Genomic DNA, 57,234 nt, shown 5'->3' on the forward strand with positions numbered 1-57,234 from the left:
CATACCGATGGTATGTAATAATTTAATATGTGCGTGTAGCTCAGCTGGATAGAGCACTTGGCTACGGACCAAGGTGTCGGGAGTTCGAATCTTCTCACGCACGTGGAAAAAGGACTTTGAATCTTTGTTTAGCAGAGATTTGGGGTCTTTTTATTATATAAAAAAGGGTGGCGCAGGTATGATACAGGATATTGCACCAATGAAATTTCACAATGAATATCAACAGAGAGAATGCCGGGATAAGGATATCGTATTTTTATTTTCGGGAAATAAACTCCTGGTAAAAAAAGATTCTAAAATCAGTTTCTTCTATATAAAAGAGTTTTCAAAAGAACTTATAAAAGAGACAGAACAAGAGGCTGACGGATTCGGTAACAAAAGATTGCAATATCTGTTTTCTATTGATGATGTACAGTATTATCTGCTGAATGTATGGACAAAGGAAGAAGCAGAAAAAGAGGTAGAAAAGCAGCTTGATGAGCAGGTCAATAGGCAGAGCAAAAAGCAGAACCATAATATTGGAAATATGGAATGGGTTACGATTCGCAGCCTGCGGGAAACAGTTTCAAAGAAAGATTGTTTTGCTGCGGCAACGGCATATCATTTGTATGTGTGGTATCGGGATAACCGTTATTGTGGCAGATGCGGAAAGGAATTGCAGCCGGATACGAAGGAGCGGATGATGCGTTGTGCATGCTGTGGCAATATGGTTTATCCGAAAATTGCTCCGGCAGTAATTGTGGGAGTAATATACGATAATAAAATATTGATGACAAAATATTCAGACAGGGAATATAAGAAATACGCATTGATTGCAGGTTTTACAGAAATTGGCGAAACTGCGGAAGAGACAGTTCGCAGGGAAGTCATGGAAGAAGTAGGATTGAAAGTAAAGGATATTGTATACTATAAGAGTCAGCCATGGGGCTTTGATTCCAATCTTCTGATGGGATTTTATGCCAGAGTGGAAGGAACAGATGCCATTACTTTAGATAAGAATGAACTTTCACTGGCTGAATGGGTACCAAGAGAACAGGTTGCAGGCATGGATGATAAAATCAGTCTTACCAGGGAGATGATGGAGAATTTCTATCAGAATGGCGAAAAATGTTTGCAATAACTACATTTTCTTGACAGTTTTGCATAAAAAATATATGATATAGAAGTGAAAAATCTTTTCAGAGAGGACTGATTTATTAATGAAGAATGAGAGTAAAAAGGCGAATGCAAAGCTTACATCAGTTCTTGCAGCAGTGCTTATTATAGTAGTAGCCATTGTAGCGGTAATTGCTGTAAAGACAAAGGATAGTGGAAGTCTTGGAACTTATTCATGTGAAATTATGTCAAGCGATAATTCATCGACTGTTTTTGAAATTACATTTAATGAAAAGAATAATACTTATAAAGAGAATATCAGTGTGGGAGACAAGGCAGTAGAGCTGGCATCAGGAACATTTGTCATGGATGGAAATAAGCTTACACTGACCTCCGATGGTGGCGATGTACAGAATCTTGTAAAACAGGGAAAATACCTGATTGCAAAAGATTATTTATATGAAGGTGAGATACCGGATGGAGATACTTTTGATGCTACCTGTACATTTAAGAATAGTAATAATGTGGTATATTCCATTACCTTTAAAGCGGATGGAACTTATGTACAGGATGATAATGGAGATGTATCGGAAGGAACTTATACGCGTGACGGAGACTGGATTAAACGTGAGAGCAGTTCTGGCACAAGCGTAGGAATTGATTATTTGATTTATAGCGGAAGAATAACTAATTCCTACTATATAAAAAAATAAAACAAAAAAGTAATGGAATAGAAGAGTTGAGGAAAATAAATGTCAAGAGAGGAATTCCTAACAGAATTAAGAAAGGCTTTGCAGGGAAGGGTAAGCCAGCAGGCGGTGAATGATAATCTCCGCTATTATGAAGAATATATTCTTACAGAATCTCATAAAGGAAAGACGGAGGCTGAAGTAATTGCAGAATTAGGAAATCCAAGACTTCTTGCAAAAAGCATAATTGATGCAGAAAATGCAACGGCAGAGAAAACTACAGCAGAACCACAAAAGGGAATGGATGGGCAGGAAACAGCTTCCGGAGAGTATTCTTTTAAGAAGATTAAAATTCGAATCTGGCTTATATTAGCGGCAGTATTTCTGTTTGTAATTTTGCTTATAATTCTGCTTGCACAGGTAGTTGCATTTTTACTTCCGGTTCTGCTTCCGGTAGCAATCATTTTCTTTTTATTTATAGCAATGGGTATGAACAAAAGATTTTAATAAGCAAGTATAATAAAGTAATTTTAATATAGAAATAACAGAGGAATTGGTGTTATGGCAATGATTAAGGTCCCGGCAGGGAAATGCTTTATCAAGCATGGAACAGCGGTAAATGCACTGTATATGGTAATTCATGGAACAGTGAGACAGGTGTCTAAGCTGGAAGAAGTGCAGATTGGAAGCGGTAATATAATAGGTCTGATGGATTGTGCAGAAGAAGAATATATAGCAGATTATGTGGCAGCGGATGATGTAACACTTTATCCGTTTCATTATCATGCTCCGGAGGACTTTGGTAAGATATTTATCAGTCAGCCGAAATATGCAGCAGCATTTTTATCTGTGGCAATTCGTGAGGCAGACCATATGCTTGGACGAAACCAGAGATTTCAAAACAGTACAGAAAAATATTATAGCTTTGCACTGGCAATGTATCAGAAATATCAGGAGTTATGTAGAAAATATTGCATTCAGGAGAAAAGTTTCCGGAGAATAGAGAGCCTGCAGCCTTATGTAAGAACCAATATGGCACCGAAATGGGAAGCGGATTATTTCCATGAACTGGCAGAACTTGGGAATAGTGGAACTATGGATTTCTTTCAGCAGAAAGAGGATTTGCTGACGGGACAGATTATGCAGGCAGCAAGAGCTATGTGCAAAGCGGTAAGAGAGATTGACCATGCAAAAGAATATTTACAGGAGCATGTAAATCTGTATCTGGATATCAATCGAATGGATTTATTACAGCTTTATTTTGACATGGCAGCCCGTGCAGCAGCAAGTGGAGCTGACATCGAGGAAATACGACAGGCAATAGAGCCATTGTTACAGTTTATCAAGGACAACCGTCTGGGAGATGCAGGAGAACGGGACAAACGAATTACGGAATATCAGACTTATGATTTTAGCAATATAAAGATAAAGGCAGATGCAATATATAACTTTGCAGGAGAACTGATTGGTGAAGTACCAAAGCCGCAGGCAGAGGATAAGCTGGTTCAGGGAACGGAAGATTTACTGGAACAGGAATATGCGGAAACCGATGGAGAAGAGGAAGAAGAAACAGAGGACTGTCTGGTACATATCTTAGAATATGCAGGAGTGGCAGCAGAGGATGTACATAAAATTCGAAGCAAAATGCATGAATATGATGCAATTCCGGATAATTTTGATAATGATGAGAAAACGAGAAAACTTCGGAAAGAGTTGACAGCATTATTCTATGCTACTTATAAAAATGTATTTAAGCATGCCATGAAAGATGCGGATGACCTAGACCCGGTTATTCAGATGTTTTTGAATTTTGGATTTATGGATGTGGGAATGGTAGGAGAAGATACCGCTAATGAACTTTATGATTTGACAGATAAACTGTTCAAGTGTAAAAGCGACCATGTCTATACCATGTTTGAGTGGCTAAAGAGCATCTATGAAGGAAAGAATGAACCAAGCCGGAATGAATTTGACCTGGATTATAATGGATATCTGGCAGAGCAGAAGCGGATGGGTAAGCTGGATGCAGCAGGAATGGAGCGGTTGAAAACAGACTGCTGGGAAAAGACCAAATATGAGATGAATAATATGTTTGTGTCAACGAACCGGGCAACTTATGGAAAAGTAAGTACCTTCTGTCCGATTCTGAGCAAGCATGACATGGTGCAGGAAACAGAGAAGATGCTGGTGACTGCAGAGCGGATTGAGGAGGCAATCAAAAAAGTCCGTGAAGTTGATTATTCGTTGTTCTACCGTGAAGTGATTTTTTCAGATCCGATGCATGGTGTAAATGCTGAACCGGTGCAAAAAGAAGTATTTCCAGATGTTATTCTGATGCCGAATGTGGGAATGAAAGCAATGATGTGGCAGGAGACTGCCGGAGTAAAACGTGATACATCCGCCCGATTTGTTTTCCCGGTTATGACTATCTACAGCCTGCAGGATATGATGATAGAGACCTGCGGAAGATTCCGTTGGGAAATGTGCCGTAAGATACAGGGAATGCGTTGGAATGATATTACAGAGAAATCCCTTACTTCAGAATATTGTGATTATATCCAGTACTATCGGAAAAACCGTGATTTATCCACAGAGGCAAAGGAGAAGATTAAGAATACACTCTGGAAGTCAAAGAATAACTATCGTGAAGTATTTATTTCTGATTATATCGGATGGATTAAATACGAGGCAGGCGGCAGTTTCCGCCTGAACCGTGTAGCAAGGGATATTCTGTTCCGTTATTGTCCGTTTGCCAAGAAATACAGGGATGCATTAGAGGCAAACCCGATGTATCAGGATATGATCAGCCGGTTTAAAATATTCCAGGAACGTAAACTGCGTCATATCGATGGATTCCGTACCAGATATGAGAAGAACGGCGGCGAGATGAATATGGAACTGCAGGAAAATATGAATTTCTATAATATGTAAAGAACAATAACTACGAGAAATACGTTTTGCGAGCTACTCGTGTAAATAAGAAAGCCACATGAATCTTAGGATTCCTGTGGCTTTCTTGAGGGGAGTATAAATAATTAATAAGGGGTATAACTGTATAAAAAAACAATTCTTATACGAAAAAAATTATAATATAAAAGTTTTTAAAATGCAATGCAAATGAGAATAATAATAAGAAATTAAGAAATAATATCACTGTATCAGAGAATCAAAAGAAAAAGTATCTGATAAAAAAAGGAGGCGATATTATGGCAAAAAATGCAGATAATGCAAAAAACAAAACAAGCAATGTAAACCGCACAATGAATGCTGATAATGACTTTGAAAATGCGGATAACAAAACCGGCAACAAAGCAGGCAATAGGACCAGCAACAGAAGTGATAACAAGGCGGATAACAAGACATCCAACAAATGCAATTACTAGGTCAATCTTATTGAAAAACTGCATATATTAAAATAAGAAACAGATTACAAGGAACACTTTGTAATCTGTTTTTTCATAGCAGAAAAAGTCAGGAGATTTTTGGGGGAGATGGCATATGAGATTTACGGCTATCAGTGTAGCGGAATTATGGAAACTAAAAGATGATCCACAGATATATATTGTTGATTTGAGAAGCAGGGAGGATTTTCAGGTATTTCATTTGAGAAATGCCCATTGTTATCCTTATGATGAGATAGAACACTGGGAGCATAAGCTGCCGAAAAATCGCAAGATACTGCTGTGTTGTGAGTATGGAAATACAAGTATGTATGCAGCAAAAAGACTGACGCGGCAGGGATATCAGATATATACTCTGATTGGAGGCCTAAATGCACTAAATGGATAGAAAAGAACATTGACAGTGTCATTTAGAACAGATAAGATAGTAGTGATAATGGAGAAAGAACATATGAAAACATACGAATTAACAGTGCCATGTCATTTTGGCTTAGAATCAGTTTTGAAAAAAGAAATATATGATCTGGGATATGAAATCTCAGAGGTGGAAGATGGAAGAGTGACTTTCATTGGTGATGCAGAGGCAATCTGCCGTGCAAATATTTTCCTGCGTACAACGGAGCGTGTGCTGCTTCGGGTAGGAAAATTTAAAGCGGAGACATTTGATGAATTATTTGAAGGAATCAAGGCACTTCCATGGGAAGAGTATATTCCGGAAAATGGTAAATTCTGGGTCACCAAGGCTTCTTCCATAAAGAGTAAATTGTTCAGTCCGTCAGACATCCAGTCTATTGTTAAGAAGGCAATGGTAGAACGGCTGAAACAGAAATATCATACCAATTGGTTTGAAGAAAGTGGTGCATCCTATCCGGTACGAATTTTCCTGTTGAAGGATGAAGTAATGGCAGCATTAGATACCTCCGGAGAATCTTTACATAAGAGAGGCTACCGGACTCTTACCAGTAAGGCACCAATCACAGAGACCCTTGCAGCAGCATTGATAATGCTGACACCATGGAATAAGGACAGAATTTTAGTAGATCCATTCTGCGGAAGTGGAACATTTCCGATTGAAGCAGCAATGATTGCAGCCAATATAGCACCGGGCATGAACCGTAGTTTCCTAGCAGAGCAGTGGACAAACCTGATACCGCGTCAGCTCTGGTACGATACAGTAAATGAAGCCCAGGAAATGGTGGATACCAATATTAAGGTGGATATCCAGGGATATGATATTGATGAAGAAATTGTGCGTGCAGCAAGAGAAAATGCAAAGCGTGCCGGTGTGGATGGCATGATTCATTTCCAGCAGAGACCGGTAAGCCAGTTGAACCATCCGAAAAAATACGGTTTTATCATATCCAATCCGCCATATGGTGAGCGATTGGAAGAAAAGGCGGCATTGCCGGAATTATACCGGACAATTGGTGAGGCATACAGAAGGCTGGATTCATGGTCTATGTACCTGATTACCAGCTATGAGAATGCACCAAAGGATATCGGAAGAAAACCGGATAAAAACCGCAAGATTTATAATGGAATGTTAAAGACATATTTCTATCAGTTCATGGGACCGAAGCCACCAAAACGGAAAGGGACAAAAGAGTGAGGGAAAAAGTACGTTATTCTAAGAGATATGTAGTATTCACGTTACTTTTAGTTCTTGCATTGATACTGAAATTTGCCAATTTTAAGGGTGTAACCGAAGAAATCGGACAGTTCCGTGGTGCAGATTTGCAGAGCAGCGACTGGAACCCTCTGATTGCAAAAAGCATCAATGAGAAGAATCTTACGGTAGCGATTGATAATAAAGTATATACCAACAAGGACAATGGAATCTATATGGATGAAAATCTGAATCTGATGGTACCATTGGACTTGATCCGGGACAGTTATAACTGCAGCGTGCATCTTTACGATGACACGGCTCTTTTGATAGAAAAATATTCAGACAGCTTGTGGATGAGCTTAGATGACCAGGAAGTACAGATAAATGATGAGAAGGAGAAATTTTCTTCTACATTGACACGGATTGATGACCGTTATTATGTGCCGGCAGAGGTCATTGCCTCGAAGCTTGGTTATTCTTATGCATGGGATGTTAATAAAAATGAAGCAGTGGTGGTGAATACTTCTTCTGAGACAAGCATTCTGCCATCTCATTATGACTTGCGGGAGAAAGGAAGAGCACCGCAGGTGAAGAACCAGGGAAATAAGGGAACCTGCTGGGCTGCATCTTCTCTGGCAGCACTGGAATCCATGCTGCTTCCGGAAGAAAATGATATATTTTCCACCGATAACATGAGTCTTGGAAACAGTTTTGGCTTAGGACAGAATGATGGTGGGGAGTATACTATGAGTCTGGCATATCTGACTGCATGGCAGGGTCCTGTATTGGAAAAGGACGACCCATATGACGGTGAGCTGACAAAGAATTTAGCTCCGGTCAAACATGTGCAGGAAGCACAGATTATTGAAAGCAAGGATTTGGAGAAGATTAAAGAGGCAGTTTTTAAATATGGTGCAGTCGAGACTTCTATTTACAGTACATTGCAGAATGTCAACAGCCGTTCCGAATATTTTAATCAGGAGACCAATTCTTATTGCTATGTTGGTTCAGAAAAGCCGAATCATGATGTGGCGATTATTGGCTGGGATGACAGTTATGCGAAAGAGAATTTCCCGGGAGATTTAGAGGGAGACGGTGCATTTATCTGCCAGAACAGCTGGGGAAAAGATTTTGGAGACAATGGAGTATTCTATGTCTCTTATTATGATACCAATGTAGGAATTCACAATCTGGTTTATACCGGAGTAGAAGATACCGATAATTATGATATGATTTATCAGTCCGATTTATGTGGCTGGGTCGGTCAGCTGGGATACAACCGTGATACCATTTATGGAGCAAATGTATATACAGCGGAAAGCAATGAAAATTTAGAGGCAGCAGGCTTCTATGCAACCGGGAAAAATACGGAATATGAAGTATATGTAGTAAAGGACTATGATGGAAGGGAAAGTCTGTCCAAACGGCAGAAAGTAGCTTCCGGAAAGTTTGATAATGCAGGTTTCTATACCGTTACTTTTGATAAGAAAATTGCAGTGAACAAGGGAGAAAAATTTGCCATTGTACTGATGATAAAGACTCCGGATTCCGTGCATCCAATGGCAATTGAATATAAGGCAGATGAATCAACCAGAAACGTAGATCTTTCCGATGGAGAGGGATATATCAGTACCAACGGCAAAAACTGGGAAAATGTAGAAGAAACCCAGTCTGCAAATCTTTGTATAAAAGCATATGCAAAAGAAAGGTAAGTCAGAGCGGGATGGAAGAGAAAGTTATTAAAGCAGCTACCGTGATTATTACTGCCATAAGCATTATTGTGGCAGGAACGCTGCTGTTTTTTCCACAACTTCATATCCGGGCAGAGGAAAACAGGGAACTTCGGGCACAGGAAGCCATCGAGCGCAAGGAAAATATGGATGCGCTGGAAATGCTGCAGTATAATACGGCAAATGTAGACAGCCAGGAGGGCATCAGCTTTGACCAGCAGCTTCGTATTGCGTTACCGGAAAATGTGACACCGGAAGATGTCAGCGTAGAAAATGACTATCTGACCCAGACCATTATCATTAAAATTCCGGGAGCAGATGAGAATTATCTTTATAACTATCCCATGATAGGAAAGAGCTATCATATAGATAATCTGACTTATGAAAGTGAGCCGGAATATGGTGTAATTGAGATCTCTTTAGATAGTGTGGTGGAATTACAAAAGACATCTGACGAGCATTATATTTATATGGATTTTTTGACACCACATGAAGTCTATGATAAAGTTGTGGTAATAGATGCAGGACATGGTGGAAATGCACCGGGAGCTACAAAGCAGGGCATTAATGAGAAAGATATTGACCTTGCTATAGTGCTTAAAGTAAAGGAATTATTTGATGAAGCAGGAGATGAGAGCGTCGGAGTCTACTATACGAGAACGGATGACAGCAATCCAAGTCTTGAACAGCGTGTAGATATGGCAAATAAAGCCGGGGCAGACCTCTTTATCAGCGTACATAATAATTCTACCAAGAGCGGAAGAATGTCCAGTATCAACGGAACAGCAGTCATGTATGATGAAGAGAAGGCATCTGAGGAAAATGGAAGTATGCAGTTAGCCCAGATTTGCTTAGAAGAAATGACAGCGGCGTTAGGAAGTACCAGTAAGGGAATTGTAAAAGGACACGAGATTTATATTATACGAACAGCAGAGATGCCGGTAGCATTGATAGAAGTAGGCTTTATGACAAATCAGGATGAACTGAACCGGTTGAATGATGAAGCATATCAGAAAGAGGCAGCACAGGCAATTTATAATGCAATTTACCGGGCATTTCAGGAGGGATATTAAGATGAATAAAATAATATTTGCAACAGGAAACAAGGACAAGATGAAAGAAATCCGCATGATTTTATCGGATCTTGATGTAGAGATTCTTTCTATGAAAGAAGCCGGAATCAGTGTGGATATTGAAGAAAATGGAACTACTTTTGAAGAAAATGCACTGATTAAGGCAAATGCTGTGGCAGCATATACAGATGCTATTGTTTTAGCTGATGATTCTGGTCTGGAAATTGATTATCTGAATAAGGAACCGGGTGTATATTCCGCCCGTTATATGGGAGAAGATACCTCTTATACCATAAAAAACCAGAATCTTTTGGACCGTCTGAATGGAGTACCAAAGGAACAGCGGACCGCACGCTTTGTATGTGCAATTGCGGCTGTATTACCGGATAAAGAAACACTGGTAACCCGTGAGACAATTGAGGGATATATTGGATTTGAGCCTCAGGGTGAAAATGGATTTGGCTATGATCCAATCTTTTATGTGGATGAATATAACTGCTCCACAGCAAGCTTGCCACCGGATAAGAAGAATGAAATGAGCCATCGTGGAAAAGCATTACGCGCAATGAAAGAAGCACTCATGGGAAAAGGTTTATCATAAAGGAAGATAAAAGATGAGAGTATTGATAGTAAGTGATACCCATAAGAAACATGAAAATCTGATAACGATTATGGAAAAAGAAAGACCTTTTGACCGTATGATTCATCTGGGAGATGCAGAAGGTTATGAGGACTATATTGCGGAACTGGCAGGATGTCCACTGGACATTGTGGCAGGAAATAATGACTTTTTCTCTGAACTTCCGAAAGAAAAGGAAATTGAAATCGGAGGATTAAAGGCATTGATTACCCATGGACATTACTATTATGTTTCTGCCGGCCTGGAGGATATCAAGAAAGAGGCAAGGGGAAGAGGCATGGATATTGTAATGTTCGGACACACCCACAGACCGCTTATAGAAAAGGATCATGGTGTAGTGGCATTGAATCCGGGCAGCACATCATATCCTCGTCAGGATGGACATCTGCCGTCTTATATCGTGATGGAAATCGACGCAAATGGTACTCCGGACTATCAGCTCAAATATCTTTCTGAAGAAGAAAAATCAAAAAAACCTTTATAAATTGGGGCAAGATTCGGAGTTGTAAAAATTTTTTGAAAAAATTTGAAAATAAATGTTGACAATTGGTATATGCTATAATATAATATGTCTTGCGTCACGGAAAAAGAAATTTAAATAGCGTTGACGGGGTGTGGCTCAGCTTGGCTAGAGCGCCTGGTTTGGGACCAGGAGGTCGCAGGTTCGAATCCTGTCACCCCGACTTCATGCGGGTGTAGTTCAATGGTAGAACACCAGCCTTCCAAGCTGGATACGTGGGTTCGATTCCCATCACCCGCTTTCTAATTGGAAAATTAGATATGTGTTCGTAGCTCAGCTGGATAGAGCAACGGCCTTCTAAGCCGTGGGTCGGGGGTTCGAATCCCTTCGAGCACATTTTCCCAAGAGGGAAGAGAGACCGCCTGATGGCCGGAATCTTATGGTGGGTATAGCGCAGTTGGTTAGCGCGCCAGATTGTGGCTCTGGAGGCCCAGGGTTCGAATCCCTGTATCCACCTTGATGCGATGGTTAGAGCATCTTTTGTAAAATTGATGGGCTATCGCCAAGCGGTAAGGCACAGCACTTTGACTGCTGCATACGTTGGTTCGAATCCAACTAGCCCAGTTAAGCTGTGATGTATCTTGAAGGATTCCAAAAGGATTTGGAAAGAGCACTTATCGAACTAAATATGTATGGGATATTAGCTCAGTTGGTAGAGCACTTGACTTTTAATCAAGTTGTCCGGGGTTCGAATCCCCGATGTCTCATTATATGGGAAAACTCATTGCTTTTAGTGATGAGTTTTTTTATTGTATTCGTATAACCTTCTCACTTAAATTTAGAGGTCAAGCACACAGAAAGTGAGGTTGTTATTATGAAACAAATCCAAATGAACAAATCTAAAAATTTATCTGTAAATGATGCTTATGATTTATTTATCAGAAAGTGTCGTGTCAAGAATTTATCCCAAGCATCTATTGTGTCATACGAGAATAAGATTCATCCGTTTGTAGATTACTGTGAAGGTGGTCTTATCAGTGCGGTTACAATCGACACAGTGGATGGATTTACCAATCATCTTAAAACAGAACATAATGTGAATGATGTATCTGTCGTATCTTATTTACGGTCTGTGAGAGCGTTCCTATATTATTGCATGGAATGTAACTACATGACCTCGTTCAAAATTCATCTTCCAAAAGCACAGAAGGACATTAAGGAAACTTACTCGAATGAACAGTTGGAGAAATTATTAGCCAAGCCAGACCTCAATAGTTGCTCTTTTACGGAGTTTAAGACATGGGTGTTTGAAAACTATATGCTTGCTACTGGAAATCGTCTCAGTACGGCTTTAAACGTCCATATCAAGGACATTGACTTTGATAATGGAATGATTATGTTGCGTAAGACAAAGAACCGTAGACAGCAGTTAATCCCACTCTCAGCGTCTTTATCTGAGATATTGAGAGAGTATCTTGATATTCGTGGTGGAAATCCTGATGATTTTCTTTTCTGTAATAACTATGGTGAGCAAGCCAGTAACAGGACATGGCAGACATTGGTATATCGCTACAACATTAAGCATGGTGTCAATGTCACAAGTATACATTCATTCCGACATACTTTCGCAAAAAACTGGATTCTCTCAGGTGGTGATATTGTAAGATTAAAGACCATCATGGGACACAGTAATATTGCAGTCACGAATGAATATCTTGCTATGTTTGGTCAGGATTTGCAGATGGACTTTGAAAAATTCAATCCATTAGATAATATGAAGAACAAAAACAGAGAACAAATCAGAATGTAAAGGAGAATATCATAATGAAGAAATGGATTAAGGCAAATAACGGAAGATCAACACAGGTGATTGAATTTAATGATGGCTCAAAGATGGAACTGCCATTAGATAATCATGGAAATTTAAAATGGTTTGATGATGAATTATTAAGGAAGGAGAATAAATGAATTATGCGAATGTATTTGGTCGTACCCAGAAACAGTTTGATATGACCATGAATCGAGAAAAAATCACAGTTGCAGATTTCTTCAACTCTGATATTAAATATAATGTATTCTTCCGTAGGAATCAGCGTAGTACAACACCACAGGGCAAGGTTAGATTCTTCTATGCTCAGAGTACACCTATTCATATTGGAACTATCTTTGTACTGAACGGAAGTAATTTTATTGTAACTTCTCAGGATGGAATTGAGAGTGATATATATTTCACTTCTATTGCAGTCAGAAGTGATATGACCTATAAGGTTAAGACAGATAAGGGTACTGCCAGTATTCCATTTGTTGTAGTATCTGACAAGTGGACTGTGGCTCATGGAACTATTACACAGTTGTATGGTGCAGTAGCTTTATATACTGGTTATAACAGTGCAGTGGAGAATATAAAGGTGAATGATTCGTTTAGAGGATTTGGCAACTATTACAAGGTTGGGAATACCTTTAAGAATAATAATCTGTTCTATATGTATTTGGAGCAGACGCAAGCACCGATTGACAACTATAAGATGAAATATACTGGTGTAACCTCATTTGATCTGAAGGAGAGCAACACATATCAGTTGACTTATTCCGTGACCAACAATGGGAATGTTGTAGAGAATCCACATATATCATATAAATCTTCTAATGTTGAGATTGCTACAGTTGATGATAATGGTCTTATGACTATGCTTCAAGAAGGTTCAGTTGATATTGTTGCTTCATGCGGTGGTGCTACCTGTACAACAACTATGGCTATTTCAGACACAACACAGAAAGTCAATTATACAACGAGCATATCAACATCTACAGATACTATTAAGATTGGTGGCTCTTATAAGACACTTACTTGTCTGTTTGCTGATAAGAATGGACAGGATATAACAGAAACAGTTGTTGCCGATATGACAACTGCTGACTTTACATGGACTTGTTTCATTGATGGAACTGAATATACAAATGATTCTATGGTCGTTTGGTATAAGGGTTCGTCTACTAATAGCAAGAGAATGAAGTTGACTTCTGCTGCACAGAGTTATCTTGCACATACAATCACTATCAAGTGTACAGTCAACGGTGTAACAGCAAGTAAAAATTTGGAAATGACTGAGTAGAAACACTAAAATGTTCGAAGCAAACATCCCCATTTTTGCCTTATATATCAGGTGATTATGGGGATGTTGGAATAAAAATTCGTTTCCTTTGAATGTATAGAAGAGAAACGCTTAAATGTTTGAAAAACTCAATCTCGTGAACCCTTGATTTATAAGGCTTTTTGGCATATTTTTACAAAAAATTTGATTTCCTTAAATGTATAGTAATAAGTGTAAATTAGGAAAAGCTAAAAGTCGTGTAGCCCTTGATTTTACAAGGTTTACAACAACCATGTCCGTTTTTCTTATTATGTAAGAGAGAGTATAAATGTTCGATTTAGAAACTCTTATATTTCCTAGCATTTTCAAGCCTTTAAGCACAATTTTATTTTTCTGTATCTTATGGTAGGAAGATAAGTTTTGCATAAAAATATGAGGTGGTCTACTTTGTTCTTTTATAAACCCTTATAAAATAAGCAAATTTTGGATTTCTCTATTTTGAGAAAATGACATAAAGGGAAGGACGATAAAAGAAGTTTTGCATAAAAATTTTTTATTTTCCTCACCCAATTCCCCAAAACCCTTGCTACATAAGCATTTCAGCGATTTCCCAAAAATGAGAAAACGGACTAAGGGGGACGAGTAAAAATAAAAAATGTAGTAGCTAGGCTTTTGTTAAAAATTCGACCATAAATATTGGGTTATTATATTTTATCAAAAAATCCATAGTCCATTGAATATGGTCGAAAAATACCCATCAAATGTTTCTTTTAGGGAAGAGTAAAAAAATAAAATTAGAAAGGACACAATATGAAGACAATAACACATGATGAAATAATGAAAGAACTTATAGGAGAGATGGAACGTCAGCATATTTCCAAAGTTGAAACAGAATATATAATGCGACATTATGAAGACATAGTTAATCGTTATTTAAGAAATACAGATGATAAGGAAGAAGATTTAAAGATAAAAATTATGAGTGGTATTACTTTAGAGCGTCAGTATATTCCTGAACAGGTGATGCAGAAAGGAATGTTTAAAGGGAAGATTATAAAAGAACATTTTAATATAAAAGCGTCTGTGTCGAAATATCTAAAGGATTTTACGAATAAATGGTGCTTTAAAGAAGGATTCCGCAAAGAATGGATAAATAGATAGATATTGGTAATGTAGACATATCAAATCTTCCATAAATATTGGAATGTGAAAATCCATTTCTTCTATAAATTATGGAACAAGTTTTGTGGCTATATGGAGAACTGGCAAATAATTGTCATTTTCATCCGCTGTTTATGGAAGAATTTTAAATCACATAGGAGAGGGTAATTACAAAAAACATGCAAAATGCGAAATTGAGTAAGTCTTAGATAACGAATTTCGTGACCAAATTTATTTTACATAGGAGAGGGTAGTTTTCTGGATTTAGCTTATGTCCCACCAGTTGATAATGCCCAAAAATCAATACTTTTAGAAAACCATAGTCCATTATATATGGTCGAAAAAGTAATATCATTTGTGGCTATATGGAGAATAACATATCATGCACAAAAATATTCGGCAACTATGCACGATTATTTTGTTATTGTTTCCCAAAACCCTTGATTTTATTGGCTTTCAGGATTTGCTTAACGTCCGTTATATGGAAGGAAGAAAAATTTTTGCGGAACGGAGTTGTTGAAAATGTAGTATTTTCAATAGTTTAATGGGTATCAAATGAGGGTGTTATATGGAGACGAAAAAAATTCGCATCCAAAATAGACTATTTTCGTGCAGACATAATTATTTTGACATACAGAAAACATAGCAGTATCAATAGTTTTAGAGATTGCCGAAAAGTGAACTTATGAGGAGAAAGAATCTAATAGAAAAGCAGATAAAAAGTATAAAAATAAGATGCGAGAAAATAGAAAATCCGATTTTTCCTTATAAAATAAGGTTTTATTGGTGTTTTTGTGTAGCTATATATCACTAATGGAAAACAATGAAATCGTCATAAAATAGAAATGGACTTGTTTGATTTAGAAAATCCTTATATCTCCTATGGTTTACAAGACTTTACGGCTGTTTTTGCGGTGTTATATATCATATATGGAATACAATGTATATAACCACAAATAGAAATAGACTTGTAGCGAAATAGAAATCCTTATATTTCCTACAATTTATAAGGACAAAATGATGTTTTTATGGTGTTATATATCACATATGGAAAACAATGTGAATGAGAAACGTTAATGTGTGAAGTTTCTTACAACTCCGAAAATCCTTGATACATAAGGTTTTCAAAGTACATTTTCAAAAAAATATGTTTTTCTTAAATGTATAGAAGAAAGGCGATTTTGGAATAAAAGCCTAATACCCTACAAACCTTGATTTATAAGGCTTTCAAGGTACTTTTTACAAAAAATTCGTTTTTCTTAAATGTAGAAAGAAACTAGATTTTGTCGATAAATAGAAAATCTTCAAAATCATTATATATCAATGGTTTTCTGGCATATTTTTATAAAAAATTAGATTTTCTTAAATGTAGAAAGAAGAAATTATTTAGGAGCATACTTCGGTATGTTCCTTTTTTGATGAAACAAAGTTGCGTAGATTTGGTGAGTGCAAAATTTTCGCTCACACCAATTTACATATATAACAAACACACAATGTATTGTGGGGCGTAAACATGAACTCAGTGAGGGCATGATAGAGCAACACAGGAAGGAGTAATTTAATGGAACTTAATATTGAAGGATTAACACAGGAGCAGATTGAAGCAGTAACAAAGTTAGTACAGTCAGAAACAGATAAGGTCAGAACAAAGTACAGTTCGGAACTTAAAACTGTCAATGATGAATTAGCACAGTACAAACCTGCGGAGAAATCTGATGCAGAAAAAGCTTTAGAACAGCGTATAGCTAATCTTGAAGCAAAGGAAAAGGAAGTAGCCAATAAGGAAAGAGCAATGACGATTGCCGATAAACTTAAAGCTAAAGGACTTCCTAGCGAACTGGCACAGTATCTTAATGTTGGTGAGGATATTGATGGCTCGATTGATAAGGTAGGTGACGCACTCGGCAACTACTTTCTCGGACAGGTATCAAATCCCAGTGGCAATCACGCTACCAACAAAGGAATCACCAAAGCCGATTTCGCCAAAATGTCCTACTCTGAAAGAGCAAAACTTTTTCAGGAGAATAATGAACTTTATAAAGCACTTAGTAAATAAGGACTGTTAAGCAGTTCTTTTTTTATTGTGCGGAAAGGACTGACAAATGGATGTAAACACAATCCAAACTGCCATAAGTACGCTTGGCTTTCCTATCGTGTGTGTTCTTTTCTTGGGTTGGTTCATCTGGAAGATCTGGATGAGTCAGCAAGACCAGAACAAAGAGCGAGAGGATAAGTTATATGAGTATCTTGGCAAAGCACAGGCGGTCAATGAAGAGTTGACCAAAACTAATTCAGAATTTGTAAACGTATTAAATACATACAAATCTGATTTGGACACTATCAAAAATGATGTAACAGAAATTAAACAAAACATGAAAGGTTAATAAGGTGAATTTATATGGCAACAATTAACAATACAACAACTAGCGCAGTAAATAAAAACATGATTATTCTAGAAGTATACTCAGCACTTGTACAGGAAAAGATTGCAGGAAAGTGCCACGTAGCAAATATGGCAAAGGTACTTGGTGACTTACAGGGTAAGCCGGGCGAGACACTTACTGTACCTTCAATCGTGTATGATGGAGATGCAACTGATTGGACTCCTGGTACTGCTATGTCAGCAACAAATCTTAAGACAAAGACAAAGAGCTTTACAATCAAAGCAATCGCAGCACCTGCATATGACATCTATGATTTCGATTCTGAAACTGAGATGTTCAACTCTATTGAGAACGCTTCAAAAAATCAGTCCACAGCAATCGCAAGAAAAATGGATGCTGACTGTATCACAGAAGCACTTAAAGCTCCATTCAAGGCAACAGTAGCTACAAGCGGTGTGATTACACAGGATGAGTTACTTGACGCTCTTGGTCTGTTTGGTGACGACAGAAATGTCGAGGACTTCGCAGGAGCAGGTATCGTAGCACATTCTGCTTTTGCTAAGAGCTTCTACGGCATGGAGTTATTCGTGAAATCAACAACAACAACTGCACAGGCAGGTAATGGTATCGTTCGTGGTGATTGCATTGGTTCATTCCTTGGAATCAACGTATACCTCTCTGACAGATGTGTAGAAGCAAGCAAGCCAGTAATGTTTATCATCAAAACTGATGCTCTTGGCATTATTCCAAAAGAGACTCCATTCTCTGAGGTTGCTCGTGACGCTTCTAAGAGACTTAATACAATTTACTGCTCAGATACATACGCTTGCGGTGTGATTGATGAGTCAGGAATCGTTGTTATTCGTGAGAAAGTAGGAAAATAATTTGACTTAGTGGGGGTGGTGTCCATTTAGGACACTGCCCTTTTTAAGGAAGGACAAGACAAATGTTAGACGGAACAGTATTACAAAGATTAAGAATGAGGTCGGGCAAGACATTAGTGCAAGTGGCTGATTGGTGTAATGTATCTAAGAGGTACATCATTTATATTGAACAGAATAAAGAAGTGCCAAGCGAAGAAACATATGAAGCTTATCTGAACTGTGTCTACGGTCTTGGAAAGCCACTGCCACATGAGCCACGATGTAATCAGACCTCTAGGAAAAAGAAGTCGGGTGATGAGTAATGGGATTATTCAGCAGAATTTTTGGCGGTAAGTCAGTCAAATCAGTAGCACAAAACGCATCATTTCTTGGTGCTTATCGTGAAGCAGGTGGACAATCCTATGACGGTGGTGGATGGGGATTAGACCGATTCAACAGTATCATAGATGCTCACTCTTCCATAGACGATATGATTGAGGAATGGGGACTTGCTGATGAAGGTTGTCGGTATCAGTCATTAGATGGATATTCTAATCCGTACACACAAGCGTACCGTGAAGAAAGAGAACGTGCAGAAGAAGAAGCGGAAATCCTTGCAATGTTCGGAGAAGAGATTAATGTAGAACTCTTAATAGATTGGGACACTGTAGAAGAGAACGCTTATGAGTATGCAGAAGAACTTGCACAGGCATGGCTTGATGGAGATGAATGGATTCCAGAAGAGATTATGGACTGGGCTTGGTACGACTTGTCAGATCATAATTTATAAGGAACAAAAGGAATAGAAGGTGCAACAATGACAGGAAAAGAGTTTCGCATATGGCGAAGATACAAAGAAATTTCTCAACAAGTAGTTGCGTCATTTGCGGAATGTAATAAGAGCACAATATGTCGTTGGGAAAAGGAACAAATCAATTTATATCCAGACCTATACAACAAGGTCATGGAATTCTATGAAAATCATAAATAATCTTACGCACAAATCTGTGCGAAAAAATCACAAAGAAACTGGAAAACGATAACCAGTATAAATAAACGCAGTAACCAAAAACAGGTAGAAAGGAAAGGTGAGATAACTTATATGATATTTAGTTATTACACCTTCTTCTTTTATCATGGTGAGTTATCTCACTGTGGTAAACAGAATGAAGGAAGAATATAGACAGAAATTATTAAAAGGAAACGAATGGATTGATGGCACAGATAAATTTGGTCTTACATTAACAGACGATTTAGATTCACTTTTATCATGCGCTATCTTAAAACAGATTAAAGGTTGGAACATTGAAAGTGCATTTATATTTAATGACAATAAAGTGCATGAAAAAGATAAGCAGAAACTTGACTGCTATTATAAAATCGCTGATACAGATAATGAACAGATTGGTGTAGACTTTGCTAAAGCACAGGGAAAATGTTTCGACAATCATCTTACACAGTTTACATATCACGAAGAAATAAATCCACAAGCAATCAATTTAAACAGAGTGCAGAACATTTACAGAGAGAAATACTGCAAGAAGTATAATCTGTCAACTGTATTACTTCTATGGTCTTTATATGATTTACCAAAAGAAAAATTAACAGATGAACTAATGATGTTGCTCATAGCAATAGATTCAAGTGACGCTGGCTTTTACACAGATAAAAGATGGGTGGGCATACATGAGTATTGGATAAATGAGGTACTTGATCTGCCGGAATTATTAGAGTTTGAGCGCAGTCATACAAAGGAAGATTTTAACAAATTTAAAAGAGAGCTAGGCTTAGTAAAAGGTCGTAGCAAGATTTGGGTAGAAGATAAAAAGTTATGCACTGACATAGACCTTGAAGCAGTAAATGAAATTTTATGGTGGAACACTGACATAGAAATCAAGCTACCAGAAGTGGACTTCTATCGTAATGGCATATATAAAGACAACATCGTAAACATACAAGGATTTCCAAGTAGTATTAAATCTATTTGTGACAATCCTTTTTCTTATGCCATGACAAGTAAATATGCAGTAGCAGTTTCAGAACAGGTGATGTAATGAATTATTCAAATGAACATAAAACAGAGTGCTATATATTCAGTGGATATGTAGCCAATGAATTGCTGAGACGTGGGTACAGAATAACTCACGTCAAGGCAGACAAGAAGAACAAGCAACGCTCAGTATTCTTATTTAAAGTGGAGAATAATATAGAAAGAGCTATTGACTCTATTACTGAGCAGATGAATTAGCTACCGATTTAGGTAGAGTATTTCCATAATACTCCTTAAATTTTTTGCATAGTTAATATTTTTTAGACTCTTCTCCATTTGGAGTAGAGTCTAATCCTCCCAAAAGAAAGGACACAGAAAGATGAATGAATATTTATATGAAATGACAAAGGACTTAAACAACAGAGAGTTTGAGAAAGTATATAAATCATACAGAAAGGGGAACAAGATTCATGAAAGAGAAAGATACAGTGATAATTTTCACAGCGAAGAAAGCAAGAACTTTATTGAAGATGGGTTATACGCTTGTGGATATTAAGCCAGATAAGATGGATGTAGATCATAAGAGAAGTGTATTCGTTTTCAAGAATGAAGATGGAATTTTGGAGAATATATAAGTGGCTCAAAATTGAATCAAATTTATCTTTATCACTTAAAGGAATAATCGTCTGCCCTGTCGGGCATCCGTTCCTTGAAGTAAGAAAGAGAAGTTTGCAATTTTTCACTTGGAAGATACATATTCATTAACTGTCCACTTGCGTGTCCAGTTTTATCACATCTCAACTTACATTTTGAAACACATTTCTTAATGGAAACCAAGTGAAGAAAACAACACAGGCGTATGCCACTCGTACCTACAACTTTCCAAAATCGTCCACTCAGAACACACATATTAGAGAGAGTAATAGATATGTACTTTCTGACTGGTCGAAAATGGAAAATCAAAATGCGACAAGAGTGAGTGCGTTAGCACGAACTAATCAATATGTCAAACAAAACACAAAAAGGAGAATTAAAGAATGAAGACAGTAAAAATTATCAATCCAGTACAAGCAGGTTTTTATTTTGAGAATGGATTAAAGCCATTAGATATTTATTTCAGTAGAGGTAAATGGGTTTGGGAGTTTGATAAAGACGAAAGCAATCCATTATTTACTCGTTGGCTGAACAACGAAAACAAAATGAAATATTAACTTGAAGGAGATTATTAAATGAAGGAAATTATATTAAATACAGAATACACATACAAACAGTTGTGTGAATTATTAGGATGGAAAAATTATTCAGGTGGTAATGGCAAGAAAGCACAAATCAAAGAGATAGAATCTTCATTTGAATTTTATCATCCTATAAATAAGAAAACTCACAAGGAGAAGAAGTCATATATCTTTACAAAGCAGTTGAAAGATTTGGTCGAGCCATCAGTTCAGAACAATGGTGGTAGTAATAATAAGAAGAATATTACACCTATGATGGATTATCTTCTTCGTATTGCAAGCGAAAAAGAATTTAATGTTGGTACTGATATGACATTAACTCACTGGTTCTGCGGCAGTGCAGGTCTTGACTTAATGGATAGGGATATATATGTTGAACAGTTTGGCTCAGATGAAGAGTTAGCGACATTTTGTGCTGAGTATCATATCTCTAAGCCGAGATTATTTCGTGAGTACATGGGAATTATTAGAAAGCATACAAAGGATATATTCTTAAAAGCTTTAGAGGTCATGGCTAAGAAAAATTTAGTCAAGTACATAGATGGTTATGAGTTCTATTACAAGATGAATAAACGTGGTCGCATGGGAAATATATTCACAGATGAGTTGAATGATACAGTGCATGGTCTTGAAGAGAAGTATTGTAATGAACTCAATGATGCTTACAATCTCAGTCAGAAGATGGCAGGTAGACGATTACTTATGTGTATAAATAGAAAGCCGGAGATTAAGGATGAGTTTGATGATTTTATGAATAATGATTTGAATGTTGTTCCTGTGTGGGATATTCTCAACGTGCGTATTGATGAAGAATATAAATATAGTTGTCATGTAGATGATGAACATAGTATTCAATCATATTATCGTGCAATCGAAATTGATATGATAGAAGATACAATCAATCAGGACTGTGATAAAGACGGTCTTGCAACAGCCGTTACAAATGTTATTCGCAGAGTGAGTCGCCGGGAATTACTCAATAAGAAGTGGAAAGATAAATATGGAAATGTTCATATGACTTATGACTCTTGGGAAGATGCTACTGATATAGTGGCTATTGAGAAATTATTATTCACACATTTTGATGAGGACTTTGATGATGGAACGTCACTTGATTTAGCGGTACTTGATAATGAATTAAAGGATTTTTTATTGGATGACGTTTCCCAAAATGGAAACACTGATGGATTAACGGAAGAAGAAAACAGATTATTTGATAGGGTGTCTATTGCATAGGCATCCTTTTTCATTGCACTCCAATTGGAGTGTATTGGAATAGTTTTAGAAAGTGAGGAACATAAAATGAGAAAGAAAGATTTAATTGCAGAGAACAAAAAATTAAAAGATGAGGTTGAAGATTTAAAGCGTCAGTTGACATATGCAAAGACACAAATAGATATAAAGGATATTTGCTTGATGCTTAATAAGGAAAGAGAGGTATATCATGACTAAGGAAAAGACAATTATGCAAGCATTAACAGAGGTTGTTCCTAATTATCTTGCGTCATATCTTTGTTGGTATTACTCTGATCCGAATAAAAGAATCAGTTGGGATGAACTTTGTAAATCAGATGCTAACTTTAGAAGTAAAAGCGGTGGGAATAAAACAGAAGATTTTGCAGAACAGAACTGGCTCATTCGTGATGATGTTCAGAAAGCAATGATTATCTATTTGCAGTATATGAAGCGTTATAACTTTATGAAAAGGTATCAAGAGATGAATAAGAAAGCATTAAGCGGTGACGTGAACAGTGCCAAGTATGTTGATGAGATGGATAAGATTCTGGACAAGATGAGCGTTGATAAATCTACAGAAGATGAGATTGGTAAGCTCTTACAGGGGGTGAATATCAATGTCAATTAGTTTAGATACTGCCAAGAAATTAAATTGGTTATGGAAAGACGAAAACAAGATTGCATGGATAGAAACCTTTATTAAGATTGCTGATAAGGATGGAAATATTGTTCCTTTTATCTTGACTGATGAACAGAGAAAACTTGTTGAGAATTTGGCTCATCAGAATATCATAAGCAAGTCAAGACAGTTGGGAATTTCTGTAGTAACAGTAGCCCTCAGTATTAGGGCATGTGTGGTAAATCCAAATACTAACTGTGTGCTTATATCACATAATCAGTCCAGTACCAATGCCGTGTTTGATAAATTAAAGCAACAGTTCTATTCATTACCCGATTGGGTAAGACCTAAATTGATACAGAATAATAGACAGGCACTTACATTTGAGAATGGTTCTTCTATTGTGTGTATGACAGCAGGTAACAAGGATTGTGGACGTGGCAGCACGTACTCTGGTGGAATAGTGCATTTATCAGAGTTTGCGTTTTGGAAAGACCAACAGAGACAGTTAAAATCTATTATGCAGGCGGTTACATCATCATCTACAGTCATAATTGAGTCAACATCAAATGGCTATAATGAATATTCAAATTTATTTTTACAAGCAAGGAATGGGGAGAATGCGTTTAAACCATTCTTTTTTAATTGGATAAATGGACGTTCATTATTTAAGTCACAGTACGATGAATCAGTGAAATTGTATAAGGCACAACATGGTGGAAAGATGCTTACTGAGGATGAATACGATGAGGAAGAAAAAGCACTCGCTAAGTTAGGTATGACACCAGAACAAGCAGTGTGGAGAAGAGATAAAATTTCTATTAGTGGACTTGACGCATTTCATGTGGAATATCCAAGTACACCAGAAGAATCATTTCTTGCTACTGGTTCATCTGTATTTGATAACAATAAGGTCATTAAATTACAACAGGCATTAACGAGCCAAAAAATAAGCCCGTTAAAAGTAGATAAGATAGTTGGTCTGCCACAGATACTTAGACCTTATGTACAGAATAAATCACTTGATATATATAAAGTGCCAAGAGTCGGCATGAAATATTACATAGGTGTGGACGTATCGGAAGGACTTGGAGGTAAACATGACTATTCTACTATGTTTGTAATGGATAAGGATGGTGAGCAAGTAGCGGAGTTCCATAATAATAAGGTACAGCCATATCTCTATGCAGATATATGTAATGCAGTCGGACGCTTCTATAATAAAGCTTTGCTCTGTGTCGAGAAAGCATCAGGCGGTCATTCTGTTATTGAGAGATTGAGATATGAGCATAAGTATATGAACATGGTTAAGTATAAGACCTATGATGAATATAATCGTGCTATATGGAAAGTCGGATTCGATACAACGCAGAAGTCAAAAAACATTGCAGTCAATGATGCTCGTGAGTGGTTTGACAAGAGCATGGTGCGTATTATGAGCAATAATCTTTTAGAGGAAATGAAAACATTTGTTGCAGAAGAGAATGGTTCATTTAATGCGGTTGTCGGCTGTCATGACGATTTAGTGTCAGCATTTTGGCTCTGTATTCAGGGCATGAAGAGTGGTTTCTGGTATCCATTCTAATCGGAATAATTATTAACAGAATAGGGAATTTAGGACTTTAATGACGTTAGGTATAGATTTATATGCCTAGCTTTTTTTATTGTCTATTTTCCCTATTGTAACAGTAAATAGAAAGGAAGAAATATGACAATACAAGAATATATAGATAAGCAGTATGATGGTTCTGCTACTTGGTTCATGGAAGAAGTTAATCAGAAGAATCATGTGGCTAGAATTGCAGGTGTTGTAGCCAACATGGATTATCTTGCAGGACGACATAAAGTATTAAGCAGAGAAGATTGCTATTACAAAGGTAAGGTATTAAGGACACGTAAGACTATATTGAATTATGCTAAGACAGTGCTACGATTCCATGATACATTTCTGCTTGGAAAGAAGGTTTCATTAAGCTCAAAGGATAATGAGACAGTTAATACATTCAATGATATTTATAGGCTTGGTCAGTACGAGACAGTTGACTATCAGATACTTGACAGAGTAAATAAGTTTGGTGACGCATATGAGGTTGTATATATTGATAATGGAGTGATTAAGAGTAAAGTGCTTGATAGTGCTTGTAGTTATCCTGTGTATGATGAGTTGGGAGAGTATCTTGCTTTCATTGAGCATTGGACAGATGTATTTACAAGTATCACTTATTGGAATGTATATTATCCTACATACGTTGAGCATTGGAGTAATGAGGGTGCAGATGAGCATTTAGTATCTACTACTATGGCTATTGGTCTGCCTATCCACTATCATAATTTCAGTGATGAAGATTATAATTATGGTATGAGTATGCTTACGGACATTAAACCTATCCTTGACGAATTAGAGGACATTATGAGCAAGATGGGTGATGCTATTTATGTTAATTCACTCAATCCTATGAATGTAGCTATCGGACAGAGAATAGAGAGTTCAATTCCTGCTGATGCGGTTGGATATGTACTTAACTTGGATGCAGGTGACTATAAGGTAGTCAGTGCGTCTATGGATTATAATACGATTAAATTGTATCTGGATAACCTTAAACAGATGCTCAATGATATTAGTTGTATTCCTAGTGTGTTAGGTTCTAGTACCAATATAGCTAATGTTAGTTCCGTTGCTATGCAGATATTGTATGCTATGGCTCAGGTCAATGCAGATGAGACTAAGAAGTGGCTTAATATTGGATTCAGAGAGAGATTTGAGAGATTTAAGAAGATACTGAGTATGCAGGGCATTAGTGTAGAGAGTGACGTTGATGTTATCTATAATGTGTCTATGCCAGTTGCTACTACTGAAATGATTGCTAATCTGAAGGCATTGCAGGAAATGGGAGCAATCTCAAAGGAAACAATTATGGAAAAGAGTGACATTGTCAGTGATGTAGAGGTTGAAAAGAAGAGGTTGAGTGGTGAAAATGTAGTTAGCCTCCAATCGGAGGCAAAGCGCAAAACCACTGATAATGTGGATAACTCTGTGGATAACTTAGCATAAATTGTGGATAACTTTAGTTGAGTGAAGTTAAATTAGCGTCTATATGTGGTATTTCAATATAAATATGCACACTATATATAGACGCATTTTGCTTTACAAACCACTTGGTTTAGTGGCTAAACGCATCAAAACTGGACAAATTGACAAATCCAACAATAAATTCGGTCTGATTTGCGATATGACACTGTACTGTGCTAAAGTAATCTGGATTGTAGATACATCAGACACAATTCTATATTCATCAGGCAGAAAAGAGTGGTTAATAGTGTAGTATTGTACACTGTTCCAAACTGGTGCTACGGTATTTCCACATTTTTCCGTGGGATTAGGGGGTATCAGATGGGGATATAATCAGAAGAAATCTCGATTTCCTTGGCTTACATTCACTTGACTATCAATCAAGTGAGCGTTTTAGGGGTGATTTGAGCCGATAATGGGGTTAAATGTGACCAGATGTAGGGTGATAGAGCGTAAAATTGCTCTGTACTAATCCATTGTGCAATATGTACAAAGTGGTGAATAGATGTTCGTTGTGCAATACGGAGAAAATACAGTGCTATTTTTGTGCAAAGTGACGGAACGATTCAGAGCAAATTTATTTAAAGATTTGTGAATTTCTGAAAAAACTTCAAAACAATTTGGTTTATTGTCAGACAATTAAAATATTAAATTTTTGTGAATTTTTTGCGTTACCCCTTGACTTCAAAAATTTTTTTCCTTAATCAGAAAAATCCCCACAGAGCAATTTTAGGGTACACATTATCTGTGTAACCTGACACAACCTAAGTCGGCATATCGCCCCCTTTAGGATATGGGGATAATTCAAATCCGAAAGTTTCGGAATTGCCAGAGCCGAATTATTCGGTTCTGCCAAAAGAAAAAATTTTTACTTTGCCAAAAACATCAAACGACCATCAAGGTTTACCAAATTTGGTGTAAGTCCAAAATAAAATAAGATGCCCGAACAGGACACCTTACTTCCTCAACTTATCTACTAACTGTGAAATCAGTTCCACGGATTCATCATCAAGACCAGTAACATCCACATTCCTCTTATCAGTAATTCCTAAGAGATAATCTGTAGATACATGGAATATACGAGCCAACTTTATCAATGCTTCATATGAAGGATAACGACTGCCTGATTCATAGGAAGATACAGCACTTATGGCTAATCCTATTCTATCTGCTACTTGCTTTTGAGTTAATTTCTTCTCAGTTCTGAGAGATCGTAGTTTTTCTCCCATATTCACCAACTGTATCACCTACTTTCACTGATAGTGTATCAATTAGTATTTTTGTTGTGGTGTAATAAAATACACAAATACGGAAATATTGTATTGAAAATGCCTACAGTTAATGGTACAATTTATATAACATCTAGGAAATTAGTACAGTGATTTGAAAGGGGGCTATTTTTATGAGAAAGAAATTTATCAAAGGAATTGTTCTTACATTAACTTGTTTAGGAATGATGGGTTTATTTACGGCATGTTCCAGCGATGATGAGTATAGAGATACTTTGAATAGTGGTCTTGATAAATACTATAATAATGAAGACATGACAAAACAAGAACATGATGCTGTTGAAAATTTCAATAATTGGAAAGATAAACAAGGCGAAAAAAAATACAGCGATTGGGACTGATTGGTAATAAGGAGATGTAAAAGTATGAAGATTACACATAATGATGCAGTTGTTTTGGAAGGAATTGTTTGTAATTTATATAATGGAGCACGTCAAGGGTCAATGGGTGGTATTATAGAAGCAAGTCATTTTGAAAGAAACCCATTTCATGCTGCTCTTATCTGCATTTCTAAATTATATTCTGGAATGTTTGATGATAAGATAGATCAATTCGTATGTACATGGGAAACTGTATTTAATTATCCTGATGAAAATCAGGAATATACAATAGAACAGTATATTAAGGAACTTAGAGAATTGATTTCAATATTGAAATAAGAAAATAATTGATTATCATAAGAGAGGTCTACGGTAAAATGCCGTAGTCCTTTTTTATTGCATATAATAATGAAAGGAGACACACATGAAAGTATTAGACAGATTAAAGATGGAGTTATCCAATCAACAGTATTTCTCTGATGAGCAGTATATCCAGTTCCTTACAGAGAACTCATTAACTCAGACAGATGAATATGATAAATCAACAATGCAGAAGTCATTGCTATTTACTGTTGTTGATGTACTTGAAGCCGTTACAAATGATATAGATTTAATGACAGGTATCAGTACAGAGTTCTCTAATATCGGACAAGCATATGAGTTTTTAGAAGCAAGAATACAACAGGTGAAAGATAAGATTGCAGCCATTCCAGATGAGAATGAGGACTATAATTGTTTCTCACTGATGTATACGAGAGATAGAATTTAGCAGTTGACACAGATGGATTTTTAGTGTATTCTATGGATAAGTCACAGATAGTTATACGAATTATCAATAAAAAAGTTATATGAGTTTCTTGATTACAAGGGAGTTGCCTACAGTTGGTAGAGCACTTGACTTTTAATCAAGTTGTCCGGGGTTCGAATCCCCGATGTCTCAGTAGTTAAAAATGGCGGAAATACTGATAAATACAGTGTTTCCGCCATTTTTGTGAGTAATCGGAAGCAGTGCTAAGTAAGCCCAAATATTCATCTTCACCACATCTTCAAGGGCATTTTTGAATATCTTCGTCTTCATTTCATCTTCAAAAGGAGAAAAAGAAGCGTTTGCGTAATTAGGTAGAATGCTTTATGATTAAGACAATGAGGTGTTAGGAAGGCTTTCAAAAATCTTTGGAGAAACATATAAAGATTGAAAGGAAGATGAAATAATGTATTATGGAAAAGAAACAGGTGAATTAAAAAAAGCAAGAGAAGAGTATGAAGGTATTTTTGGTTATGATCCAAATGGAGAAATGGAATTAGAGTTTAATGAACAAGACGAATATTTAGCAGTTTTATTACAGTGTATAGAAGAAAAGAAAGATATGTTTGATGTACTTGGAGGAGAAAAAGCATGACAAGAAGAGAACGTGAAGTAACAGATATAAATGAAATCCTTAAGATTATGGATGCCTGCAAGATTGTGCATGTGGGACTTGTGGATGGTGACCAGCCTTATGTGTTACCGATGAATTACGGCTATACCTATGAAGATGGGAAAATGGTGATTTACCTTCATGGAGCAAAGAAGGGTTATAAGTATGATTTGATAGAGAAGAATCCGAAGGTATGCTTTGAAATGGAGTGTGATGTGGTGCCATTTGAAGGAAAGGTGGCATGTCAGTATGGTAATTCCTATTCCTGTGTTATGGGAAAAGGGAAAGCTGTTATCGTAGAGGATGTAAATGAGAAAATGCAGGCACTTTCCATTTTGATGAAATGCCAGACCGGAGGCGATTTTACTTTTAATGAAGAACTGGTATCCATTGTCAATGTGATTCGGATTGATGTAAGTGAATTCAGCGCAAAAAGAAGACCGATTCCGGAAGGATTGAAAAAGTAACAGAATAACAGAAGATTGAAAAAGAAATATTGACAAAGAAATATTGATAAAGTAGAAAGCAGGATTATGAAAGTGTAATTCCTGCTTTTTTCTATCCTCAATCATTTATCACAAAACTGTGACAATCTATTCGTTGCGCGACGTAGGAAGCATTTGTATAATGAGACATAGGAATGAACCGGGGAAAAGTAGAAAAGAAAAAAACGAATGACAACAGATAAGAAAAAGGATGTTTAGGGAAGATGGATAGAATATTAGTAGTGGAAGATGACCGGGAACTGAACCAGGGAATTTGCTTTGCACTGCAGCAGGCAGGGTATGAGACAGAAAGTGCCTATTCCATTCAGGAGGCAAAGCTTGCGGGTTTGCAGCAGGAATATTCGCTTATGATACTGGATGTAAATCTTCCGGATGGAGAGGGCTTTGGCTTTTGTAAATGGATTATGGAGCGCAGGAAAGTGAAGACCATGTTTCTTACGGCAAGAGATTTGGAAGAAGATGTATTATCCGGGTATGAACTGGGAGCAGAGGATTATGTGACAAAGCCATTTTCCATACATATTCTGCTAAAGAAGATAGCGGTCATTTTAAAACGGGAGACGGAAAATCCAAGAAATATTTATGAAGATGGATATCTGCGGATAGACTTTGACCGGGTCAAGGTAGAAATAGAGGGGAAAGAGTGCATGGTAACACCTACAGAATTTCGGATGTTACGCTTATTTATTGAACATGCAGGACAGCTGCTTTCTTATAATGTGCTGTTAGAGCAATTGTGGGACTGTGATGAAGCATATGTGGACCGACACACACTGGCAGTCAATGTGAACCGGCTCCGTGGAAAGATAGAGGATGCGGAACACAAATATATTTCAAATGTATATGGGATGGGATATCAATGGTTGCGATAGGAATAATAGCAGGCTGTGGCATTGTGATAAGTTATCTTCTAGTCAGACTGTATCGGCAGAAGAAGGAAATCTATGATTTTACGGAAGAACTACAGCGGTGTCTGACGCTGATGAAAGCAGGCGAAGACATTGGAAATGAAGCGGAGTTTAAGGACAGCCTTTGGGATAAGATTTATCAGGATTTGCAGGAGCTTATGGATGTTTGGAACAGGAAGAACCGACAGAGCCATAAGGAAAAAGAACAGATAAAAGAGTTGATTTCTGATATTTCCCATCAGGGTAGAACGCCAATGGCGAATATTAAAATATATCTGGAAATTTTAGAAGAGGAACAGGAAGATAAGGTGCGGCGGCAGGAGTGTATTGGAAAGCTGATAAAACAGACAGAACGGCTGGATTTCCTGATGCAGAGTCTGGTGAAGCTTTCGCGCCTGGAAACCGGAATCATAGAAATATGTGAAAAGGACACAAAGATTTTTGAAGTGTTAGGACTAGCGGTTGCGGCAGTGGTACCGGGAGCGGAAGCAAAAGAGATTTCTGTCCATGTGGACTGCCCGGAGACATTGAAACTGTTTTGCGATGCCAAGTGGACACAGGAAGCAATTTTTAATCTTTTAGAGAATGCAGTGAAATATACTCCAAAAGGGGGAAGCATCTATATTTCAGTAATGGAACAGGAGGTTTTTGGAAAAATCAGCATCCGGGATACCGGAAGGGGAATCCCTGCGGAACATCAGGCACAGATTTTTCAAAGGTTTTACCGGGAACCGGAAGTCCATGATGAGGATGGAATCGGGATTGGTCTGTATCTGGCACGAAAGATTGTGACGATGCAGGACGGCTATATGGAAGTGCATTCAGAAAGTGGAAAGGGGGCAGAATTTTGCATTTATCTGCCAATGAAATAAAAGAAGTAGTACGGACAGAGGAGTTAAAGAAATATTATCCGTTGGGAACCCATACGGTAAAGGCCTTAGATGGAGTGAACCTTACCGTAAAAGAGGGAGAATTTGTGGCAATCACCGGAAAGTCCGGAAGCGGGAAAAGTACGCTGCTGCATATGTTAGGAGCATTGGATGTGCCAACATCCGGAGAAGTCTATATTGATGGGAAAAGCCTTGCATCAATGACGAGGGAAGAGCAGGCAGTCTTTCGAAGAAGGAAGGTTGGTGTAGTATTTCAAAGCTATAACCTGATTCCTGATTTGAGTGTGTATGAGAATATTGTGCTGCCCATCGAGCTGGATGGAGGTTATGTGGACAAGGCATATATAGAAGAATTGTTAAGGCAACTGAAAATAGAAGATAAGCGGGATGCACTGCCGGGTACGTTATCCGGCGGTCAGCAGCAGAGAACAGCAATTGCCCGGGCATTATCCTATAAGCCGGCTATTCTCTTAGCGGATGAACCCACGGGAAATCTTGATACACAGACCAGCCATGATGTTATGGGATTGTTAAAAACAGTGGCACGAAAATATCAGCAGACTACAATTCTGATTACCCATGACATGGACGTGGCGCAGTTGTCAGACCGGATTGTATACATGGAAGATGGGAAAATCAGGAAGGAACGAAAGCTCTATGCTTAAAAATAATAATCAGGCTGTCATCCGTAAGATGGCAGTCCGTTCCATAAGGAGCAACAGAAAGAAAAACAGCCTGTATCTTGTGGCAATTGTATTGGCGGTGCTGATGCTGTTTACGGTTATGCAGACAGGGGCTTCCTACATGCATATGCAGTATGTCTGGCGGCTGCATTCTGTGGGGGAACTCTATGATGGAATTCTGATGGGTGGAGTTACAAAGGAGCAGGAAGAAACAGTAAAAGCAGATCCTGGTATTGAGGTAGTTGGAATTACAGAATTTATGCTGGGAAACATCGGTGAAAAGAATATTTCTATCATATATGAGGATAAAAATTACCGGGAGAAAATGCATCAGCCCGGCATTCTGCATCAGGAGGGAAGGTATCCTGAGACAGCCGATGAGGTGATGGTTACAAAGACGCTGTTGGAAAAGCGGAAGTTGGAAAATCTTACAATTGGAGATACGCTGCTTTTAAGCTATCAGAAGAAAGATGGAACCCAGGTAGAAAAGCCCATGAAAATTACGGGCATCATAGATGACTATGAAGAAACTGCCAACTGTTTCGTGACGGAAGAGGTGTTTGAACAGGCAGGCTACAGCCAGGCAGACTATGGCTGTGGCATTCTCTACTATCAATATCGCTTCTGGTTTGCATCAGACCGGATAGAGAACCGGCTGAAAGAAGAATTAAATCTGGAACGGAAGCAGAACATTCAGACAACGTGGGACTGTGATAAGGTAAAGGGAATTTTTCTTGGAATGATAGGAATCATTATGTTAACCTGCCTCAGTGCCTATTTACTGATTTACAATATCATGTATTTATCCATAGAAGATAATATCCGCTATTATGGATTGCTTCGTGCTGTTGGAATGACAGAAAGCCAGATGCACCGGCTGTTGTGGCAGAAACAGATTATTCTAAGTGGAATCGGAATTTTAATGGGAATAGTTTTAGGATTTCTGACGTCCTATCTTGTGATTCCCGGAACAATCCGGGTACTGGGACTTCGCTCAGAAAAGATGGCTGTAACGATAAAACCGGAATTTCTGGTGCTGACGATTGCTATTATGGCAGTAACCGTCTATATTGCCAGCCGTAAGCCGGTAAGAGTAGCAGAACGCATTTCTGTCATGGAGGCACTGGGATATCAGACTTCGAAGGTAGTCTATACCGGAAAGAAAAAACGAACCGGGAAAAATATTATTTACCGTCTGGCATGGCAGCAGCTGTGCCGTATGAAGAAGAAAACAATCCTTGTCATCCTTTCGCTATCAACCAGTCTGACTGTATTTCTATGTGTGGTAACGCTGGCGGGAAGTCAGAGCAAACGGACGGCAGAGTTACAATATATGGATGCTGATATGGAACTGACCAATAAGAGTATGGTGGCTGATACATCAGACTGGAAACAGTCTTTCGATGACACATTTTGTGATAAACTTTCCAAAATAGATGGAGTAAAGGAAATCCACAAATTAGATTACAGTACAATCGTCGTACCCTGGGAGCCGGATTTTTCGGATCAGTGGATGCGTGATTTCTATGACCAGTGGATGTATATAAAATATGACGATGTAAGAGAAGAATATCAGCAGAATCCGGAAGATTTTATGGCGCTGGTGGTTGGAATCGATGAAAAAACATTTCATTATATCAATCAGCAGAACGAAACGGCAATTGATGAAAAATCATTTTTGGAAGGGGAAAGCTGCCTTTTATGCCAGCAATATATGGGATATACCAATGCGGATGTCAAAAATAAGAAAATAAGCTTTTATTTTCCGGGGCAGGAAACAAAGAAATACAGCACATCTGTTGCAGGGCTGCAGAAGGATGACAGCCCATATCGTGGACCCAGCGAGGTAAGTTTATCTGTTGCGGGAATACAGGAGGATGACAGTCCGTATCTTGGCCCGAATGCTATGGGACCGACGATTATAATTTTAGTCAGTGACTCTTTTTTAGAGGATAAGGCAGAGAGCCTGTGGACATACAAGGTATCGGTGATTTATGACGAGGAATACGATAAGGAAACAGAAAAGAAAGTCAAAGAGCTGATACAGGAATCTAAGGATGCAAAAAATATTACCTGGAGCAGCAAGTTAAAGGGTATCAAAGAGCAGAAGCCGGCAGAACAGAAGATGTGGCAGCTAGGAATGGGAATCGCTATAGTTTTGGGATTTATCGGTGTGATGAATTATATTAATACAGAGCTTGGCAGTATATCCGGCAGAAGGCGGGAAATTGCAATATTAGAAAGCATTGGCATGACCGGAAAACAACAGCGCAGGCTGCTTTTGACAGAAGGGATGTATTATGCGGGAATTTCGCTTTTCCTGACGGCAACGGTGGGACTTGGCATTGATGTGCTGTTGTTTCAGCGGATGAATTATCATAAGGTAGCATTTTCCATTCCTGTCATTCCGGTGGTTGTCATGATAGTGACACTGTTTGCACTGTGCATTTTCGTACCGTTGGCAGCAGGCAGATTTATGGAAGGAGATGGCACTCTGGTAGAGCGGATTCGTCATGTGGGAGAATAAAAAATAACTTTCACTGCAACCGTTTCTTCTGTTATTACAATATATAGGTGTAAGGGAAACATCCCAAAACAAATGACGGCGCGGTCTGGGAGAATGGAAACATGAACAAACAATTACTGGAACATTACATTGAGGCATACGGAACGGACATCTATTCTTTTTGTATCCGGCTGACACAGAACCGGGAACAGGCAGAAGAACTCTATCAGGATACCTTTCTTGCAATGTGTGAGAAGGAGGACTGGAAGGAAGAGGGAAATGTCAAAAGCTATCTGCTTGGAATTACCATAAAGCTCTGGCAGAACCGGAAGCGGAAATTTGCCTGGCGAAAGCGAATCGCAGCGGAGATTCCCATATCGAAGGAGCAGGGACTGGAAGCATTTTCGGCAGATGAAAATTTAGAGCAGCATATGGTAAGCAAAGAAGAGCAGGAAGCCGTGTGGAAGGCTGTATACAAATTGCCGGAGCAGCTTCGCATCGTGATTCTTCTATATTATATGGAAGATTTCAAGGTGGCTGAGATTGCAGAAAAGCTGTCCCTCTCTATCAGTAATGTGAAAAGTAAACTGATGCGTGCACGTAGATATCTGAAGCAGGAATTGGAGGATTTTATCATATGAAACCAACCTTAGATGATTTATTACACAACTCCCTTATAGCAACTGATATTCCCTCGGAAGAACTCAACGAGAGGATTTTAAACCAGTCAACCCAAAAGGAGGTTGTACCTATGCGGAAGAAAGAAACGAAGAAACCATGGAAAATGGCACAGACAGCAGCGGCTGTGGCACTTCTTGTTTTAGTCACCGGCTGTGGTGTATATGCGGCAGAGCGGATCCTTGCACAAAAACAGATTGCTATTATTGATAATGAAACGGAATTTATGGAAAATGTCACAGAGACAACGATTCATTATGAAGAATTTTCAGGAGAAAATCTTGATTTTGCAGACAGCAAGGTGACCGACCGGACAGAGGAATTTATTCAAACTTCTGATTTCGTTGGAACCGTTACCGAAGGAACCAAGGATGATCTATGGAGCTTGAAGGCAGAAGAAAAGATTGATGGCAAAATAGAGGTGGGTTATGTCTATCCGAAATTAAGCGATGCTTTTAAAGACCAGAATATTGGCATTGACCTTTCTTATATAGAAGCAAATTATCCAACACTCTGGAGTGAAAAAGCCTGTCAGCTTTGCTATGATTCCAGGGATGCAGACACTTTTTCCCGGGGAGCATTCTTTGCCAGTTACCGGAAGGGAGACAGTCAGGCGGTGTCTATCCAGTATGAAGTATCGGATATAACAAATGAGGATGATTATATTTTTAAAGAAGCTTATGACAGCACCGGTACTTATACCACAGCAGATGGTGTGACACTGACCATTACCAGTCAAACAGCAGACAGCGGCTATACGATTACCTATGCCCACATGATTACGGAATATAGTGATTTCGTTCTGACATTGCGGGGAGATTTTTCAGAAGAAGAAAGCCATGTGATTTATGACAGCTTAAATCTTTCTTCTATCTGTGAGACTGGGAAGCAGTAGTGGAAATACCTGTGAAGGCATAATAAAAAACGGTTCAGGATAATTCCTGAACCGTTTTTGTGGTTGGACTGCGGGCAACAGGACTTGAACCTGCACGGTCTCCCACTAGAACCTAAATCTAGCGCGTCTGCCAATTCCGCCATGCCCGCAAGACAAGAACTATAATAATATAAAAATGCAGTTCATGTCAAGTGTAGATTAACCCTGAAGCCCCCGTGCCTGACGGTCCATATCTTCTACTACAATGTCATAGATTTCACCAAGACCTGCGCAGTATTCTAAGACCTTCCAAGGCTCGTTGGTGTGATAATGAATCTTAATCAGTTCTTCATCACCAACTGCCAGAAGGCAGTCTCCTTTGAAATTTTCAGTAAAGTAATCATTAATTGCATCCTCGTTTAGATTTTCCCCTTCAATTAAGAGCTGAGTGTCATATCTGAATTCTAACATCATCGAATCCTCTCTTTCTGTCTATTTCCCTTTTATCAGGAATAAATTTCAAACACAGTATAGCATAACGTGGTAAGAGAAGAAAGTATTTCATAAAGCAGCAGGACTTTGTTGAGACAGATTAACCAAGTAGAAAGTTTTAGATTTCTTTAAGAACTGCCTAAGCAAAGATTAATGTTCTTTAAGAATTCGTAACTGTGATATTCTTGTGATTTTATTGTGCTATAGTTGTCCCTAGAAAAAAGAAAAGAGGGATGATATGGATATTTTAAAGAACATCAGAGAAACTGCCCTGACACATCCGAAGCGGTGTGCAGTGCAAAGCAGAGAACAAAAGCTGACTTATGAGGAGTTAGAAGAATATTCCAACCGGCTTGCAGTATGGATTGCGAAGAACAGCCAGAACCGTAAGCGGCCGGTTATTGTATATGGACATAAGAACCCGTATATGGTGGTATGCTTCCTTGCCTGTGCCAAGGCAGGTAGAAGCTATGTGCCGCAGGATATCTGCATTCCGGTAAGCCGGGTGGATGAGACGGTATTAAGCGTAGAACCGGAACTGACCTTTGTGGTAGAAGGTGTTTATCAGACAGAAATCGGAATGGTAATCGGAAAAGAGAAGATAGAAGAAATCGTAAAACAGGAGACAAACGAGACCGATGTGCTACAGCCTCTGGCCAAAGATGAAGTATGGTATATCATATTTACTTCCGGAAGCACCGGAAAGCCTAAGGGCGTAGAGATTACAAGAGACTGCCTCAGCCATTATCTTGACTGGTCGGTGCAGTTAGGCAGCACCATGGAAGAAAAGGGCGGTGCCCATTTTATGAATCAGGCACCATTTTCTTTTGATTTATCGGTAATGGATTTATATACTTCCCTGGTCTGTGGCGGAACGCTTTATACCATGGATAAGAAGATGCAGAGTGACTATAGTGAGATGTTGGGCTTCTTAGAACAGTCAGAAATAGAAATCTGGGTATCGACACCGTCCTTTGCGGATATGTGTCTGGCAGACCGGAATTTCTGTGGGGAAAAGATCAAAGCCTTAAAACTTTTCTTATTCTGTGGGGAAGTGCTTACTACAGCTACGGTGGAGAAGTTAAAGGAACGTTTCCCGGAGGCAGTCATTATCAATACCTATGGCCCGACAGAATCTACGGTGGCAGTCACAGATGTGACCATAACAGAGAAATTATTGCAGGAGACCATTGCCCGGGGCAAATCCCTTCCGGTAGGCCATGAAAAGCCAGGAACTTATATCGAAATCTGGGATAAAGCCGGAAAAGTGTTGCCGGAAGGAGAACAGGGCGAGATTGTTATTATCGGAGATACGGTAAGCTGTGGTTATTATATGAGAGCAGATTTGACAAAGAAGGCATTTTTCCATTGTATCCTTGATGGAAAAGCTTACCGGGGTTATAAGACCGGAGATGCCGGATATTTAAAAGGCGGGCAGCTTTATTATAATGGAAGAATCGATTTGCAGGTGAAGCTGCATGGATACCGCATTGAAATTGAAGATATTGAGAATAACATGGTAAGACTTCCTCAGATTGACCATGCTGTCGTAGTGCCGAATCTGGAAGAAGGAAAGGTAAAGAGCCTGACGGCATTTGTGACAGGAGCACAGATGGCAGGAAAGAAAGCATCTGAGATTTCAAGACAGGTAAAAAACGGTCTGAAGGAATTCCTTCCGGTTTATATGATCCCAAAGAAAATAAAATATATCGAAACCATGCCAATGAATAACCATGGAAAGGCAGACCGAAAATATCTTGGAGGTCTGGCAGAATGAGTTTTTACAGCGGAGCACCATTCTTTGGCACATTGATTCTGTTATTGCTTTTCGCATTGATTCTTGGCTGTATGGAAAGGAGCCTGCACTGGTATAACCTTATCGTATCCGGTGTAATGGTTGTCTGCGTGTTAGGCGGAAATCTGACGGCGCTTGCGTATTTCGCAGGATACTTTCTGATTGAATGGATGCTGGTCAGAGGATATGAATGCATAAGAAAGAAATATGGAAGAAAGGCAGCATTTTATCGCAGTTTTGTGCTGCTTTCCATCCTGCCACTTGCATTATGTAAACTATGTGACCTTCCATGGTTAAAGGAGATGAATCTTTTTCAGTTTACCGGAATTTCTTACCTTACGTTCCGGGTGGTGCAGATTATCATTGAACTTTATGATGGCACCATAGAAGAGGTGAAAATCCTTGATTTTTCAGCATTTTTAATCTTCTTTCCAACCTTTAGCTGCGGACCTATTGACCGAAGCAGAAGATTCTTGGAGGATTATCATAATGTGCCGGGAAGAAGAGAATATCTTGAGCGGTTTGGAATTGGTTTACAGAAGCTTGTTTTAGGAGCAGCATATAAATTCGTATTTGCGGATTTCTTCTATCAGATTATGAATCAGTTCATGAACCGGACAGCAGGGAATATGGTTTGTTATGCATACAGCTATGGTTTTTATATGTTTTTTGATTTTGCGGGATACAGTCTGATGGCAGTGGGAACCGGCTATATGCTTGGCATCTGCGTACCGGATAACTTTAAGAAACCGTTTATCAGCCGGGATATGAAAGAATTCTGGGCAAGGTGGCATATTTCCCTGTCCGAGTGGTTTCGGGATTTTGTCTTTTCCAGATTTATGATGTTATCCATGCACAAAAAATGGTTTAAAAGCAGATTAAATGGTGCGGCAGCAGGCTTTCTTATCAATATGCTGGTGATGGGGGTGTGGCATGGTCTGACGGTGCATTATATTTTGTACGGACTCTATCATGGCATATTGCTGGCAGTTACGGAAATCTATCAGAAGAAGTCGAAGTTCTATAAGAAATATAAGAAGAAAACCTGGTATGCACTGGCATCATGGGGAATCACATTAAATCTGGTGATGTTTGGCTTCCTGATTTTCTCAGGACATTTTATTACAATTTAGGTTATCCCAACTTATATATAGAAGAAAAATTTTAGATGCAGAATCGTTTGCAAAGAAAAATAGAAAGAGAAAAAGGAGATTATAAGATGAAAGAAAAGATTTTGGATATTATTGAAAAAGTATGTGAGGATGACAGCATCCGGGAAGACCTTACGATGAATCTTTTTGAAGAGGATTTACTGGATTCCTTAAGCTTTGTAGCACTTCTGGTGGAACTTGAGGATAACCTTGGTGTTGTAATTTCACCATCGGAAGTAACAAGAGAGGATATGGATACACCGGAGAAAATTATCGCACTGGTAGAAGCGAAAGCACAGGAGAAGTAAGCATGAAAACGATAAAAGCATTTGCAGTTTCACTGCTGTTATGCGCACTTACGATAGTGGGACTGCATTTATACAGCGGCAGAGGTTTTTCGGCAGAGGGAAAAGCAGGCACCTGGGTCAGTGATGCAAAATCCCAAAACGGCAGTACATTAAAGAAGATGGCAGCCGATGAAAAGGCATTGCTGATATTCGGTTCTTCGGAGCTGCGGCATGGACAGGGCAGCGGATTTCAGGGAGATACGATTTTTGATGGTGCGGATATGAATCCTGTTTATGTGGGAAAAGCAGGGTATCAGAGCCTGACCCATGCCATTACACTGGGTGCGGTGGGCAGTCAGGCAGCCAATAAGAAGGCAGTATTAATCGTTTCGCCCCAGTGGTTTAAAGAAAATGGAGTAAAATCCACGGCGTTTGAAGCTGCTTTTTCAGAAGAAGAATATATTGCATTGCTGGAAAATCCGGATATCAGTCAGGAAACCAAAGATTATATCAATGGCAGACTGCAAAATATCATGGCAGATAATGAAACCATGTCAGAAAGAGTAAAAAAGGACCGGGAATGGTATCAGCCGAAGGATGATAATACAGCAGAACAACCAGGCTGGCTGGAGCAGAAAAAAGCAGATTTTCATAAGGTACTGTTGGAAGAAAAGAATAATTATAAAGTGATGGCAGAGGCACTGATGGATGGAATCAGTAATCATAAGAGCAAGGAAAGTGGTGCAAAGCTGTCACAGGCTACCTGGGAGCAGCTTCGAAAGGAAGCTGAAACAGAAGGACATAAGCTTTCGGATGGCAACGACTATGGCATGTTTGACAGCGTATATAAAGGAACGTACCAGACGCTGATTGCCAATGGAAAACATAAGAATCCGAAGTACACCTTAGATTCCATGGAATTTTCGGATTTGGAATGTTTTCTGTCAATTTGCAGGGAGGAGGGAATCGAGCCTTTGGTAGTAATCCTTCCTTTTAACGGATACTGGTATGATTATACGGAGCTGACGGCAGAAGAGCGGAGTGTATTTTATGAAAAGATAAGATGCATAGCAGAAGATTATGGTGTGCAGTGTGCCGATTTGAGTGGAAATGAATATACGGAGTATTACTTTGAGGATAATTCCCATCCAGCATTGAAAGGACTGGTAGATTTAAATGAAGCGATTTATGAATTTTATTGGAAAGATAAGACAGAATGAGAAGGCAGTATTTCTTGGTAAAGTGATTTTCTTTTACCTGCTGCTGATGATTCTATGGATGCATTTTATGCTGGCAAAGGATTCTGCAGCACCGGCGTTTATTTATGAGCAGTTTTAAACTATACCGGTTTGGAATGCGATATATAACCTGCGGTTATATATTAAAATAAATCAACCTAGTAAAATCAATACGTCTTTAGTACTTTAACGCGGTGAAGGGCATGAAAAACCTAGAAAAATCAAGGAGTAGCAGGGAAAATGAGTATTGCTTTTCAAATTTTCATGTAGTAAGATAAGGCACATGAAACCTAGGAGTTAAAGGAGGAACTATTATGAAGAAAAAAATAGTCAGTGTAATACTGGTCGCAGCGATGGCAGTTGGATGCCTTGCAGGTTGTGGCTCAAAAGAAGCAAAAAATGAAGATGCATTCTATATCGGAGGAATTGGACCGGTTACCGGTGATGCAGCAATTTACGGAACAGCCGTTCAGAACGGTGCACAGATTGCTGTCGATGAGATTAATGAAGCCGGTGGAATTAACGGTCATCAGATTGAATATAATTTCCAGGATGATCAGGGAGACCCTGAAAAAGCAGCAAACGCATACAACACCTTAAAAGACTGGGGTATGCAGGTATTAATGGGAACTGTTACAACAGGTCCTTGTGTATCTGTGGCAGATTTAACTGCAGCAGATAATATGTTCCAGATTACACCATCTGCATCATCTACAGATGTAATCAAGAACGACAATGTATTCCAGGTATGCTTTACAGACCCTGCACAGGGAACAAAATCCGCACAGTATATCGGTGAGAATAACCTTGCCAAGAAAGTGGCAATTATTTACAACAGTTCAGATATCTATTCATCAGGTATCGAAGCAAAATTCGTAGAAGAAGCAGCAAACCAGAACTTTGAGGTAGTTGCAGAAGAAGCATTTACTGCAGATTCCAAGACAGATTTTTCTACACAGTTACAGAAAGCAAAAGATGCAGAAGCAGATTTGGTATTCCTTCCAATCTACTATACAGAAGCATCTATTATCTTAACCCAGGCAGATTCTATGGGATATGCACCGACATTCTTCGGATGCGACGGTATGGACGGAATCTTAGGTGTTAAGAACTTTGATACTTCTTTAGCAGAAGGACTTATGTTATTAACACCGTTTGCAGCAGATTCGAAAGATGAAAAAACTGCAAACTTCGTTTCTAAATATGAAGAGAAATATAAAGATACACCAAACCAGTTTGCAGCTGATGCTTATGATGCAATTTATGCAATCAAAGCAGCATTGGAAGAAGCAAATGCAACACCGGATATGAGTGCTTCTGATATTTGTGATTTATTGAAAGACGCAATTACAAAAGTCAACATTGATGGTGCAACAGGTAGCGGAATGACATGGTCAGCAACTGGTGAAGTAAACAAAGATCCTAAAGCGGTTGTAATTCAGAATGGTGAATACGTAGGAATGTAATGTATTTTATCAGATAAGCCAAAGAGGGGTTGCCAATGGCAGCCCCTTTTATGTATTATAGAGGTATATATTCTAAGAGAAAGCAAGAGGTGTTGTTATGAGATTCATAACGTATTTAATCAACGGTATCAGCCTTGGCAGCATCTATGCAATCATTGCACTGGGTTACACCATGGTGTATGGAATTGCTAAGATGCTGAATTTTGCCCATGGTGATGTTATCATGATTGGCTGCTATGTCGTATTTATGACAATGAGCGGCATGAACATGAACCCGCTTTTGAGCGTAATCCTTGCAGTTGTAGTCTGCACTGTGCTTGGCGTGATAATTGAAAAAGTGGCATATAAGCCTTTGCGTAAGGCATCTCCACTGGCAGTATTGATTACCGCAATTGGTGTCAGCTATTTGTTGCAGAATATTGCATTACTGATATTTGGTGCAGATACCAAATCCTTTAGTTCTGTGGTTCCACTGCAGAATATTAAGATTGGCGGAATTACCATAACCGGTGTTACGGTAGTGGCAGTCCTGGCATGTATTGTTATCATGATTGGTCTGATGATTTTTATTAAAAAGACAAAAGCAGGACAGGCAATGCTGGCAGTATCCGAGGATAAGGATGCAGCACAGCTTATGGGGGTAAATGTTAACGGGACAATTTCACTTACTTTCGCAATTGGTTCCGGACTTGCGGCAATTGCAGGTGTGTTACTGTGTTCAGCATATCCGACACTGACTCCATATACCGGCGCTATGCCTGGTATCAAAGCATTTACTGCAGCTGTATTTGGTGGAATCGGTTCCATTCCGGGAGCATTTATCGGAGGAATCCTTCTTGGTATTATCGAAATCTTAGGAAAAGCTTATATTTCTTCACAGCTTTCCGATGCTATCGTTTTTGCCGTGTTGATTATTGTGTTATTGGTTAAGCCTACCGGTATTCTTGGTAAGCCAATTCATGAGAAAGTGTAGGTGGCAGGAATGAGTAAAATGAATTTAAAAACAATGAAGAAGACAACAAAGAGTAATCTGATTACATATGCTATGGTAATCGTCATTTTTGCCGTAGTACAGATTCTGGTAGCAACCGGAAGCATGTCCAGTCTGATGCAGGGACTTTTGGTACCCCTTTGTACTTATTCTATCGTTGCAATCGGATTGAACCTCTGTGTAGGCTATCTGGGTGAATTAAGTCTTGGTCATGCAGGCTTTATGTGTGTCGGCGCATTTTCCAGTGCTTTCTTTACCAGATGTATGGAAAATTCACCGATGAATCCAACCCTGCGTTTTATCATCGCTTTATTAATCGGAACTGCTGTTGCAGCATTCTTTGGATTCTTAATCGGAATTCCGGTACTTCGTTTAAGAGGTGATTACCTTGCAATCGTAACACTGGCATTTGGAGAGATTATCAAGAATGTCATCAATGTTCTTTATGTAGGCAAAGATGAAAACGGTCTGCATTTTGCAATCAATGACAACAAGGCTCTTAATATGTCGGGAACCGGAGAAATGATTATCGATGGTGCAAAGGGAATCACCGGAACACCAAGACAGTCTACTTTCTTAATCGGTGTTATTTTAATTCTGGTTGCATTGTTTGTAGTATTTAATCTGGTTAATTCCAGAAGCGGCCGTGCTATCATGGCAATCCGTGATAACCGTATTGCAGCAGAATCCGTTGGCATTAATATTACAAAGTTTAAACTGATGGCATTTACTATTTCAGCAGCAATCGCAGGAGCAGGTGGAGTGCTTTATGCACATAACCTTTCCAGCCTGATTGCCCAGCCGGCAAACTTTGGATACAATATGTCCATCATGATTCTGGTATTTGTCGTACTCGGTGGAATGGGAAGCTTCCGTGGTTCCATTATTGCAGCCGTAGTACTGACCATGCTTCCGGAAGTATTGCGTGGACTGCGTGATTACCGTATGCTGATTTACGCAATTGTTCTGATTGCAATGATGCTCTTTAACTGGGCACCGGCAGCAATTACCTGGAGACAGACACATTCTTTGAAGAATTTATTTGCAAAGAAAACGAAGGAGGTACAATAAGATGGCAATGTTAGAAGTAAAGAATCTTGGAATTTCCTTCGGTGGACTCCGGGCGGTAGATGGATTTGAAATGCAGATTGAAAAAGGTCAGTTATACGGACTGATTGGACCGAACGGTGCAGGTAAAACAACCGTATTTAATATGCTTACCGGTGTATACAAACCGGATGATGGAAGCATTGTACTGGATGGAAAAGATATTACCGGAAAGAAAACCATAGATATTAATAAAGCCGGAATTGCAAGAACCTTCCAGAATATCCGCCTTTTTAAAGACCAGTCCGTGCTGGATAATGTAAAAGTCGGACTGCATAATCATCATACTTATTCTACTTTAACCGGAATTCTAAGACTTCCGAAGTATTTTAAAGTAGAAGCAGAGATGAATGAAAAGGCAATGGAGCTGTTAAAGGTATTTGGTCTTGAGGATGAAGCAGATTATCTGGCATCCAATCTTCCGTATGGTAAACAGCGTAAACTGGAGATTGCAAGAGCACTGGCAACTGAACCAAAACTTCTGCTTTTAGATGAGCCGGCAGCCGGCATGAACCCAAATGAAACCAAAGAATTAATGGATACCATCCGCTTTGTAAGGGATGAATTTGATATGACCATTCTTCTGATTGAACATGATATGAAACTGGTATCCGGTATCTGTGAGAAACTGACTGTATTGAACTTCGGCCAGGTACTGGCAAGCGGAAATACCAGTGACGTATTGAATAATCCACAGGTTATCAGGGCATATCTGGGCGAATAGGAGGGATGATAAAATGGCAATGCTTGAAATAAAAGATTTGGAAGTATATTACGGCGTGATTCAGGCAATTAAAGGGATTTCCTTTGATGTCAATGAAGGAGAAGTCATTGCATTAATCGGAGCCAATGGTGCAGGTAAGACAACTACACTGCAGACAATCACCGGAATGCTCAGTGCCAAAAAGGGAAGCATTCTTTTTGAAGGAACAGATATCACCAAGGTTCCGGGACACAAGATTGTATCCATGGGAATGGCACATGTTCCGGAAGGAAGACGTGTATTTGCAGAGCTTTCTGTATATGAGAACTTAAAGCTGGGTGCATATACCAGAAAAGATAAGCAGGAAATTGCAGAGTCTTTAGAGCGTGTATACAAGAGCTTTCCAAGATTAAAGGAACGTAAGAATCAGCTGGCTGGAACCTTAAGTGGTGGCGAACAGCAGATGCTTGCCATGGGTCGGGCGTTGATGAGTAAGCCGAGGATCATCCTTATGGATGAGCCGTCCATGGGATTGTCTCCAATCTTTGTAGAAGAGATTTTTAACATTATCAAAGAAATATCTGCATCCGGTACAACTGTTCTACTGGTAGAACAGAATGCAAAGAAAGCATTATCGATTGCAGACCGTGCATATGTACTGGAAACAGGTAAAATTGTATTGAGCGGTGATGCCAAAGAGCTTATGAATAATGAGTCTATTAAAAAGGCATATTTAGGAGAGTAGGTGTTAAATATGAAACATACGGTAATAACCATTGCAAGAAGTTATGGAAGCGGCGGAAGAACGCTGGGTAAGAAGCTGGCAGAAGAACTTGGAATTCATTGCTATGACCGTGAGTTAATAAGAATGGCTTCTGATGAAAGCGGAATCAATGAGGCATTGTTTGGAGAGGCAGATGAGAAACTGCGTAAGATGCCACTGTTTCGTATTGCGAAGAAAGCATATCATGGGGAAGTGCTTCCACCGGATAGTGATGAGTTTGTATCCAACGACAATCTCTTTAACTATCAGGCGAAAATTATCCGTGAGGTAGCCAAAGAAGAGTCCTGTATTATTATCGGACGTTGTGCGGATTATGTTTTAAAAGATTGTGATTATGTAAAGAGTCTGTTTTTCTACGCACCGCGTAAGGACTGCATTGAACGTGTCATGCAGCAGAATGGTGGAACTAAGAAGGATATTGAAAAGAAGATAGACACCATTGATAAGTATCGCGCAGATTATTACAAATACTATACCGGCAGGGAGTGGAACGATGCCAGAAATTACGATTTCTGTCTGGACACTACATCCTTAAGTTATGAGAAGCTGGTACAGGTTGTAAAAGCATATTTAGAAATCAGTGAGGCAGAGGAGCCTTAGGAACAATATTGTAGCAGAATATGAGAAAGAAGAGGTATCTGATGATTCGGGCATCGGATACCTCTTCTTTCAATGCTTATGCGGGTAGTGGGAAAACGCTGGACTTGTAAAGAATGTTTTCTGTAGTTTTACAGTTTCTTTAAAATTTTATCGATGTCATTTCTGTGGCCTAATATCATCAGATGGTCCGTGTCTTTAAAAATATAATTGGCATCCGGCAGCAGGCTCATGACACCATCTGTTTTAATACCGATGATATTGGCATGATAGCAGGCACGGAAATTTAGATCCTTAATACTCTTTCCAATCCATTCTGGTAATGGCGGAATCTCATAAATGGAGAAGCCACCGCCTAATTCAAAGTAGTCAAAGACCTGGTCGGCAGAGAAACGGACTGCAGTTTTTTCAGCGATATCCCGGTCAGGGTAGATAACTTCGTCAGCACCGTTCCGCAGCAGAAATTTGGCATGAATATCACGGTTTGCTTTGCTGACGACATATCTGGCACCCATTTCCTTAAGCAGGCTTGTAATCTCTAAGCTGCTCTGGAAATTACTTCCGATACAGACAAAGCAGACGTCAAAATTGCCAACACCTAAAGTGGCAAGTACTTTTTCATTGGTGCAGTCGCCAATTTTTGCACTGGTGACAAAAGAGAGAACATCTTCCATTACGGCTTCATTCTCGTCCACAACCATAATCTCATTATCCAGTTTGGATAAGTCTTTGCAAAGGTGAGTGCCAAATCGGCCCAGTCCAATAATTAAAAATGATTTCATAGAATCCTCCTAGTATAATCAAGATATTTGATATTAACCGACATTGATTTTTTCTACCGGCTGCATCACATGCGCAATCCTTTTCTTATCCGTAAATGATAAGGCAAAGGAAAGGCTTCCCAGTCGTCCTAAATACATTAACAGAATTAGAATGATATGACAGCTGGTACTAAGGCTGCTTGTAATACCGGTTGACATTCCGACAGTGTCAAGAGCTGAAAATGCTTCAAAAGCCACATCAATGACTGGATAACCGGAAATAGCAGTAATTGCCAGTGTGGCGCTGAGTGCCAGCGTCAACTGGAACATAAGGACGACGACTGATTTGGTGATAACAGATTCTTCCAGTCTGCGTCCGAAAATATTTGTTCCGGTAGTACGGGTTAAGGTGGAACGTACGGATAACAATAGAACAAATATGGTTGTAACCTTTACACCGCCGGCAGTAGAACCCGGGGCACCACCGATAAACATAAATACAATAGAAAGAAATTTACTGCTTTCGCTTAACGCACCATTATCAACAGCGTTAAAACCGGCAGTTCGTGGGGTAACAGTACAGAAGAAAGAATTCAAAAGCTGTTCTCCGAAACTCATACCGGCAAATAAGCGGTTATGCTCAAAAAGATAAAAGAGCAGCGTGCCGCCAAAGAGGCAGACTGCAGTAGCACTTAAAACCATTTTGGTCTGCAGGGCATAGTGGCGGCAATGCAGCCCGTGTTCCCTAAGGTCATTCCATACAAAGAAACCAATACCACCAATCAGGATCAGGGCACTGATGGTAAGAATTACTATAGGATCATTGTAGAATCTGGTAATGGATGAAAATGGACTGTAACGCCCCATTAAATCGAATCCTGCATTACAAAAGGCTGAAATAGAATGGAAGATACCATAATAGATGGCATGTAAAACATCCATGTCTTTCAGAAAACGCAGTGTAAGAATGAATGCACCCGACATTTCAAAAAGAAACGTGCCTCCGATGACACGGCGGACAAGCCGCACGACACCGCCGATTTCAAGGGTGTTTAAACTTTCTTTAATAAGACCACGCTGTTTCAGCCCGATTTTCTTGCGTAACATCAAAGAAACAGTAATACCAATGGTGATAAAACCAAGACCACCAATCTGAATCAGAACTAATAAAACAAGCTGTCCGAAAATGCTCCAGTGGGTAAAGGTGTCAACCAGAACCAGACCGGTTACACAGGTAGCACTGGTTGAGGTGAAAAGGGCAGTTATAAATGGAGTCCATTCACCATTCCGGCTGGAAACCGGAAGCATCAGAAGTATGGTTCCGATAAAGATGAGCAATAGAAAACCAAGCGCTATCATCTGTGTACCGGACATACGTTTTTCAAATTTCCCAAACATAATAAAATTCCTATTCCTGATTTAAATAATTTTCGATAAATCTTATTTATCTATTATAGTAATTTTACTCCGTTTTGTCCATTGCCAAATGGAGAAAGGCAGTGTCCCTTGCAGGCTTTATCTGCATCCGTACTCGACAGACAGTCCTGTGATTGTGTCAAAGCAACGAAAAGACAGTCTGACAGCAAGAAAAAATTATAGAATGAGTTGTTGTCTTAGCTGGTTTGTTTGAGTATAATAAAATAATAGGGTAAACTTGAAAAGAAAAAACTTGAAGAGGATAGAAAAAGGAAGGTTTTTATATGGGACTTTTTATTGTATTTATCATTATTATTATATATGTTGCTTTGTCCCAGAGTGTAAAGCAAAGCAATAATCAAAACAGGCGTGGAAATAATCCGGCTATGGGGCGGCCGCCACAGCAGATATATCGTCCACAGATGAACCAGCCGCAGCGTACATATCAGCAGGTGCCAAACCAGCAGCATACATATCAGCAGACCATGAACCAGCCACAACGGGCATATCAGCAGGCACCAGTCCAGCCGCATCCCATGTATCAGCAGGCACCTGATCCGCAGATGAACAGACAGCAGGCACAGCAGCAGTTAAAGAACCGGCTGGCGGGAAAATATCAGTCTGCAGCGGCAGAGGAAATGTCTGCCATGGAAGTAATAGAACCGATGGAATTTACTTATGATATTCCACAAAGTGATAATATGAAGAAAGTGCAGGAGCTGATGGTAACTGGCTTCAGCGGCAATCTGAATTTTGAAAGAGATTTTGTGGCAGAAGGAATTGAAATGTTAAACCGTTTTGAATTACAGTAAAGAGCATAGATAAGTGGAGGATGACAGCAATGGAAGGCAGAAGACCGGCAACCGGGGAGATTTACAGACATTTTAAAGGAAAATTATATCAGATTGTAGCCATAGCAACACACAGCGAAACAAGAGAAGAACTGGTGATTTATCAGGCACTTTACGGAGCTTATAAAGTATATGCAAGACCGCTTGCCATGTTTGTAAGCGAAGTTGATCATGAGAAATATCCGGCAGCAGAGCAGAAATACAGATTTGAAAAAGTAAAACTGCAGGAAGAAGCAACTCCACAGGAAGCGGTAAAGGTTAGTCAGGAGACAACACAGCCGCAGGCAACAGCCCAGCCGCAGGAAACTTCAGAATCCGAAGAACAGGCGAATCCGTTCCTGCTGCGTTTCTTAGATGCAGATACTTATGAGGAGAAATATAAGATTTTAAATGAGATGGAAAATGATATTACAGACCGTCTGATTAATGATTTTTCCGTAGTATTGGATGTGGTGATTCCGGAAGGAGATTTAACCGGCCGTTATATACAGTTAAAGCAGTGCGTGGCAACCATGTGCCGTTATGAGACTACCCGCCTTAGGTAGGCAGTCCCACACGACTCAAAGTGCTGTTGTGATAATCAGAGGAGAAGGTGACATCTTTCCCAAACCACTTCGGTGGAAGGAAGGATTCAGCTTCTTCTTTTGTTTCAAATTCCACTTCGGCTAATTTCAACGGAGCAAGGTCTCCTTCGAAAATATCAAGCTCAATGGTCAGCCTGTCAGTCAATGGAATCAGATAGCGCTTCTTGGAAATGATAATGCCATCGGCTTTTTGAATCAGATGCCGGTAAGCATCTTCATTCAGAGGAAGATTATATTCTTCCCGCACCATAAGACCGGAGCCTTTGTAAGTAAGAATATATTTGTCATTGGAGCGGCGCACCCGCACTACAGGGTCCGTATTGAGATACCCCTGCTCAATGACTTTGCAGGGATAGTCTTTTAAATCAAAAGGAATCTCATCAATTAAATATTTGCGTTCAATTTCCATAATAGCCTCCATATAGTCAGGAAAATAATGATACATTTATTGTAAAATATTTTAAAATCCACTGCAACCATGGAATTGAAAAAGCGCAGTAACCATGCTAACATAAGAGACAGCATAGAAAAATTTCGTGTTAGAAAATTTAATATCAGAAAAAGTAATATCAGAAGAGAATAGAAAACAGGAGGAAGATAATATGAAGAAAATCGGAATTTTTATGGCGGATGGCTGTGAAGAGATTGAAGGACTTACCGTAGTGGATGTGGTACGCAGAGCAGGAATTGCGATTGATATGATTTCCATTACCGGAAAGAAAGAAGTGGCAGGAGCCCACGGAATTACGTTTGCAGCAGATGTACTGGCAGAGGAAGCTGATTTTGACAGCTATGATGGAATTGTACTGCCGGGCGGAATGCCTGGAACCTTAAATCTCGGAAAGCATGAAATTGTAAAGAAAGTGATTACATCTTATGCAGCAGGCGGCAAACTTACTGCAGCAATCTGTGCTGCACCAAGCGTATTGGGTGAGAATGGAATATTAGAGGGTAAACATGCAGTCAGCTATCCGGGGTTTGAAGAAAAGCTTCTTGGAGCCAGGGTCGGAGCAGAAAAAGTTGCAGTAGATGGCAACATCGTTACCAGCCGGGGCATGGGAACAGCCATTGAATTTGCCATGGCTATTGTAAAGTGGCTGGATCCACAGGCAGATATTGATGCGATGGAAGCAAATATCATGTATTTTAAATAAAAATAACCAGAACTTACCAACATAATTTATTCTCTGGAAGCCATACTAAAAACAGGATAAGCAACCAACAAAAGCTTATCTGAAAATAGATAACAAAGAGAAGAAACTATGGAGGTAGAAACAAATGAGTGGAACAAACAGTTCTAATTCAAGTAACCAGATGGCAGTGCCACAGGCAAAAGAGGCAATGCACCGTTTTAAACAGGAGGTTGCATCTGAAATCGGAGTACCTTTAAAAGAGGGCTACAACGGTGACCTGACATCCAGACAGGCTGGCTCTATCGGTGGAGAAATGGTTAAGAAAATGATCATGAGACAGGAAGAGCAGATGTCTAAATAAGAAGAAAGACAAAAAGCCTTCGGGAAAAGCGCGAAAGTGCATTTCCCGGGGGCTTTTTACATGACTGTCACCAATTGAAATCGGGTTAAAATCTTGTACAGAAAAAAAAGCTAGTAATTTTACAAACGGTGTGTTATAATCTCTAAATGACTGTTAGTAGCTCTAAGTATGCCTATTTTTAGGGAGCAGTCGTAAGATAAGAAAATATTTGTACATGTATATTTTATATATAGTTATAAGGAGGAAGAAACAAGAATGAGTGTACAGGTTGAAAATTTAGAGAAAAATATGGTAAAGCTTACAATTGAAGTGGCAGAAGATAAAGTGGCAGAGGCTTTGAAAGCTGCATACAATAAGCAGAAAAACAAAATCAGCATCCCTGGATTCCGTAAAGGAAAAGTTCCAATGGCTATGGTAGAGAAAATGTATGGTCCGGAAATCTTCTATGAAGATGCTGCAAATATCATGATGCAGGAAGCTTATCCGGCAGCTATCGATGAGAGCGGTGTAGATATCGTTTCCCAGCCAACGGTTGATGTGGTTCAGTTAGAAAAAGGAAAACCATTCATCTTCACAGCAGAAGTTGCAAAGAGACCAGAAGTTAAACTTGGCAAATATAATGGTGTAACTGTAACAAAGATCGATACATCCGTATCTGATGAAGAAGTTGCAGAAGCATTAGAGAGAGAAAGAAATAACAATGCAAGAACTGTAACTGTAACAGACAGACCTGTTGCAGAAGGTGATACAGCAGTTATCGACTACGAAGGATTCGTAGACGGTGTCGCATTTGAAGGTGGAAAAGGAGAGAATCATCCATTAGAGATCGGTTCCCATTCCTTCATCGATACATTCGAAGATCAGTTAGTAGGAAAGAACACTGGCGATGAGGTAGAAGTAAACGTTACATTCCCGAAGGAATATCATGCAGAAGATTTAGCTGGAAAACCAGCAGTATTCAAAGTTAAGATTAACGAGATTAAGACAAAAGAACTTCCAGAGTTAAACGATGAGTTCGCATCTGATGTTTCTGAGTTCGAAACCTTAGAAGAGTACAAAGAGAGCGTGAAGAAGAACTTAGAAGAGACCAAAGAGAACAATGCAAAACGTACCAAAGAGGACGAAGCAATCAAGAAGATTATCGAGAAATCTGAGATGGAAATTCCAGATGCAATGATTGAATCACAGGTACAGAATATGATTCAGGAATTTGCCCAGAGACTTGCACAGCAGGGATTAAGCTTTGACCAGTATATGCAGTTCTCCGGAATGACTATGGACAAGATGAAAGAACAGGTTCGTCCGGAAGCATTAACAAGAATCCAGAGCAGCTTAGTATTAGAACAGATTGCAAAAGAAGAAAACTTCGAGATTACAGAAGATGATGTAAATGCTGAAATCGAGAAGATGGCAAAAGCATACGGAATGGAAGCTGATAAGCTCAAAGAGTATGTTGGCGATGACGAGAAAGAATCCATGAAACGTGATATTGCAATTGAAAAAGCAGTTCAGTTCATCATGGACAATGTAAAAGAAAGAGCAAAAGCTAAGACTAAAAAAGAAAAAGAAGCAGAAGCAGCAGCTAACGCAGAAGCATAAGAGAAGCACGTAAAGAGACAGACTGACTTGGAATCAGGTCGGTCTGTTTTACGCAAACCACTTGAACCAGAGATAAAGTTGCAGCAGAATGTATGGTAGAAATGGAGGTTATCATATGAGTTTAGTACCTTATGTCATTGAACAGACCAGCAGAGGAGAGCGTAGTTACGACATATACTCCAGATTATTAAAGGATAGAATTATTTTCCTTGGTGAAGAGGTAAATGAGACCACAGCCAGTCTGGTAGTGGCACAGCTTTTATTCTTAGAGTCCGAAGATCCGGGAAAAGACATTCAGTTATACATCAATTCTCCGGGTGGAATTGTAACAGGCGGATTGGCAATTTATGATACCATGCAGTATATCAAATGTGATGTATCTACAATTTGTATCGGACTTGCAGCCAGCATGGGTGCATTCCTGTTGTCTGGTGGAACAAAAGGAAAGAGATTTGCATTACCAAATGCAGAGATTATGATACATCAGCCTTCCGGTGGAGCAAAAGGACAGGCAACTGAGATTCAGATTGCAGCAGAGAATATCTTAAAGACCAAGAAACGTTTGAACGAGATTTTAGCTGCAAATACCGGAAAGCCATATGATGTAATTGCCGCAGATACAGAGCGTGACTATTATATGTCCGCAGAAGAGGCAAAGGAGTATGGCCTGATTGACGGTGTAATTACAGCAAGATAAGAGAAATAAGAAAGAGGCTGTCTCTGGGCGGATTATCCGAAGCACATATGCGGAATTCGACTACGGGCAGCCTTTACCTTTTTTACGAAGGATTTAGAAAAGATAGATGGAAATAATCGAGGTGGAAAGATGGCAGGAAGAAATAGTGAGGACAAAATCAGATGTTCCTTTTGCGGAAAATCACAGGATCAGGTACGCAAGCTGATTGCAGGACCAAACGGTGCATATATCTGTGATGAATGCGTGGACATCTGTGCAGAAATCATAGAGGAGGAATTCGAAGATGAGGAGATTTCCGGAAAAGGAAAGGAAGATTTAGAAGAAATCAACCTGATTAAACCGGAAGAGATGAAGAAATTTTTAGATGAATATGTAATCGGTCAGGACGAAGCAAAAAAAGTCCTTTCTGTAGCCGTATATAATCACTATAAGAGAATTACTTCTGATGTAGATATGAATGATGTGGAATTGCAGAAGAGTAACATTCTGATGTTAGGACCGACCGGTTCCGGTAAGACCCTTCTGGCACAGACACTGGCAAGAGTCTTAAATGTACCGTTTGCCATTGCAGATGCCACCACATTAACAGAAGCAGGATATGTTGGTGAAGACGTAGAGAATATCCTTCTGAAACTGATTCAGGCAGCAGATTACAATATCGAGCGCGCCCAGTGCGGAATCATTTACATCGATGAGATTGATAAGATTACGAAGAAATCTGAAAATGTATCTATTACCAGGGATGTGTCCGGTGAAGGTGTACAGCAGGCATTATTAAAAATCTTAGAGGGAACTGTGGCTTCCGTTCCACCACAGGGTGGAAGAAAGCATCCACAGCAGGAATTAATCCAGATTGATACTACGAATATTTTATTTATCTGTGGTGGAGCATTTGATGGATTAGAGAAGATTATCGAGCAGCGTATGGATCAGAAATCCATCGGCTTTAACGCAGATATTGCAGACCGTACCGAGCGTAATCTGAGCGAAGTCTTAAAGCAGGTACTGCCGGGAGATTTTATTAAATTCGGTCTGATTCCGGAGTTTATCGGACGTGTTCCGGTAAATGTATCCTTAGAACAGCTGGATAAGGAAGCGTTAATCCGTATCTTAAAGGAGCCGAAGAATTCCCTGATTAAGCAGTATAAGAAGCTATTTGAAATTGACGGTGTAGAGCTGGAATTTGAAGATGATGCAGTAGAAGCAATTGCAGAGAAATCTTTAGCCCGTAAGACCGGTGCCCGTGGACTTCGTGCAATTATGGAAGATACCATGATGGATTTAATGTATCAGATTCCTTCCGATGAGAGCATTGTAAAATGCACCATTACAAAAGAAACGGTAGAAGACAAGAAAGCGGAGATAGAATATCATAACGCATAAATAAGAGGAGAAAAAGATGAGCAGGACAGTAATTCATTTACCGGCAGTTGCACTTCGTGGAATGACCATTCTGCCGGGAATGGTGGCTCATTTTGATATTAGCAGGGAACGTTCCATTCATGCCATAGAAGAGGCGATGGTTGGAGACCAGAAAATATTCCTGATTACACAGCAGGATGCTTCCGTAGAGGAGCCGGTCAGAGATGATTTATATCAGATTGGTGTTATTGCTGAAGTAAAGCAGGTAATAAAGATGCCAAATGAAATCGTGCGTGTTTTGGTAGAAGGATTGGAAAGAGGCGAGTTAGCCTCTTTTCTGTCACAGGAGAAGTATCTGATGGCAGAAGTCATCCTTTTTGATGAAAAAACGGCAGAAGAGGAAGAACTGATGCCGGAAGCGAGGGAAGCAATGCTTCGCTGCATCAGGGAAACCGTACTGAAATATCAAAAAGCCAATGGACATATGAGCAAAGAATTCTTGCGTCAGGTAGAAGAACAGCAGGACGTTGGAACTTTGATGCAGCAGGTTGCGTACAATCTGCCGCTTTACTACACCCAGAAACAGAAAATCTTAGAGGCAGTAGATCTCACTTCCCAGTATGAGACTTTAATGGAAATTCTGCTGAATGAGATCGAAGTGATTTCCTTAAAGAATGAATTTCAGGCGAAGGTGAAAGAACGCGTGGATAAGAATCAGAAGGAATATCTTTTGCGGGAACAGATGAAACTGATTCGGGAAGAACTAGGTGAGGATAATACACAGTCAGATGCGGAACACTTTTTAGAGGAAGTAAAGAAACTGAAGGCAGATAAGACGGTTAAAGAGAGAATTAGAAAAGAGATTGAGCGTTTTAAGAATATTGCATCCAGTTCTTCGGAAAGTGCAGTCAGCAGAGGCTATATTGAGACATTGCTGGAACTGCCATGGAATAAGGCGTCTAAGGATAATAAAGATTTAGCTAATGCAGAGAAAATTTTAGACGAAGACCACTACGGATTGGAAAAAGTAAAAGAGCGTATGCTGGAATTCTTGGCAGTCCGGAATCTGACTCATAAAGGAGAAAGTCCAATTATCTGTCTGGTGGGACCTCCTGGAACCGGCAAGACAAGCATTGCCCGTTCTGTGGCAAAAGCATTGAATAAAAAGTATGTCAGAATCTGTCTAGGAGGTGTCCGTGATGAGGCAGAGATTCGTGGACACAGAAAGACCTATGTGGGGGCAATGCCGGGCAGAATTATCAATGGTTTAAAGAGTGCCGGAGTAAAGAACCCGCTGATGCTTTTAGATGAGATTGATAAAGTTAGCAGTGATTATAAGGGAGATACATCTTCTGCACTGCTGGAAGTATTGGATAATGAGCAGAACAGCCATTTCAGGGACCACTATGTGGAGCTTCCGGTAGATTTGTCTGAGGTATT

General features: G+C 39.2%; 63 protein-coding genes and 9 tRNA genes (1 of these 72 only partly in view). 66 read left to right on the plus strand and 6 right to left on the minus strand.

The annotated features are described in order from the left end of the window. Positions 1-29 precede the first annotated feature (29 nt). The 35 genes from DWV68_RS11880 to DWV68_RS12035 all read left to right on the plus strand — a co-directional run bounded on the left by DWV68_RS11880 (position 30) and on the right by DWV68_RS12035 (position 26,329). Positions 30-103: transfer RNA gene (locus DWV68_RS11880), tRNA-Arg, on the plus strand. Between the two features lie 75 nt (positions 104-178). Beyond that, on the plus strand, positions 179-1,120 hold the full coding sequence (gene nudC, locus DWV68_RS11885) for an NAD(+) diphosphatase (RefSeq protein WP_117841675.1): 942 nt from the start codon (positions 179-181) through the stop codon (positions 1,118-1,120). Between the two features lie 79 nt (positions 1,121-1,199). Continuing rightward, positions 1,200-1,808, plus strand: a complete 609-nt coding sequence (locus DWV68_RS11890) for a hypothetical protein (protein WP_117698507.1) — start codon at positions 1,200-1,202, stop codon at positions 1,806-1,808. Between the two features lie 39 nt (positions 1,809-1,847). Next, positions 1,848-2,291, plus strand: a complete 444-nt coding sequence (locus tag DWV68_RS11895; protein ID WP_117841676.1) for a DUF1700 domain-containing protein — start codon at positions 1,848-1,850, stop codon at positions 2,289-2,291. 54 nt (positions 2,292-2,345) lie between these two features. Continuing rightward, on the plus strand, positions 2,346-4,715 hold the full coding sequence (locus tag DWV68_RS11900; RefSeq protein ID WP_118173533.1) for a Crp/Fnr family transcriptional regulator: 2,370 nt from the start codon (positions 2,346-2,348) through the stop codon (positions 4,713-4,715). A 275-nt stretch (positions 4,716-4,990) separates the two neighbouring features. Then, positions 4,991-5,167, plus strand: a complete 177-nt coding sequence (locus DWV68_RS14455) for a hypothetical protein (protein WP_022243479.1) — start codon at positions 4,991-4,993, stop codon at positions 5,165-5,167. 115 nt (positions 5,168-5,282) lie between these two features. Beyond that, entirely contained in the window at positions 5,283-5,573 is a 291-nt protein-coding gene (locus tag DWV68_RS11905) for a rhodanese-like domain-containing protein (RefSeq protein ID WP_117698510.1), read from the plus strand. A gap of 63 nt (positions 5,574-5,636) precedes the next feature. After that, complete coding sequence (locus DWV68_RS11910; RefSeq protein ID WP_117698511.1) at positions 5,637-6,794, plus strand: THUMP domain-containing class I SAM-dependent RNA methyltransferase; 1,158 nt, start codon at positions 5,637-5,639, stop codon at positions 6,792-6,794. After that, a complete protein-coding gene (locus tag DWV68_RS11915) occupies positions 6,791-8,506 on the plus strand; it encodes a lectin like domain-containing protein (RefSeq protein WP_117698512.1) in 1,716 nt (571 codons plus the stop codon). The genes DWV68_RS11910 and DWV68_RS11915 overlap by 4 nt, the downstream gene beginning before the upstream one ends. An 11-nt stretch (positions 8,507-8,517) precedes the next feature. Then, positions 8,518-9,597 (plus strand): N-acetylmuramoyl-L-alanine amidase family protein, encoded by a 1,080-nt coding sequence (locus tag DWV68_RS11920; RefSeq protein WP_117698550.1) that lies wholly within the window; start codon positions 8,518-8,520, stop codon positions 9,595-9,597. A gap of 1 nt (position 9,598) precedes the next feature. Next, on the plus strand, positions 9,599-10,198 hold the full coding sequence (locus tag DWV68_RS11925) for an XTP/dITP diphosphatase (protein ID WP_117698513.1): 600 nt from the start codon (positions 9,599-9,601) through the stop codon (positions 10,196-10,198). Between the two features lie 13 nt (positions 10,199-10,211). Further along, on the plus strand, positions 10,212-10,721 hold the full coding sequence (locus tag DWV68_RS11930; protein WP_117698514.1) for a metallophosphoesterase family protein: 510 nt from the start codon (positions 10,212-10,214) through the stop codon (positions 10,719-10,721). Positions 10,722-10,845: 124 nt separating this feature from the next. Beyond that, positions 10,846-10,920, plus strand: a tRNA-Pro gene (locus tag DWV68_RS11935). Positions 10,921-10,926: 6 nt separating this feature from the next. Continuing rightward, positions 10,927-10,997 (plus strand) — tRNA-Gly (locus tag DWV68_RS11940). Between the two features lie 22 nt (positions 10,998-11,019). Next, positions 11,020-11,093, plus strand: a tRNA-Arg gene (locus DWV68_RS11945). A 46-nt stretch (positions 11,094-11,139) separates the two neighbouring features. Continuing rightward, positions 11,140-11,213: transfer RNA gene (locus DWV68_RS11950), tRNA-His, on the plus strand. Positions 11,214-11,249: 36 nt separating this feature from the next. Beyond that, a tRNA-Gln gene (locus DWV68_RS11955) sits at positions 11,250-11,321 on the plus strand. 70 nt (positions 11,322-11,391) lie between these two features. Continuing rightward, a tRNA-Lys gene (locus DWV68_RS11960) sits at positions 11,392-11,464 on the plus strand. Positions 11,465-11,571: 107 nt separating this feature from the next. Next, on the plus strand, positions 11,572-12,507 hold the full coding sequence (locus DWV68_RS11965; RefSeq protein ID WP_118665891.1) for a tyrosine-type recombinase/integrase: 936 nt from the start codon (positions 11,572-11,574) through the stop codon (positions 12,505-12,507). Positions 12,508-12,521: 14 nt separating this feature from the next. After that, positions 12,522-12,665 carry a hypothetical protein gene (locus DWV68_RS14460; RefSeq protein ID WP_156454687.1) on the plus strand — a complete coding sequence of 48 codons (144 nt, stop codon included), beginning with the start codon at positions 12,522-12,524 and terminating at the stop codon, positions 12,663-12,665. Beyond that, the gene (locus DWV68_RS11970) at positions 12,662-13,810 is read left to right on the plus strand and encodes an Ig-like domain-containing protein (RefSeq protein WP_118665893.1); all 1,149 of its coding nucleotides are present in this window, start codon (positions 12,662-12,664) and stop codon (positions 13,808-13,810) included. Before DWV68_RS14460 ends, DWV68_RS11970 begins: the two co-directional genes overlap by 4 nt. A 789-nt stretch (positions 13,811-14,599) precedes the next feature. After that, positions 14,600-14,950, plus strand: coding sequence for a hypothetical protein (locus DWV68_RS11975; RefSeq protein ID WP_118665895.1), 351 nt, complete (start codon positions 14,600-14,602; stop codon positions 14,948-14,950). A gap of 1,561 nt (positions 14,951-16,511) precedes the next feature. After that, on the plus strand, positions 16,512-17,006 hold the full coding sequence (locus tag DWV68_RS11980; protein WP_118665897.1) for a capsid assembly scaffolding protein Gp46 family protein: 495 nt from the start codon (positions 16,512-16,514) through the stop codon (positions 17,004-17,006). A gap of 139 nt (positions 17,007-17,145) precedes the next feature. Then, the gene (locus DWV68_RS11985; RefSeq protein WP_147404539.1) at positions 17,146-17,334 is read left to right on the plus strand and encodes a hypothetical protein; all 189 of its coding nucleotides are present in this window, start codon (positions 17,146-17,148) and stop codon (positions 17,332-17,334) included. Positions 17,335-17,348: 14 nt separating this feature from the next. Further along, positions 17,349-18,218 carry a hypothetical protein gene (locus tag DWV68_RS11990; RefSeq protein WP_118665901.1) on the plus strand — a complete coding sequence of 290 codons (870 nt, stop codon included), beginning with the start codon at positions 17,349-17,351 and terminating at the stop codon, positions 18,216-18,218. Positions 18,219-18,280: 62 nt separating this feature from the next. Next, the gene (locus DWV68_RS11995) at positions 18,281-18,520 is read left to right on the plus strand and encodes a helix-turn-helix domain-containing protein (protein ID WP_118665903.1); all 240 of its coding nucleotides are present in this window, start codon (positions 18,281-18,283) and stop codon (positions 18,518-18,520) included. After that, entirely contained in the window at positions 18,520-18,987 is a 468-nt protein-coding gene (locus tag DWV68_RS12000; protein WP_118665905.1) for a hypothetical protein, read from the plus strand. Before DWV68_RS11995 ends, DWV68_RS12000 begins: the two co-directional genes overlap by 1 nt. A 376-nt stretch (positions 18,988-19,363) precedes the next feature. Next, entirely contained in the window at positions 19,364-20,251 is an 888-nt protein-coding gene (locus DWV68_RS12010; protein WP_118665909.1) for a hypothetical protein, read from the plus strand. A gap of 406 nt (positions 20,252-20,657) precedes the next feature. Further along, positions 20,658-20,822, plus strand: coding sequence for a hypothetical protein (locus DWV68_RS14465; protein ID WP_155176650.1), 165 nt, complete (start codon positions 20,658-20,660; stop codon positions 20,820-20,822). A gap of 402 nt (positions 20,823-21,224) precedes the next feature. Further along, positions 21,225-21,398 carry a hypothetical protein gene (locus DWV68_RS14470; protein WP_155176651.1) on the plus strand — a complete coding sequence of 58 codons (174 nt, stop codon included), beginning with the start codon at positions 21,225-21,227 and terminating at the stop codon, positions 21,396-21,398. A gap of 18 nt (positions 21,399-21,416) precedes the next feature. After that, positions 21,417-22,658: a hypothetical protein gene (locus tag DWV68_RS12020; RefSeq protein WP_118665913.1), complete on the plus strand. Its 1,242-nt coding sequence runs from the start codon at positions 21,417-21,419 to the stop codon at positions 22,656-22,658. Between the two features lie 66 nt (positions 22,659-22,724). Further along, positions 22,725-22,874: a hypothetical protein gene (locus DWV68_RS14475; RefSeq protein WP_156454688.1), complete on the plus strand. Its 150-nt coding sequence runs from the start codon at positions 22,725-22,727 to the stop codon at positions 22,872-22,874. Positions 22,875-22,887: 13 nt separating this feature from the next. Continuing rightward, positions 22,888-23,286, plus strand: coding sequence for a hypothetical protein (locus tag DWV68_RS12025; RefSeq protein ID WP_147404540.1), 399 nt, complete (start codon positions 22,888-22,890; stop codon positions 23,284-23,286). Then, complete coding sequence (locus DWV68_RS12030; protein WP_118665917.1) at positions 23,276-24,862, plus strand: phage terminase large subunit family protein; 1,587 nt, start codon at positions 23,276-23,278, stop codon at positions 24,860-24,862. Before DWV68_RS12025 ends, DWV68_RS12030 begins: the two co-directional genes overlap by 11 nt. Positions 24,863-25,096: 234 nt before the next feature. Further along, on the plus strand, positions 25,097-26,329 hold the full coding sequence (locus tag DWV68_RS12035; protein ID WP_330419943.1) for a phage portal protein: 1,233 nt from the start codon (positions 25,097-25,099) through the stop codon (positions 26,327-26,329). Positions 26,330-27,303: 974 nt separating this feature from the next. Here DWV68_RS12035 and DWV68_RS12040 read toward each other — a convergent pair. Continuing rightward, on the minus strand, positions 27,304-27,576 hold the full coding sequence (locus DWV68_RS12040; protein ID WP_243089567.1) for a helix-turn-helix domain-containing protein: 273 nt from the start codon (positions 27,574-27,576) through the stop codon (positions 27,304-27,306). Positions 27,577-27,749: 173 nt separating this feature from the next. Between DWV68_RS12040 and DWV68_RS12045 the strand changes: the two genes are divergently transcribed. From DWV68_RS12045 to DWV68_RS12100, 12 genes are all read left to right on the plus strand, one after another. Then, positions 27,750-27,977: a hypothetical protein gene (locus DWV68_RS12045; protein ID WP_118665923.1), complete on the plus strand. Its 228-nt coding sequence runs from the start codon at positions 27,750-27,752 to the stop codon at positions 27,975-27,977. Positions 27,978-28,001: 24 nt separating this feature from the next. Then, positions 28,002-28,295, plus strand: a complete 294-nt coding sequence (locus DWV68_RS12050) for a hypothetical protein (protein WP_118665925.1) — start codon at positions 28,002-28,004, stop codon at positions 28,293-28,295. An 85-nt stretch (positions 28,296-28,380) separates the two neighbouring features. Then, complete coding sequence (locus DWV68_RS12055; protein WP_118559058.1) at positions 28,381-28,725, plus strand: hypothetical protein; 345 nt, start codon at positions 28,381-28,383, stop codon at positions 28,723-28,725. 100 nt (positions 28,726-28,825) lie between these two features. Further along, positions 28,826-28,896, plus strand: a tRNA-Lys gene (locus DWV68_RS12060). Positions 28,897-29,167: 271 nt separating this feature from the next. After that, positions 29,168-29,356 (plus strand): hypothetical protein, encoded by a 189-nt coding sequence (locus tag DWV68_RS12065; RefSeq protein ID WP_117698515.1) that lies wholly within the window; start codon positions 29,168-29,170, stop codon positions 29,354-29,356. After that, a complete protein-coding gene (locus DWV68_RS12070; RefSeq protein WP_117698516.1) occupies positions 29,353-29,841 on the plus strand; it encodes a pyridoxamine 5'-phosphate oxidase family protein in 489 nt (162 codons plus the stop codon). The genes DWV68_RS12065 and DWV68_RS12070 overlap by 4 nt, the downstream gene beginning before the upstream one ends. A 242-nt stretch (positions 29,842-30,083) precedes the next feature. Next, complete coding sequence (locus DWV68_RS12075) at positions 30,084-30,752, plus strand: response regulator transcription factor (RefSeq protein WP_117698517.1); 669 nt, start codon at positions 30,084-30,086, stop codon at positions 30,750-30,752. Further along, positions 30,740-31,660 carry a sensor histidine kinase gene (locus tag DWV68_RS12080; RefSeq protein WP_022243469.1) on the plus strand — a complete coding sequence of 307 codons (921 nt, stop codon included), beginning with the start codon at positions 30,740-30,742 and terminating at the stop codon, positions 31,658-31,660. Before DWV68_RS12075 ends, DWV68_RS12080 begins: the two co-directional genes overlap by 13 nt. Next, complete coding sequence (locus DWV68_RS12085) at positions 31,636-32,343, plus strand: ABC transporter ATP-binding protein (RefSeq protein WP_022243468.1); 708 nt, start codon at positions 31,636-31,638, stop codon at positions 32,341-32,343. The genes DWV68_RS12080 and DWV68_RS12085 overlap by 25 nt, the downstream gene beginning before the upstream one ends. Then, a complete protein-coding gene (locus tag DWV68_RS12090) occupies positions 32,336-34,888 on the plus strand; it encodes an ABC transporter permease (RefSeq protein WP_158575695.1) in 2,553 nt (850 codons plus the stop codon). The genes DWV68_RS12085 and DWV68_RS12090 overlap by 8 nt, the downstream gene beginning before the upstream one ends. A gap of 101 nt (positions 34,889-34,989) precedes the next feature. Continuing rightward, positions 34,990-35,508, plus strand: coding sequence for an RNA polymerase sigma factor (locus tag DWV68_RS12095; protein ID WP_118639757.1), 519 nt, complete (start codon positions 34,990-34,992; stop codon positions 35,506-35,508). 110 nt (positions 35,509-35,618) lie between these two features. Next, the gene (locus tag DWV68_RS12100; RefSeq protein ID WP_117698521.1) at positions 35,619-36,440 is read left to right on the plus strand and encodes a hypothetical protein; all 822 of its coding nucleotides are present in this window, start codon (positions 35,619-35,621) and stop codon (positions 36,438-36,440) included. Between the two features lie 69 nt (positions 36,441-36,509). Here DWV68_RS12100 and DWV68_RS12105 read toward each other — a convergent pair. Continuing rightward, positions 36,510-36,589, minus strand: a tRNA-Leu gene (locus DWV68_RS12105). 49 nt (positions 36,590-36,638) lie between these two features. After that, positions 36,639-36,890 (minus strand): kinase to dihydroxyacetone kinase, encoded by a 252-nt coding sequence (locus DWV68_RS12110; protein ID WP_117698552.1) that lies wholly within the window; start codon positions 36,888-36,890, stop codon positions 36,639-36,641. A 259-nt stretch (positions 36,891-37,149) separates the two neighbouring features. On the opposite strand from DWV68_RS12110, the gene dltA reads away from it, so the two are divergent. From dltA to DWV68_RS12165, 11 genes are all read left to right on the plus strand, one after another. After that, positions 37,150-38,688, plus strand: a complete 1,539-nt coding sequence (dltA, locus tag DWV68_RS12115) for a D-alanine--poly(phosphoribitol) ligase subunit DltA (protein ID WP_118665927.1) — start codon at positions 37,150-37,152, stop codon at positions 38,686-38,688. Then, a complete protein-coding gene (gene dltB / locus DWV68_RS12120; RefSeq protein WP_118639760.1) occupies positions 38,685-39,839 on the plus strand; it encodes a D-alanyl-lipoteichoic acid biosynthesis protein DltB in 1,155 nt (384 codons plus the stop codon). Before dltA ends, dltB begins: the two co-directional genes overlap by 4 nt. Positions 39,840-39,925: 86 nt before the next feature. After that, complete coding sequence (gene dltC, locus DWV68_RS12125; RefSeq protein ID WP_117698553.1) at positions 39,926-40,165, plus strand: D-alanine--poly(phosphoribitol) ligase subunit DltC; 240 nt, start codon at positions 39,926-39,928, stop codon at positions 40,163-40,165. Positions 40,166-40,167: 2 nt separating this feature from the next. Next, the gene (dltD, locus tag DWV68_RS12130; RefSeq protein ID WP_118665929.1) at positions 40,168-41,364 is read left to right on the plus strand and encodes a D-alanyl-lipoteichoic acid biosynthesis protein DltD; all 1,197 of its coding nucleotides are present in this window, start codon (positions 40,168-40,170) and stop codon (positions 41,362-41,364) included. Then, positions 41,333-41,482, plus strand: coding sequence for a teichoic acid D-Ala incorporation-associated protein DltX (locus DWV68_RS12135; protein ID WP_117698525.1), 150 nt, complete (start codon positions 41,333-41,335; stop codon positions 41,480-41,482). The genes dltD and DWV68_RS12135 overlap by 32 nt, the downstream gene beginning before the upstream one ends. A 214-nt stretch (positions 41,483-41,696) precedes the next feature. Next, positions 41,697-42,848 carry an ABC transporter substrate-binding protein gene (locus DWV68_RS12140; RefSeq protein ID WP_117698526.1) on the plus strand — a complete coding sequence of 384 codons (1,152 nt, stop codon included), beginning with the start codon at positions 41,697-41,699 and terminating at the stop codon, positions 42,846-42,848. 97 nt (positions 42,849-42,945) lie between these two features. Then, entirely contained in the window at positions 42,946-43,821 is an 876-nt protein-coding gene (locus DWV68_RS12145) for a branched-chain amino acid ABC transporter permease (protein ID WP_117698527.1), read from the plus strand. Between the two features lie 9 nt (positions 43,822-43,830). After that, complete coding sequence (locus tag DWV68_RS12150) at positions 43,831-44,910, plus strand: branched-chain amino acid ABC transporter permease (RefSeq protein WP_117698554.1); 1,080 nt, start codon at positions 43,831-43,833, stop codon at positions 44,908-44,910. 1 nt (position 44,911) lies between these two features. After that, complete coding sequence (locus DWV68_RS12155; protein WP_117698528.1) at positions 44,912-45,670, plus strand: ABC transporter ATP-binding protein; 759 nt, start codon at positions 44,912-44,914, stop codon at positions 45,668-45,670. Positions 45,671-45,683: 13 nt separating this feature from the next. Beyond that, positions 45,684-46,394, plus strand: a complete 711-nt coding sequence (locus DWV68_RS12160; protein ID WP_117698529.1) for an ABC transporter ATP-binding protein — start codon at positions 45,684-45,686, stop codon at positions 46,392-46,394. A gap of 9 nt (positions 46,395-46,403) precedes the next feature. Further along, on the plus strand, positions 46,404-47,033 hold the full coding sequence (locus tag DWV68_RS12165) for a cytidylate kinase-like family protein (RefSeq protein ID WP_117841843.1): 630 nt from the start codon (positions 46,404-46,406) through the stop codon (positions 47,031-47,033). Positions 47,034-47,161: 128 nt separating this feature from the next. On the opposite strand, the gene DWV68_RS12170 is transcribed toward DWV68_RS12165, so the two are convergent. Next, complete coding sequence (locus DWV68_RS12170) at positions 47,162-47,812, minus strand: potassium channel family protein (protein WP_117698530.1); 651 nt, start codon at positions 47,810-47,812, stop codon at positions 47,162-47,164. Between the two features lie 33 nt (positions 47,813-47,845). After that, positions 47,846-49,189: a TrkH family potassium uptake protein gene (locus DWV68_RS12175; RefSeq protein WP_117698531.1), complete on the minus strand. Its 1,344-nt coding sequence runs from the start codon at positions 49,187-49,189 to the stop codon at positions 47,846-47,848. Positions 49,190-49,491: 302 nt separating this feature from the next. On the opposite strand from DWV68_RS12175, the gene DWV68_RS12180 reads away from it, so the two are divergent. Both DWV68_RS12180 and DWV68_RS12185 read left to right on the plus strand, forming a co-directional pair. Next, positions 49,492-50,019: a hypothetical protein gene (locus tag DWV68_RS12180; RefSeq protein WP_117698532.1), complete on the plus strand. Its 528-nt coding sequence runs from the start codon at positions 49,492-49,494 to the stop codon at positions 50,017-50,019. A 29-nt stretch (positions 50,020-50,048) separates the two neighbouring features. After that, a complete protein-coding gene (locus DWV68_RS12185; RefSeq protein WP_117698533.1) occupies positions 50,049-50,603 on the plus strand; it encodes a DUF1653 domain-containing protein in 555 nt (184 codons plus the stop codon). Here DWV68_RS12185 and DWV68_RS12190 read toward each other — a convergent pair. Beyond that, positions 50,596-51,051 carry a CYTH domain-containing protein gene (locus tag DWV68_RS12190; RefSeq protein ID WP_118665931.1) on the minus strand — a complete coding sequence of 152 codons (456 nt, stop codon included), beginning with the start codon at positions 51,049-51,051 and terminating at the stop codon, positions 50,596-50,598. The genes DWV68_RS12185 and DWV68_RS12190 overlap by 8 nt on opposite strands. Positions 51,052-51,244: 193 nt before the next feature. On the opposite strand from DWV68_RS12190, the gene DWV68_RS12195 reads away from it, so the two are divergent. The 6 genes from DWV68_RS12195 to lon form a co-directional block, all read left to right on the plus strand. After that, complete coding sequence (locus DWV68_RS12195) at positions 51,245-51,796, plus strand: DJ-1 family glyoxalase III (RefSeq protein ID WP_117841692.1); 552 nt, start codon at positions 51,245-51,247, stop codon at positions 51,794-51,796. Between the two features lie 124 nt (positions 51,797-51,920). After that, a complete protein-coding gene (locus tag DWV68_RS12200; protein WP_022243446.1) occupies positions 51,921-52,136 on the plus strand; it encodes an alpha/beta-type small acid-soluble spore protein in 216 nt (71 codons plus the stop codon). Positions 52,137-52,391: 255 nt separating this feature from the next. Next, positions 52,392-53,735, plus strand: a complete 1,344-nt coding sequence (gene tig / locus DWV68_RS12205; protein ID WP_117841693.1) for a trigger factor — start codon at positions 52,392-52,394, stop codon at positions 53,733-53,735. A gap of 115 nt (positions 53,736-53,850) precedes the next feature. Next, positions 53,851-54,432, plus strand: coding sequence for an ATP-dependent Clp endopeptidase proteolytic subunit ClpP (clpP, locus tag DWV68_RS12210; protein WP_022243444.1), 582 nt, complete (start codon positions 53,851-53,853; stop codon positions 54,430-54,432). Positions 54,433-54,561: 129 nt separating this feature from the next. Beyond that, the gene (gene clpX / locus DWV68_RS12215; RefSeq protein WP_022243443.1) at positions 54,562-55,815 is read left to right on the plus strand and encodes an ATP-dependent Clp protease ATP-binding subunit ClpX; all 1,254 of its coding nucleotides are present in this window, start codon (positions 54,562-54,564) and stop codon (positions 55,813-55,815) included. 16 nt (positions 55,816-55,831) lie between these two features. Further along, positions 55,832-57,234 carry the 5' portion of an endopeptidase La gene (gene lon / locus DWV68_RS12220; RefSeq protein ID WP_118665933.1) on the plus strand. Its footprint extends 925 nt past the window's final position, so only the first 1,403 of its 2,328 coding nucleotides appear in the window; it begins with the start codon at positions 55,832-55,834; the stop codon falls past the right edge of the window.

This window comes from Roseburia sp. AF12-17LB, assembly GCF_003479605.1.
In the GTDB taxonomy this organism is placed as follows: domain Bacteria; phylum Bacillota; class Clostridia; order Lachnospirales; family Lachnospiraceae; genus Roseburia_C; species Roseburia_C amylophila.

Coding starts and splice junctions, on each gene's coding strand:
- DWV68_RS12020 (WP_118665913.1), top strand. CDS start 21,417: ATGAAGGAAATTATATTAAATACAGAATACACATACAAACAGTTGTGT.
- DWV68_RS12150 (WP_117698554.1), top strand. CDS start 43,831: ATGAGTAAAATGAATTTAAAAACAATGAAGAAGACAACAAAGAGTAAT.
- DWV68_RS12190 (WP_118665931.1), bottom strand. CDS start 51,051: ATGGAAATTGAACGCAAATATTTAATTGATGAGATTCCTTTTGATTTA.
- DWV68_RS11925 (WP_117698513.1), top strand. CDS start 9,599: ATGAATAAAATAATATTTGCAACAGGAAACAAGGACAAGATGAAAGAA.
- DWV68_RS12090 (WP_158575695.1), top strand. CDS start 32,336: ATGCTTAAAAATAATAATCAGGCTGTCATCCGTAAGATGGCAGTCCGT.
- DWV68_RS12065 (WP_117698515.1), top strand. CDS start 29,168: ATGTATTATGGAAAAGAAACAGGTGAATTAAAAAAAGCAAGAGAAGAG.
- DWV68_RS11905 (WP_117698510.1), top strand. CDS start 5,283: ATGAGATTTACGGCTATCAGTGTAGCGGAATTATGGAAACTAAAAGAT.
- DWV68_RS12155 (WP_117698528.1), top strand. CDS start 44,912: ATGGCAATGTTAGAAGTAAAGAATCTTGGAATTTCCTTCGGTGGACTC.
- DWV68_RS11900 (WP_118173533.1), top strand. CDS start 2,346: ATGGCAATGATTAAGGTCCCGGCAGGGAAATGCTTTATCAAGCATGGA.
- DWV68_RS12195 (WP_117841692.1), top strand. CDS start 51,245: ATGAAGAAAATCGGAATTTTTATGGCGGATGGCTGTGAAGAGATTGAA.
- dltC (WP_117698553.1), top strand. CDS start 39,926: ATGAAAGAAAAGATTTTGGATATTATTGAAAAAGTATGTGAGGATGAC.
- DWV68_RS12050 (WP_118665925.1), top strand. CDS start 28,002: ATGAAGATTACACATAATGATGCAGTTGTTTTGGAAGGAATTGTTTGT.
- DWV68_RS11920 (WP_117698550.1), top strand. CDS start 8,518: ATGGAAGAGAAAGTTATTAAAGCAGCTACCGTGATTATTACTGCCATA.
- DWV68_RS12135 (WP_117698525.1), top strand. CDS start 41,333: ATGAATTTTATTGGAAAGATAAGACAGAATGAGAAGGCAGTATTTCTT.
- DWV68_RS12180 (WP_117698532.1), top strand. CDS start 49,492: ATGGGACTTTTTATTGTATTTATCATTATTATTATATATGTTGCTTTG.
- DWV68_RS12075 (WP_117698517.1), top strand. CDS start 30,084: ATGGATAGAATATTAGTAGTGGAAGATGACCGGGAACTGAACCAGGGA.
- DWV68_RS11895 (WP_117841676.1), top strand. CDS start 1,848: ATGTCAAGAGAGGAATTCCTAACAGAATTAAGAAAGGCTTTGCAGGGA.
- DWV68_RS11890 (WP_117698507.1), top strand. CDS start 1,200: ATGAAGAATGAGAGTAAAAAGGCGAATGCAAAGCTTACATCAGTTCTT.
- DWV68_RS12110 (WP_117698552.1), bottom strand. CDS start 36,890: ATGTTAGAATTCAGATATGACACTCAGCTCTTAATTGAAGGGGAAAAT.
- DWV68_RS12175 (WP_117698531.1), bottom strand. CDS start 49,189: ATGTTTGGGAAATTTGAAAAACGTATGTCCGGTACACAGATGATAGCG.
- dltD (WP_118665929.1), top strand. CDS start 40,168: ATGAAAACGATAAAAGCATTTGCAGTTTCACTGCTGTTATGCGCACTT.
- DWV68_RS12000 (WP_118665905.1), top strand. CDS start 18,520: ATGGGATTATTCAGCAGAATTTTTGGCGGTAAGTCAGTCAAATCAGTA.
- DWV68_RS11965 (WP_118665891.1), top strand. CDS start 11,572: ATGAAACAAATCCAAATGAACAAATCTAAAAATTTATCTGTAAATGAT.
- DWV68_RS14470 (WP_155176651.1), top strand. CDS start 21,225: ATGAAGACAGTAAAAATTATCAATCCAGTACAAGCAGGTTTTTATTTT.
- dltA (WP_118665927.1), top strand. CDS start 37,150: ATGGATATTTTAAAGAACATCAGAGAAACTGCCCTGACACATCCGAAG.
- DWV68_RS11990 (WP_118665901.1), top strand. CDS start 17,349: ATGGCAACAATTAACAATACAACAACTAGCGCAGTAAATAAAAACATG.
- DWV68_RS12080 (WP_022243469.1), top strand. CDS start 30,740: ATGGTTGCGATAGGAATAATAGCAGGCTGTGGCATTGTGATAAGTTAT.
- DWV68_RS14465 (WP_155176650.1), top strand. CDS start 20,658: ATGAAAGAGAAAGATACAGTGATAATTTTCACAGCGAAGAAAGCAAGA.
- DWV68_RS11980 (WP_118665897.1), top strand. CDS start 16,512: ATGGAACTTAATATTGAAGGATTAACACAGGAGCAGATTGAAGCAGTA.
- DWV68_RS11930 (WP_117698514.1), top strand. CDS start 10,212: ATGAGAGTATTGATAGTAAGTGATACCCATAAGAAACATGAAAATCTG.
- DWV68_RS12055 (WP_118559058.1), top strand. CDS start 28,381: ATGAAAGTATTAGACAGATTAAAGATGGAGTTATCCAATCAACAGTAT.
- DWV68_RS12145 (WP_117698527.1), top strand. CDS start 42,946: ATGAGATTCATAACGTATTTAATCAACGGTATCAGCCTTGGCAGCATC.
- DWV68_RS12045 (WP_118665923.1), top strand. CDS start 27,750: ATGAGAAAGAAATTTATCAAAGGAATTGTTCTTACATTAACTTGTTTA.
- dltB (WP_118639760.1), top strand. CDS start 38,685: ATGAGTTTTTACAGCGGAGCACCATTCTTTGGCACATTGATTCTGTTA.
- DWV68_RS11970 (WP_118665893.1), top strand. CDS start 12,662: ATGAATTATGCGAATGTATTTGGTCGTACCCAGAAACAGTTTGATATG.
- DWV68_RS12140 (WP_117698526.1), top strand. CDS start 41,697: ATGAAGAAAAAAATAGTCAGTGTAATACTGGTCGCAGCGATGGCAGTT.
- nudC (WP_117841675.1), top strand. CDS start 179: ATGATACAGGATATTGCACCAATGAAATTTCACAATGAATATCAACAG.
- clpX (WP_022243443.1), top strand. CDS start 54,562: ATGGCAGGAAGAAATAGTGAGGACAAAATCAGATGTTCCTTTTGCGGA.
- DWV68_RS12100 (WP_117698521.1), top strand. CDS start 35,619: ATGCGGAAGAAAGAAACGAAGAAACCATGGAAAATGGCACAGACAGCA.
- DWV68_RS12070 (WP_117698516.1), top strand. CDS start 29,353: ATGACAAGAAGAGAACGTGAAGTAACAGATATAAATGAAATCCTTAAG.
- DWV68_RS12035 (WP_330419943.1), top strand. CDS start 25,097: ATGGATTATCTTGCAGGACGACATAAAGTATTAAGCAGAGAAGATTGC.
- DWV68_RS12040 (WP_243089567.1), bottom strand. CDS start 27,576: ATGGGAGAAAAACTACGATCTCTCAGAACTGAGAAGAAATTAACTCAA.
- DWV68_RS11995 (WP_118665903.1), top strand. CDS start 18,281: ATGTTAGACGGAACAGTATTACAAAGATTAAGAATGAGGTCGGGCAAG.
- DWV68_RS11910 (WP_117698511.1), top strand. CDS start 5,637: ATGAAAACATACGAATTAACAGTGCCATGTCATTTTGGCTTAGAATCA.
- DWV68_RS12160 (WP_117698529.1), top strand. CDS start 45,684: ATGGCAATGCTTGAAATAAAAGATTTGGAAGTATATTACGGCGTGATT.
- DWV68_RS12030 (WP_118665917.1), top strand. CDS start 23,276: ATGTCAATTAGTTTAGATACTGCCAAGAAATTAAATTGGTTATGGAAA.
- DWV68_RS14475 (WP_156454688.1), top strand. CDS start 22,725: ATGAGAAAGAAAGATTTAATTGCAGAGAACAAAAAATTAAAAGATGAG.
- DWV68_RS14455 (WP_022243479.1), top strand. CDS start 4,991: ATGGCAAAAAATGCAGATAATGCAAAAAACAAAACAAGCAATGTAAAC.
- tig (WP_117841693.1), top strand. CDS start 52,392: ATGAGTGTACAGGTTGAAAATTTAGAGAAAAATATGGTAAAGCTTACA.
- DWV68_RS14460 (WP_156454687.1), top strand. CDS start 12,522: ATGAAGAAATGGATTAAGGCAAATAACGGAAGATCAACACAGGTGATT.
- DWV68_RS12170 (WP_117698530.1), bottom strand. CDS start 47,812: ATGAAATCATTTTTAATTATTGGACTGGGCCGATTTGGCACTCACCTT.
- DWV68_RS12185 (WP_117698533.1), top strand. CDS start 50,049: ATGGAAGGCAGAAGACCGGCAACCGGGGAGATTTACAGACATTTTAAA.
- DWV68_RS11975 (WP_118665895.1), top strand. CDS start 14,600: ATGAAGACAATAACACATGATGAAATAATGAAAGAACTTATAGGAGAG.
- DWV68_RS11985 (WP_147404539.1), top strand. CDS start 17,146: ATGAGTCAGCAAGACCAGAACAAAGAGCGAGAGGATAAGTTATATGAG.
- DWV68_RS12200 (WP_022243446.1), top strand. CDS start 51,921: ATGAGTGGAACAAACAGTTCTAATTCAAGTAACCAGATGGCAGTGCCA.
- DWV68_RS12025 (WP_147404540.1), top strand. CDS start 22,888: ATGCAAGCATTAACAGAGGTTGTTCCTAATTATCTTGCGTCATATCTT.
- DWV68_RS12010 (WP_118665909.1), top strand. CDS start 19,364: ATGAAGGAAGAATATAGACAGAAATTATTAAAAGGAAACGAATGGATT.
- DWV68_RS12095 (WP_118639757.1), top strand. CDS start 34,990: ATGAACAAACAATTACTGGAACATTACATTGAGGCATACGGAACGGAC.
- DWV68_RS12165 (WP_117841843.1), top strand. CDS start 46,404: ATGAAACATACGGTAATAACCATTGCAAGAAGTTATGGAAGCGGCGGA.
- clpP (WP_022243444.1), top strand. CDS start 53,851: ATGAGTTTAGTACCTTATGTCATTGAACAGACCAGCAGAGGAGAGCGT.